Source organism: Chitinivorax sp. B (assembly GCF_005503445.1).
Lineage (GTDB): Bacteria > Pseudomonadota > Gammaproteobacteria > Burkholderiales > SCOH01 > Chitinivorax.
In genome coordinates, this window is the sequence record NZ_SCOH01000020.1 from 57,672 (window position 1) to 101,430 (window position 43,759).

General features: G+C 53.0%; 37 protein-coding genes (1 of these 37 running past the window's edge). 29 read left to right on the forward strand and 8 right to left on the reverse strand.

Annotation, left to right across the window (positions count from 1 at the left end; all coding sequences use genetic code 11):
• A protein-coding gene (locus tag FFS57_RS13495; protein WP_137938333.1) for a [protein-PII] uridylyltransferase crosses the window boundary here: on the reverse strand, positions 1-2,204 show its 5' portion. The gene continues 376 nt to the left of window position 1, outside the view; only the first 2,204 of its 2,580 coding nucleotides appear in the window; the start codon lies at positions 2,202-2,204; its stop codon lies beyond the left edge, outside the window.
• Positions 2,205-2,219: 15 nt separating this feature from the next.
• Positions 2,220-3,011: a type I methionyl aminopeptidase gene (map, locus tag FFS57_RS13500; protein WP_137938334.1), complete on the reverse strand. Its 792-nt coding sequence runs from the start codon at positions 3,009-3,011 to the stop codon at positions 2,220-2,222.
• Between the two features lie 253 nt (positions 3,012-3,264).
• Between map and rpsB the strand changes: the two genes are divergently transcribed.
• From rpsB to FFS57_RS13615, 23 genes are all read left to right on the forward strand, one after another.
• Positions 3,265-4,014, forward strand: coding sequence for a 30S ribosomal protein S2 (gene rpsB / locus FFS57_RS13505; protein WP_137938335.1), 750 nt, complete (start codon positions 3,265-3,267; stop codon positions 4,012-4,014).
• A 90-nt stretch (positions 4,015-4,104) separates the two neighbouring features.
• Positions 4,105-4,983 carry a translation elongation factor Ts gene (gene tsf, locus FFS57_RS13510; RefSeq protein WP_137938336.1) on the forward strand — a complete coding sequence of 293 codons (879 nt, stop codon included), beginning with the start codon at positions 4,105-4,107 and terminating at the stop codon, positions 4,981-4,983.
• 3 nt (positions 4,984-4,986) lie between these two features.
• The gene (gene pyrH / locus FFS57_RS13515) at positions 4,987-5,706 is read left to right on the forward strand and encodes a UMP kinase (RefSeq protein WP_137938337.1); all 720 of its coding nucleotides are present in this window, start codon (positions 4,987-4,989) and stop codon (positions 5,704-5,706) included.
• 34 nt (positions 5,707-5,740) lie between these two features.
• Positions 5,741-6,298 (forward strand): ribosome recycling factor, encoded by a 558-nt coding sequence (frr, locus tag FFS57_RS13520; RefSeq protein WP_137938338.1) that lies wholly within the window; start codon positions 5,741-5,743, stop codon positions 6,296-6,298.
• Positions 6,299-6,303: 5 nt separating this feature from the next.
• The gene (gene uppS, locus FFS57_RS13525) at positions 6,304-7,056 is read left to right on the forward strand and encodes an undecaprenyl pyrophosphate synthase (RefSeq protein WP_137938339.1); all 753 of its coding nucleotides are present in this window, start codon (positions 6,304-6,306) and stop codon (positions 7,054-7,056) included.
• Positions 7,049-7,861, forward strand: a complete 813-nt coding sequence (locus FFS57_RS13530) for a phosphatidate cytidylyltransferase (RefSeq protein WP_137938340.1) — start codon at positions 7,049-7,051, stop codon at positions 7,859-7,861. The genes uppS and FFS57_RS13530 overlap by 8 nt, the downstream gene beginning before the upstream one ends.
• A gap of 13 nt (positions 7,862-7,874) precedes the next feature.
• Entirely contained in the window at positions 7,875-9,062 is a 1,188-nt protein-coding gene (gene ispC, locus FFS57_RS13535; RefSeq protein ID WP_137938341.1) for a 1-deoxy-D-xylulose-5-phosphate reductoisomerase, read from the forward strand.
• Between the two features lie 65 nt (positions 9,063-9,127).
• Positions 9,128-10,486, forward strand: a complete 1,359-nt coding sequence (gene rseP, locus FFS57_RS13540) for an RIP metalloprotease RseP (RefSeq protein WP_137938342.1) — start codon at positions 9,128-9,130, stop codon at positions 10,484-10,486.
• A 5-nt stretch (positions 10,487-10,491) separates the two neighbouring features.
• Positions 10,492-12,798 (forward strand): outer membrane protein assembly factor BamA, encoded by a 2,307-nt coding sequence (bamA, locus tag FFS57_RS13545; protein ID WP_137938343.1) that lies wholly within the window; start codon positions 10,492-10,494, stop codon positions 12,796-12,798.
• Between the two features lie 20 nt (positions 12,799-12,818).
• The gene (locus tag FFS57_RS13550; protein WP_137938344.1) at positions 12,819-13,319 is read left to right on the forward strand and encodes an OmpH/Skp family outer membrane protein; all 501 of its coding nucleotides are present in this window, start codon (positions 12,819-12,821) and stop codon (positions 13,317-13,319) included.
• Between the two features lie 121 nt (positions 13,320-13,440).
• A complete protein-coding gene (gene lpxD, locus FFS57_RS13555; protein ID WP_137938345.1) occupies positions 13,441-14,475 on the forward strand; it encodes a UDP-3-O-(3-hydroxymyristoyl)glucosamine N-acyltransferase in 1,035 nt (344 codons plus the stop codon).
• Between the two features lie 14 nt (positions 14,476-14,489).
• Positions 14,490-14,927 carry a 3-hydroxyacyl-ACP dehydratase FabZ gene (gene fabZ, locus FFS57_RS13560; protein WP_137938367.1) on the forward strand — a complete coding sequence of 146 codons (438 nt, stop codon included), beginning with the start codon at positions 14,490-14,492 and terminating at the stop codon, positions 14,925-14,927.
• Positions 14,928-15,707: an acyl-ACP--UDP-N-acetylglucosamine O-acyltransferase gene (gene lpxA, locus FFS57_RS13565; RefSeq protein ID WP_137938346.1), complete on the forward strand. Its 780-nt coding sequence runs from the start codon at positions 14,928-14,930 to the stop codon at positions 15,705-15,707.
• Entirely contained in the window at positions 15,708-16,883 is a 1,176-nt protein-coding gene (gene lpxB, locus FFS57_RS13570) for a lipid-A-disaccharide synthase (RefSeq protein WP_137938347.1), read from the forward strand.
• A 10-nt stretch (positions 16,884-16,893) separates the two neighbouring features.
• The gene (gene rnhB / locus FFS57_RS13575; protein ID WP_137938348.1) at positions 16,894-17,481 is read left to right on the forward strand and encodes a ribonuclease HII; all 588 of its coding nucleotides are present in this window, start codon (positions 16,894-16,896) and stop codon (positions 17,479-17,481) included.
• Positions 17,482-17,772: 291 nt separating this feature from the next.
• Positions 17,773-18,633, forward strand: a complete 861-nt coding sequence (motA, locus tag FFS57_RS13580; protein WP_137938349.1) for a flagellar motor stator protein MotA — start codon at positions 17,773-17,775, stop codon at positions 18,631-18,633.
• A gap of 29 nt (positions 18,634-18,662) precedes the next feature.
• A complete protein-coding gene (motB, locus tag FFS57_RS13585; RefSeq protein ID WP_137938350.1) occupies positions 18,663-19,631 on the forward strand; it encodes a flagellar motor protein MotB in 969 nt (322 codons plus the stop codon).
• On the forward strand, positions 19,612-20,421 hold the full coding sequence (locus FFS57_RS13590) for a class I SAM-dependent methyltransferase (protein ID WP_137938351.1): 810 nt from the start codon (positions 19,612-19,614) through the stop codon (positions 20,419-20,421). Before motB ends, FFS57_RS13590 begins: the two co-directional genes overlap by 20 nt.
• A 3-nt stretch (positions 20,422-20,424) precedes the next feature.
• Positions 20,425-21,897, forward strand: coding sequence for an HDOD domain-containing protein (locus tag FFS57_RS13595; protein WP_137938352.1), 1,473 nt, complete (start codon positions 20,425-20,427; stop codon positions 21,895-21,897).
• 486 nt (positions 21,898-22,383) lie between these two features.
• Positions 22,384-24,087 (forward strand): CocE/NonD family hydrolase, encoded by a 1,704-nt coding sequence (locus FFS57_RS13600; RefSeq protein WP_137938353.1) that lies wholly within the window; start codon positions 22,384-22,386, stop codon positions 24,085-24,087.
• 130 nt (positions 24,088-24,217) lie between these two features.
• A complete protein-coding gene (locus tag FFS57_RS13605) occupies positions 24,218-24,991 on the forward strand; it encodes a TrmH family RNA methyltransferase (protein WP_137938354.1) in 774 nt (257 codons plus the stop codon).
• Between the two features lie 151 nt (positions 24,992-25,142).
• Positions 25,143-26,420 carry a cyclic di-GMP phosphodiesterase gene (locus tag FFS57_RS13610; protein ID WP_137938355.1) on the forward strand — a complete coding sequence of 426 codons (1,278 nt, stop codon included), beginning with the start codon at positions 25,143-25,145 and terminating at the stop codon, positions 26,418-26,420.
• On the forward strand, positions 26,417-28,837 hold the full coding sequence (locus tag FFS57_RS13615) for a sensor domain-containing protein (protein WP_137938356.1): 2,421 nt from the start codon (positions 26,417-26,419) through the stop codon (positions 28,835-28,837). Before FFS57_RS13610 ends, FFS57_RS13615 begins: the two co-directional genes overlap by 4 nt.
• Here FFS57_RS13615 and FFS57_RS13620 read toward each other — a convergent pair whose 3' ends face one another.
• Positions 28,838-30,415, reverse strand: a complete 1,578-nt coding sequence (locus tag FFS57_RS13620) for an alpha/beta hydrolase (RefSeq protein ID WP_171013928.1) — start codon at positions 30,413-30,415, stop codon at positions 28,838-28,840.
• Positions 30,416-30,932: 517 nt separating this feature from the next.
• Here FFS57_RS13620 and FFS57_RS13625 point away from each other — a divergent pair.
• Complete coding sequence (locus FFS57_RS13625) at positions 30,933-31,517, forward strand: hypothetical protein (protein WP_137938358.1); 585 nt, start codon at positions 30,933-30,935, stop codon at positions 31,515-31,517.
• Positions 31,518-31,790: 273 nt separating this feature from the next.
• Here the strand turns inward: FFS57_RS13625 and FFS57_RS13630 are convergent, their stop codons facing one another.
• Positions 31,791-32,138, reverse strand: a complete 348-nt coding sequence (locus tag FFS57_RS13630) for a hypothetical protein (RefSeq protein ID WP_137938359.1) — start codon at positions 32,136-32,138, stop codon at positions 31,791-31,793.
• Positions 32,139-32,375: 237 nt separating this feature from the next.
• A complete protein-coding gene (locus FFS57_RS13635) occupies positions 32,376-32,570 on the reverse strand; it encodes a hypothetical protein (RefSeq protein WP_137938360.1) in 195 nt (64 codons plus the stop codon).
• A 251-nt stretch (positions 32,571-32,821) separates the two neighbouring features.
• On the opposite strand from FFS57_RS13635, the gene FFS57_RS13640 reads away from it, so the two are divergent.
• Complete coding sequence (locus tag FFS57_RS13640; protein ID WP_249383991.1) at positions 32,822-33,889, forward strand: sigma-54 interaction domain-containing protein; 1,068 nt, start codon at positions 32,822-32,824, stop codon at positions 33,887-33,889.
• A gap of 181 nt (positions 33,890-34,070) precedes the next feature.
• Here the strand turns inward: FFS57_RS13640 and FFS57_RS13645 are convergent, their stop codons facing one another.
• From FFS57_RS13645 to creD, 3 genes are all read right to left on the reverse strand, one after another.
• Positions 34,071-34,691 carry a LysE family translocator gene (locus FFS57_RS13645; protein ID WP_137938361.1) on the reverse strand — a complete coding sequence of 207 codons (621 nt, stop codon included), beginning with the start codon at positions 34,689-34,691 and terminating at the stop codon, positions 34,071-34,073.
• Between the two features lie 168 nt (positions 34,692-34,859).
• A complete protein-coding gene (locus tag FFS57_RS13650; protein WP_137938362.1) occupies positions 34,860-35,384 on the reverse strand; it encodes a metal-dependent hydrolase in 525 nt (174 codons plus the stop codon).
• 89 nt (positions 35,385-35,473) lie between these two features.
• A complete protein-coding gene (gene creD / locus FFS57_RS13655) occupies positions 35,474-36,802 on the reverse strand; it encodes a cell envelope integrity protein CreD (RefSeq protein ID WP_137938363.1) in 1,329 nt (442 codons plus the stop codon).
• A gap of 196 nt (positions 36,803-36,998) precedes the next feature.
• Between creD and FFS57_RS13660 the strand changes: the two genes are divergently transcribed.
• The 4 genes from FFS57_RS13660 to FFS57_RS13675 all read left to right on the forward strand — a co-directional run bounded on the left by FFS57_RS13660 (position 36,999) and on the right by FFS57_RS13675 (position 43,500).
• Complete coding sequence (locus FFS57_RS13660; protein WP_137938364.1) at positions 36,999-37,460, forward strand: CesT family type III secretion system chaperone; 462 nt, start codon at positions 36,999-37,001, stop codon at positions 37,458-37,460.
• Positions 37,457-38,668, forward strand: coding sequence for a hypothetical protein (locus FFS57_RS13665; protein ID WP_137938365.1), 1,212 nt, complete (start codon positions 37,457-37,459; stop codon positions 38,666-38,668). Before FFS57_RS13660 ends, FFS57_RS13665 begins: the two co-directional genes overlap by 4 nt.
• A 192-nt stretch (positions 38,669-38,860) precedes the next feature.
• Positions 38,861-40,081, forward strand: a complete 1,221-nt coding sequence (gene sbcD / locus FFS57_RS13670; protein ID WP_137938369.1) for an exonuclease subunit SbcD — start codon at positions 38,861-38,863, stop codon at positions 40,079-40,081.
• Positions 40,078-43,500 (forward strand): SbcC/MukB-like Walker B domain-containing protein, encoded by a 3,423-nt coding sequence (locus tag FFS57_RS13675; protein ID WP_137938366.1) that lies wholly within the window; start codon positions 40,078-40,080, stop codon positions 43,498-43,500. The genes sbcD and FFS57_RS13675 overlap by 4 nt, the downstream gene beginning before the upstream one ends.
• The last annotated feature ends 259 nt before the right edge of the window (positions 43,501-43,759 follow it).

Here is a 43,759-nt window from a genome sequence, read left to right on the forward strand (position 1 = left end):
TCCGTACTGTTTTCAGGCATGAATACGTAAAAACTGTCCAGCGCATAGCCGTGACGGGTGGTGTAGATTTTCGCTTCGCCAATACTAAACCGTGCCCGCTCAAAATAATGGCAAAGGCGGGCGAACAACTGTGGTTGATCTGGCACATAGACCAGAATTTGCAGGCCATCTCCATCATCAGATAACTTGGCTTTGACGACGGGCTCAATGTCCTGTACACGCCAATAAAGTGCTCTGGTGTGCCAAGCAATTTCACGCGCATCGTGGCGCATGAAATAGACAGTGTCCAGCTCTTTCCATAAGGCCTTGTGGACGTCTGTGGTAAGACCATAGTATCGCAGCAAGGCTTGGGCTTCTGCTTGGCGCGCCTCGATATATGTTCCAAGATTAAAATTGCCAGTGGAAAGGTGACGTGATGTTGCGTGGAATAAATCTTCCAGTAATTTGGCTTTCCAGTTGTTCCAGACTTTGGGGCTGGTGCCGCGAATGTCCGCAACTGTCAGTAAATAGAGTGCTGTGAGCCGTCTTTGTGTGCCAACCTGATTTGCAAAGTGATCAATTACCTCTGGATCATATACATCTTGTTTTTGTGCGACAGAAGACATGTTGAGGTGCTGTCCAACCAGCCATGCAACCAAGTTACCATCGGCGTCGGAAAGACTATGCTGCAGGCAGAAATCCTTCGCATCCAGCATGCCAAGGCTCGAATGATCTCCACCGCGGCCTTTGGCAATGTCATGAAACAGTCCGGCCAGATAAAGGATCTCAGGTTTATCAAAATCGGCGATGAGTTTGGAGCACAGAGGGTATTCATGTGCGAAATCGGCAATGGCAAAGCGTCGCAGATTCCGCACTACCATCAAAATATGTTCGTCTACAGTGTATACGTGAAACAAGTCATGCTGCATCAAGCCGACTATTCTGCCAAATGCCGGAATGTAACGCCCCAGAATGCCATAGAGGTTCATTCTGCGTAGCACGCGGGTCTGCCCGCGAGGTGCACGCATGATCTCCATGAAGAGTTGCTGATTTCGAGGATTGGCGCGAAATTCCGCATTGATCTTGCCGCGCGCATTCCATAGGGCTCGCAGTGTTTTAGCGCCCAATCCACTAAGGGATGTGTGTTGCTGCATGAGCAGGAACGCTTCTAGAATCGCAGAGGGTTGCTTCTCAAACAGCTTCAGATCTCTGACCAGTAGTAAATTGTTGCGGGCGAAAAAACGTTCATTCAGTACTTCGACTGGGGCCAGTACCGAAACAATGCGGCCTTTCAAGTTCTGCACCAAGATATCATTCAGTTGCAAAACTGTTCGAGCTGCCCGGTAGTAGGTTTGCATCAATCGTTCACTGGCTCGCTGAGTGGTACTGTCAGTAAATCCCCCTGCTCTGGCGACTTGGTTTTGCAAATCGAACAATAGTCGATCTTCACGACGCTTGGCTAGGTAGTGCAATCCAACTCGAAGATTTTTCAATACCTTCTCTGCGCGGAGAATCTGCCGGGCTTCCGTGGCTGAGAGTACACCTTGTTGTACCAAGTCTGCCCAAGTTCGGCCGGTGTTGGCACCAGTTGCAATCCAGATGATGGTTTGAAGGTCGCGCAGGCCGCCAGGGCTTTCCTTGATATTGGGTTCAAGGTTGTAAGCAACGCCATGGAAACGCATGTGGCGTTGTTGTTGCTCCAGTAATTTCGCTTCATAAAAGCGCAGTGGGACAAGCTGTGCATGAAGTGCATCACGCAATTGCTTAAATCGTTCTTGTTTACAGACTAGCGGTCGGGCTTCCAGTAAGGTCGTTTGGATGGTTAGATCGTTGGCAGCTTCATTCACGCATTCGCTCAATGTTCGAACGCTGTGACCAATATCCAGACCAATATCCCAAAACAACCCAACTAAGTACTCAACTTTGCGCGTTAGTGGCTCATCGACTTGGTCGGGCAGTAAAATCAGGAGGTCGATATCAGAGAAGGGGTAAATCTCTTCACGGCCATAACCACCTACTGCAATCAGCCCAACATCGCCTGGAAAGTCTAGTGTGTGCCATACGTTGCACAGCAGCGCATCGATAGCCAGGCTGTGTGCTTTGAGCAGCCATTCCACATCGTGGTTATGCAGGTATTGATCACGTATGGATGCGCGTACTTGTTGCAGCTGCGAGCGCCAGCTGTTGATGTCAGTCAGATTATCAGTGGTAGGCTGATGGCCCATGTGCAGACCCCTGATTTAGAGTGGCTTCGGGGGGGAGCCGGCGGATAGTGTCAGCACTTCGTAACCAGTATCAGACACCAATATCGTATGTTCCCATTGTGCAGATAGACTGTGGTCCTTGGTTACGACCGTCCAGCCATCCCCCATCATTCGGATAGCGGCTTTACCTGCATTGATCATCGGTTCAATGGTGAAGATCATGCCTGGCTGAAGTTTTACGCCGGTATTAGGGCGGCCGTAATGAACAACTTGCGGATCTTCATGAAATTGCTTGCCAATGCCATGCCCGCAAAACTCACGGACAATGCTGTAACCTTGACCTTCGGCAAATTTCTGAATGGCATGGCCGATATCACCCAACGTTTTACCTGGCGCAACTTGTTCAATGCCCAGCCACATGGCTTCATAGGTCACTTTATTTAGCCGCTTGGCCTGGATTGAAACTTCACCCAGTTCAAACATCCGACTCGTGTCACCGTGATAACCATCCTTGATGACAGTGATATCCAGATTGACTACATCACCATTTTTCAATACACGATCACCTGGAATACCATGGCATACTTGGTGATTGATGGATGTACAGATCGATTTGGGATAGGGTGTGTGCCCTGGTGGTGTGTAATTGAGCGGGGCTGGAATTGTGCCTTGAACATTAACCATATAATCATGGCATAGGCGATCCAGCTCGCCCGTGGTGACCCCCACCTTGACGAATGGTGTGATGTAGTCGAGCACTTCGCTCGCCAGTCTGCCGGCAATTCGCATTTTTGCAATGTCGTCGGCGTTTTTGATAATGATGGACATAATGCTATTAAGGCCTTGAGTGTAATCTATAAGGATAAAAGATAAGGAGCGCCCAAGCAATCGAACTGACGGGCTTTCAGCAGGTATGCCCAATGCTGGGCTTGAGCGATATGTTATCGGGATGCTACAATCTTCAATTAGCTTTTTGCAGGATAGCTAAAATCACACATCTACCGAACTTAAGGGTGTGCGCCAATGGTTGGTGCAAGCTTCAAGGTAGGTGGCGGTCTAACCCTTAATATTGGAGTCATTCATGTCCGTTAGCATGCGTCAAATGCTGGAGGCCGGTGTTCACTTCGGCCACCAAACCCGTTACTGGAATCCGAAAATGGCGCCGTTCATTTTTGGTCATCGTAACAAGATTCACATTATCAACCTGGAAAAAACCCTGCCGATGTATGAGCAGGCAATGAGCTTCATCCGCAAGCTGACTGCCAATAAGGGTAATGTTCTGTTTGTTGGTACCAAGCGCCAGGCGCGTGAAATTGTAAAAGAAGAAGCGTCTCGTGCAAATGCGCCTTATGTTGACCAGCGTTGGCTGGGCGGCATGTTGACCAACTTCAAGACGGTTAAGCAATCGGTTAAGCGCCTGCACGAAATGCAGGCAATGTTGGCTGATCCTGCAACCAACGAAAAGTTTACCAAGAAAGAGTTGCTGGACATGCAGCGGGAAGCTGACAAGTTAGAGTGCAGCTTGGGCGGTATCAAGAACATGAACGGGCTGCCGGACGCACTGTTCGTGATTGATGTTGGATATCAGAAAGGTGCCATTACCGAGGCGAAGAAATTGGGTATCCCGGTAATTGCTGTGGTTGATACCAACAACAGCCCTGAAGGTGTTGATTATATTATTCCTGGTAACGATGACTCCAGCCGTGCGATTCGTCTGTATGCACGCGGTGTGGCTGATGCCATTCTGGAAGGCCGGAGCAATGTCGCCAAAGAAGTCGCGCCCAGCGATGAATTTGTAGAAGTGAAATCGGCCGAACAAGCTGCCGAATAAAAAAAGGGGCGGCAGCCCCTTTTTTATAGCATCCACTGGCCCGTTCCTGATTTTGCGAACGGGCGGTCAAAATCCTCAGGAGTGATCAAAATGGCTGAAATTACTGCAAAAATGGTAGCCGAATTGCGTGAGGCAACCGGCCTCGGCATGATGGAGTGCAAGAAGGCTCTGGTTGAAGCTGAAGGCGACATCAAGAAGGCAGAAGAAATCCTGCGCATCAAGAGTGGTGCCAAGGCTGGTAAGGTTGCGGGACGTACTGCTGCAGAAGGTGCAATTGCACAATGTGTTAGCGCCGATGGCAAGATCGGTGCATTGGTTGAAGTTAACTGTGAAACCGATTTTGTTGCGAAGGATGAAGGTTTCGTTGCTTTGACCAAAGCTGTTGCCCAGGCTATTGCAGCTAACGATATTGCCGATGTTGAGGCATTGGCAAGTGTGAAGTTGGCTTCGGGTGAAACCATCGAAGAAGCGCGTAAGGCGCTGATCTCGAAAATTGGTGAGAACATTACTGTACGTCGCTTTGTTCGTTTCCAGACTGCTGATTCGTTGGCGGTATACCTGCATGGTTCCAAAATTGGTGTCATGGTTGAGTTTGCTGGTGGCGACGAGCAACTGGGTAAAGATGTTGCTATGCATATCGCTGCTAGCAAGCCTGTCTGCGTATCGAAAGACGAGGTGCCGGCCGATTTGCTAGACAAAGAGCGTACTATCTACGCCGCACAAGCTGCTGAATCTGGCAAGCCCGCTGACATCATTGCAAAAATGGTAGAAGGCCGCATCACCAAATATTTGGCAGAAGTAACTTTGCTCGGTCAGCCGTTTGTTAAGAATCCCGATCAGACTGTTGAAAAACTGCTTGCAGAAAAGAAGGCTTCCGTCAAGCGCTTCCAAATGTTTGTCGTTGGCGAAGGCATTGAGAAGAAGGTAGTTGATTTCGCTGCTGAAGTTGCAGCTGCTGCTAAGGTATAAAACATGGAAAAAACCCCTGTCTTTAAACGCATCCTGTTGAAACTGTCCGGTGAAGCCCTGATGGGTGATGACAGCTACGGCATCAATCGAGCAACGATTGAGCGCATCGTCTCGGAGGTCAAGGAAGTTGTTGATCTTGGTGTTCAGGTGGCGGTTGTGATCGGCGGGGGTAATATATTCCGTGGTGTCGCGCCTGGTGCGGCCGGAATGGATCGCGCCACGGCCGATTACATGGGTATGCTGGCCACGGTTATGAATGCCCTGGCACTACAGGATGCATTTCGACATATTAATGTCGTCAGTCGTGTTCAGTCAGCACTGAATATTGAGCAAGTGGCCGAGCCCTATATTCGCGGCAAGGCAATGCGGTATTTGGAAGAGGGCAAGGTGGTCATATTTGCTGCCGGCACCGGGAACCCCTTCTTTACGACGGATACTGCCGCTGCATTGCGTGGTATGGAAATGAATGTAGATATCGTGTTGAAAGCCACTAAGGTCGATGGTGTCTATACCGATGATCCGAAAAAGAATCCCGATGCGGTTCGTTATCAGAAGATTACTTTTGATGAAGCGATTCACAAGAATTTGAAAGTCATGGATGCAACGGCACTTACACTGTGTCGTGACCAGAAGTTGTCGATTAACGTATTTAGCATCTTCAAGACTGGCGGTTTAAAGCGTGTTGTTCTTGGGGATGACGAAGGCACGTTGGTGCATTGTTGATTCGTTTCACGGTAATTAGAACAAGGAGATAGGCATGATTGCCGATATCAAAAAAAATGCCGAACAAAAGATGCAGAAATCGATTGAGGCGCTAAAGCACGATTTGGGTAAAGTCCGTACTGGTCGTGCTCATACAGGTCTGTTGGATCACATTACCATCGACTATTATGGCGCGCCAACACCGATCAACCAGCTTGCAAACATGTCATTGCTGGATGCGCGTACCATTGGGGTCACCCCATTTGAGAAGAAATTGGTGTCACAAATTGAAAAAGCGATTCGTGACTCTGACTTGGGTCTCAATCCTTCCTCTATGGGTGACGTTGTACGTGTGCCAATGCCAGCGCTGACAGAAGAACGCCGCAAAGATCTGATCAAAGTAGTTCGTGGTGAGGCGGAAGATGCTCGTGTGGCAGTGCGTAATGTTCGTCGTGATGCGAATGATCAGCTCAAGCGAGCGTTGAAAGACAAGGCAATTTCGGAAGATGATGAACGCCGTGCACAGGATGATGTACAAAAACTGACCGACAAGTATGTCGCGGAAGTCGACAAGCTGCTGGCGGCCAAAGAAGCTGACCTGATGGCGGTGTAAGTAACGTGTCAAGTTTTATCAGCTCAACATCGACCGTCCCTGAGATAGCCAAGGTACCCCGACACATCGCCATGATTATGGATGGCAATGGGCGTTGGGCTAAAAAGCGTTTTTTGCCACGCGTAGCTGGGCATCGAAAAGGTCTGGAGACTGTGCGTGAAATGGTTCGGGCCTGCATCGACCTGAAGGTTGATTACCTGACCTTGTTCGCGTTTTCCAGTGAAAACTGGCGCCGCCCAGCCGATGAGGTTTCATTTCTGATGCAGTTGTTCATTCGTGCCATGCAGCGTGAAGTGGCGCGGATGTCTGATAATAATATCCGCCTCAAGATAGTTGGTCGCCTTGATCGTTTTGAGCCGCAACTGGTCGAGCTGATTGAGGCCTCACAAAAGTATACGGAAAATAATACTGGCCTGACACTGACTATCGCAGCGGATTATGGTGGTCGTTGGGATATCTTGCAGGCAACCAATGAATTGATCAAATCACGAGGTGCAGACGTCGGAGTGGTGTCAGAGGAAGCATTGGCCCCCTTTTTGGCGATGGCCTATGCACCTGAACCGGATTTGTTTATTAGAACGGGCGGCGAGCAGCGAATCAGTAATTTCCTGCTTTGGCAGCTAGCCTATGCTGAATTGTATTTCACTGATGTTTTGTGGCCGGATTTCGATACTGTGGCCTTGAAGCAAGCCATTGCCTCCTACCAGTCCCGCGAGCGGCGTTTTGGCCGCACCAGCGAACAACTTGTCAATGCTTAAAACCCGAATTCTGACCGCACTGGTGCTGTTGCCCATTGTCCTGCTTGCGGTATTCAAGCTGCAGGGCTTGGCATGGGCTATTTTCGCGTTGCTTATCTGTGCGTTAGGCAGTTGGGAGTGGGCTAGGCTGTGTGGTTGGCAAAGTGGTCGCACTACGATTTTTGTCTGCCTGACAGCAGTATTAGGTGGATTGGGCTGTGTGGCCTTGCCGCAATTAGCTGTAATACAGCTTGCCATGATGATCCCAATATTGTTTTTTTGGTGCTTGATAGCGCCTGCTTGGTTACATTTCAAGTGGCCCTTGGCCAGGTTGAAATCAGCCGGCATTGTTGGTTGGCTAGTGTTGATGGGTAGCTGGTTGGCGATGGTGCGGTGGCACGAGCAAACGAATGGACACTGGTTGCTGTTGGCAGTATTGATGATCGCGTGGGTTGCGGATACCTCGGCTTATTTTGCGGGTAAAGCATTTGGCAAGCGAAAGTTAGCGCCTTCGATCAGTCCAGGTAAGAGCTGGGAGGGTGTAATGGGCGCTTATATAGGTGTTACGCTTTACGGCGTGATATTGGCTAATACCCCGATTGGTCCACAATTTGGCGGTTATGCCATGATTCCGGCTATTTGGTTGTTGACGGCGCTTTCGGTCGTGGGGGATTTGCTGGAGTCGCTGTTCAAGCGTCAGGCCGGCTTGAAAGATAGCAGCAATTTGTTACCTGGGCACGGTGGCATATTGGATCGTATTGATAGTCAGCTTGCGGTATTGCCAGTGAGTAGTGCTTTGCTGATACTGGTATCGATGTTGCAATAGGTCGGGGTAATTCATGTCTGTTATACAACGACTCACTGTGTTGGGTTCCACTGGAACGATTGGTGTCAATACACTGGATGTTGTCGCGCGGCATCCTGATCGGTTTGAAGTGACCGCGTTGACTGCCAATTCCAATGTGGATCGTATGGTTGATCAGTGTCTGGTCTTCAGACCTCGTTATGCAGCCATGCTGGATGAGTCCGCTGCCCTAGTATTGCGTGAGCGCTTGGCAGCATTGGACAGTTCAACGGAAGTACTGGCGGGTGCTGCGGCTCAGGAAACCTTGGCCTCGCTGCCGGAGGTCGATGTTGTAATGGCTGCAATTGTCGGCGCTGCGGGGCTTGGGCCAACAATGGCGGCTGCGCGTGCTGGCAAGCGGATTCTGTTGGCGAACAAAGAAACACTGGTCATGGCCGGCCGCTTGTTCATGGATGCAGTCAATGCACATCGGGCTACTTTGTTGCCAATTGATAGTGAGCACAATGCCATTTTTCAGGCTATGCCGTCAGGTTATAATGGCAACCTTGGTACAGCTGGTGTTGATCGAATCCTTCTCACGGCCTCTGGTGGTCCATTCCGATGTACACCAGCCAGTGAATTGGTGACCGTGACGCCAGAGCAGGCCTGTGCACATCCGAATTGGGTCATGGGGCGAAAGATATCGGTCGATTCTGCCACCATGATGAATAAGGGATTGGAAGTCATCGAAGCGCACTGGTTGTTTAATGCGCCGCCAGAGCGTATTGAGGTAGTGATTCATCCGCAGAGCGTGATTCATTCGCTTGTTTCATACGTGGATGGTTCAGTGTTGGCGCAATTGGGTAACCCTGATATGCGTACACCAATTGCCTATGCCTTGGCTTACCCGGAGCGAATTGGGGCTGGGGTTGCACCGCTTGATTTGGCAGCCATTGCAACCCTGCAATTCGAGCGTCCGGATCTTACTCGTTTTCCTTGCCTCAAACTGGCTTTTGATGCATTGCATCAAGGTGGGACTGCGGCAGCGATATTGAACGCTGCCAATGAAGTGGCGGTTGCTGCTTTTCTTGATCACGCCTTGCGGTTTGATTGCATTGCGCCAGTTGTCGAGCAGGTGATGCAACGAGTGGATTGCCCAGACGTATCATCCATTGACGATTTGTTACAAATTGATACAGTTGCGCGTACTTTGGCGAAAGAAACAGTGCGCCAGTTTGCTTGAGTAGCGAACCAAACTACCGTAATCTGACCCAATCACCTTTCAGTTGTTGAACAACGGGTCTCCACATGCAATTTCTTCAAACCTTGCTGGCGTTTATCGTCGTGCTGGGTATCCTGATTACTTTTCACGAATTTGGCCATTACTGGGTTGCGCGAAAGTGCGGCATCAAGGTACTGCGTTTTTGCATTGGTTTTGGCAAACCTATTTGGTCATTCCGTCGCGGTGAAGATCAGACGGAGTGGGCGATTGCTGCCATCCCGCTGGGAGGGTACGTCAAGATGCTGGATGAGCGGGAGGGGCCCGTTGCTGCATATGAGCTCGATCGCGCCTTTAATCGTCAGCCTGTATTGAAGCGGATTCTGGTTGTCGCGGCGGGACCTGTCGCCAATTTATTGCTTGCGGTGGTGCTGTTCTGGGGCCTGTTCATGGTGGGCGTGCCTGAGTTCAAGCCGGTCTTGGGTGATGTTCCATTGAATACGCCCGCAGCCAGCGCGGGATTCAAGATGGGTGAGGAGATTGTCACCATCAACGGCGAGTCAGTCGAGACGTGGCAGGATGTCCGATTGGCGGTTATGAATAAGGCCGTGGATCGTGCAGAAGTGACATTTGAGGTACGTACCGCTCAGCATGGTCGAGTGATGCGCGTGCTGGATTTTTCCAGTTTTGGTAAGACTGATCTCGACAAGGATGTCATGCAGTTGGTCGGGTTGTCTCTGGTGCGTCATACCACGGTCTTAGGTTTGATTGACCCAAAGGGTGAGGCTGCAAAAGCAGGGCTTAAAGTGGGTGATCGTATCGTGCAGATGGGTGATCAGCAGCTTAAATCTTGGGATCAATTAGTGATACGAGTTCGCCAAAGTCCTGCGGAACCGATCTTGGTTTCATTTGTCCGAAACGGCGAGGTGCGACAGACCACATTGGTTCCTGTCGCCACGCTTGAGAAAGGTGTGGTGGTTGGCAAGATTGGTGTTGCCCCGGAGCCTGACCGTCAAGCCATGAAGACACTGTTTGTCGAAGTCAGCTATGGCCCCGTCGAAGCATTCAGTCGTGCATTAAGTAAAACTGGCAATAATGTTGTCATGAGCTTGCGGATGTTCTGGAAGATGCTGACGGGCGAGCTATCTGTCAAGAATCTCAGTGGGCCTGTCACCATAGCGGATTATGCTGGTCAGGCTGCGCGTATGGGCTTGAATACCTTCATTGAATTTTTGGCTTGGGTGAGTATCAGCCTGGGTGTCTTGAATTTGCTTCCCATTCCCTTATTGGACGGCGGGCATTTGATGTATTATACCGCCGAGCTTATCAGGGGCCGCCCGGTCTCGGACAGCGTAGTCGAAACTGGCCAGCGGGTTGGCATGGCACTATTGCTCAGTATGATGCTCCTCGCTTTTTATAACGACATCAACCGCTTGTTCGCGGGCTAAATCTAATGAGAATAAAGACCCTTGCGCTGGCTGTTGCCGCGCTTTTTGCCGGCAGTGCCCACGCTATCGAGCCTTTTGTCATCAAAGAAATCCGTGTCGAAGGGGTACAGCGTACCGAGCCTGGTACGGTATTCAATTATCTGCCGGTCAAGGTGGGTGACAAATTGGATGATGAGAAGGCCGCTGCTTCGATCAAAGCCCTGTTTGCAACAGGTTTTTTTCAAGATGTCAGATTAGAGGCTGATAACGATATATTGATCGTCGACGTCGACGAGCGACCTACCATATTCCAGATCAATATTGAGGGCTCCAAGGATTTCGACAAAGACCAGCTCAAAAAGGCATTGAAGGACAATGGCTTGGCTGAGTCTCGGATTTTCGACCGTTCCTTACTGGATCAGGCTGTTCAGGAGCTGAAGCGCCAATACTTTGGCCGAGGCAAGTATTCGGTGGAAATCAAACCTACGGTCACGCCACTGGAGCGTAATCGGGTCGCCATTAATTTTGACATCTCGGAAGGGGTGGTGGCCACCATCAGCCAAATCAACGTTGTTGGCAACCAGACCTTCAAGGAAAGTGAGCTGCTGGATTTGTTCTCGCAATCCACAGGTGGTTGGCTGTCTTGGTTTACCAAAGATAATCAGTATTCCAAACAGAAATTGTCGGGGGATTTGGAGAATCTGCGCAGCTTCTATCTGAACCGCGGGTATCTTGAATTCAATGTGGATTCTACGGTGGTGTCGATCAGCCCAGACAAGAAGAAAATCTATATTACCGTGAATATTACGGAAGGTCGCAAATATACCGTCAGTGACATACGGGTAGGAGGCGACCTACTGGTGTCGGAGGAAGAGGTTCGCAAACTGATTCGGATCAAGCCAGGTGATGTGTTCTCGCGCGAGCAGGTCAACGAGAGCACGACAGCTATTAGCGAACGGCTCGGCAACGATGGTTACGCATTTGCCAATGTCAATGCGGTGCCGGAGTTGGATCGCGAAAAACAGACCGTCGCATTTACCTTCTTTTTGGATCCAGGACGTCGGGTCTATGTGCGGAATATCAACATTACGGGTAATACCAAGACACGAGATGAAGTGGTTCGCCGCGAGATGCGCCAGATTGAAGGTGCATGGTACAACGGTGCAAAAATCCGTCGTTCGAAGGAGCGCGTTGACCTGCTTGGCTATTTCGAAGACACCAACATCGAGACCCCGCAGGTGCCAGATAGCCCAGATCAGGTTGATGTCAACGTCACCGTCAAGGAGAAACCTACCGGTAACGTCATGGCGGGTGTGGGCTATGCGCGAGGCTCTGGCGTGACCTTCCAGGCATCGATCTCACAGTCGAACATATTTGGTAGCGGTAAATACTTGGCATTGGGTTTCAATACCAGCAAAGCCAGTAAATTGTATTCGCTGTCTTATGTTGATCCCTATTACACGCCTGATGGTGTGAGTCGTGGCTTTGATCTGTATTACCGCAAAACAGATCCTAATCAGTTGTCTTTGGGGCAGTACAATACGGCAGGTGCTGGCGGTAGTATGCGTTTCGGTTTGCCGTTGACTGAATACGATACCTTGAATTTCAGTGTTGGTATTGATCGCAGCGAACTGACCCTGCTGTCAGGCGCTTCTCAGCGATATGTGGATTTCGTCAATCAGTTTGGTTCACGCTATATTACATTGCCACTGACTGCCAGCTGGGTACGAGATGGACGTGACAGTGCGCTGTACCCGACGCGTGGGGCATTGCATCGGATTGAAGCTTTGTATGCCATGCCGGGTGGCGACCTGAAGTATTACACGCTCAGTGCTCAGAATCAGTGGTTCTATCCATTGAGCAAGACCTTCACTTTCATGCTGAATACCGAAGTGGGGTACGCTGACGGTTACGCCAATAAACCGTTGCCATTCTTCAAGAATTTGTATGCCGGCGGTATCGGTTCGGTCCGGGGTTATGCCAATGGTACATTGGGCCCCAAGCTTTGCCTGACCAATGAAACGAAGGAAACCGGTTGTACCGGGGATCCAGAAGGTGGTAACCGTAAGTTCCTGACCAATGCCGAGATTTTGTTCCCGATCCCGGGGATGAAAGGTGACAAGTCGGCGCGGTTGAGCGTGTTCGCTGATGCGGGCACAGTTTGGGCGGCTGGGCAGAAGTTCTCGTTTGGCGATATGCGTTATTCCGCAGGTATTGGCTTGGCGTGGGTTTCACCGGTCGGGCCGCTCAAGTTCAGTGTGGCGAAGCCCTTCAATCCCAAGGATAATGACAAGGTCGAGCGCTTCCAATTCCAGCTTGGTACACTATTCTGATCTATTGATTTGCAGGGAGAATGAAATTGAAGAAACGTGTTGTGTTGGCCGGTGCGGTGGCCTTGTTGCTGACGGGGTGGGTTGCAGCAGAGACCAAGATCGGATTTGTGAACACCGAGCGTATTTTCCGCGAAGCAGCGCCAGCCCAGCGAGCCCAGAAACAACTTGAAAAAGAGTTTGCACCGCGCGTTCAGGAACTACAGGACATGGCCAAAAAGGTTCGGGATATGCAATCGTCACTGGACAAGGATGGCCTGACCATGAAGGAATCAGATCGACGCAACAAGGAGCGTGATCTAGAGAATCTGAATCGTGATTTTCAGCGTAAACAGCGCGAGTTCCGCGAAGATCAGAATATGCGATCCAGTCAGGAGATGGCGGCTATTCAGGAGCGTGCCAATCGAGTGATCCAGCAGATTGCAGAAAATGAAAAGTATGACCTGATCCTGCAGGAAGCGGTGTATATGAGTCCGCGTATTGATATTACCGATAAGGTATTGAAAGCATTGGGCGACAAGTAAACGTCGTTTGCGTGATCGGGATAGTCATTGGCCAGCTTCGACTTGCCCTGTGATCCCCAGTCAATTGTGTCATTCAAAACGCCGGTTAAGCCGGCGTTTGATTTCTTACAAAGTCATCACCATGCATACCTCCACGTTTCGTCTCAGCGAGCTGGTTGCCCGATTTGGCGGCGAGCTGATCGGTGACGATATTGTCATTTCATATGTTGCGCCTTTGGATGGCGCAGGCGTTGGCGCCCTGTCTTTTTTAGCTAATCCCAAGTATCGGAATCAACTTGCAGACACACAAGCTGAAGCAGTCATTGTGCCTGCAGCGGCGAAAGATGCTACTGATCGACCACGTATCGTCGCAAAGGATCCCTATTTGTACTTTGCACAGGTATCGTCCTTACTCAATCCGCCGCAACGCTTGGCTGTTGGTGTACATCCATCGGCGATGGTAGCTGCGTCTGCACAACTCGGCGTCAATGTGGCGATTGCGGCAAATGCTGTAGTAGGTGAGGGTGTGGTGCTGGGTGATAACACCGAGATTTTCGCGGGTGCAGTGATTGGCGATGGGGTGATCATTGGTGCTGGTAGCCGTGTTTACGGCAACGTGACTATCTATCATGGATGTGTGCTTGGCAAGCGTTGTACCGTGCACAGTGGCGCGGTCATTGGCGCCGATGGCTTTGGTCTGGCTTGGACAGGTCAGGATTGGTTCAAGATTCCACAAATTGGTCGGGTGGTCATCGGCGACGATGTGGAAGTCGGGGCAAACACCACTATCGACCGTGGCGCCATGGCCGATACCATCATCGAGGATGGGGCCAAACTGGACAACCAGATTCAGATTGCACACAACTGTGTCATCGGTAAGCACACAGCCATTGCCGGATGTGTGGGTATTGCCGGATCCACCCGTATCGGTGCGTATTGTACCGTGGGTGGTGCTGCCATGTTTGTTGGGCATATCGAGATCTGTGACAAGGTCCACATCGCGGGCGGTACGCTGGTTAGCAAATCGATTACCAAACCGGGCGCCTATGCCGGTAACTATCCGATGGCACCGCGTGATGAATGGCTGAAGAACGCGGCCCATATTCGCCATCTGGACGCACTGGCAACGCGTGTCAAAGCGCTGGAACGCCAGTTATCCAATAAGAACGAGGAATGACATCAATGAGCAGCATGGACATCAATGAAATCATGAAGGCTTTGCCGCACCGCTACCCGTTTTTGTTAGTGGACCGTGTGCTGGAGTGTGAAGCTGGCAAGCGTGTGGTGGCGTTGAAAAACGTAACCATCAACGAACCTTTCTTTACCGGGCATTTCCCCGAGTTGCCCGTGATGCCCGGTGTACTGATCATTGAGGCATTGGCCCAGGCGGCTGGCCTACTGGCTTATCAAACAGTTGGGCAGGAAAAGCAGCGCAACACTATCTATTATTTCGCTGGTATCGACAACGCACGTTTCAAGGTGCCTGTATCGGCGGGAGATCAACTGATTCTTGAGGTTGACCTAGTCCGTCAGGCGCGTAATGTCTGGAAGTTTTCCGCTAAAGCCAAAGTGGGTGAGCAGCTTGCAGCTGAGGCGGATATCATGGTGGCAGGTAGGGAAGTCTGTTAAATGAGCATGTTGATCCATCCAACCGCGATTATCGAGCCAGGCGCCCAATTGGGAGCCGGAGTCAAGGTCGGTGCCTATAGCGTGATTGGTGCCAATGTATCGATTGGTGATGGGACTGAGATTGGTCCGCATGTGGTTATTGAAGGCCACACCAGCATTGGTCGTGACAATCATATTTTCCAGTTTGCTTCGTTGGGTGCGGCTCCGCAGGATAAGAAATATGCAGGCGAGCCCACACGCCTGGAAATCGGTGACCGAAATACCATTCGTGAATTCTGTACTTTCAATCTGGGTACGGTGCAGGATGCCGGAGCAACCCGCATCGGTTCTGACAACTGGATCATGGCCTACGTGCACATTGCCCATGACTGTCAGATCGGCGACAAAACCATTCTTGCCAACAACACGACCTTGGCGGGGCATGTGCATGTGGGTGACTGGGTATTTCTGGGCGGGTTTACCAGTGTGCACCAGTTCTGCAAGATTGGTGTGCATGCCATGACAGCCTTTACCTCGGCTGTGACTCAGGATGTGCCACCCTATGTGACGGCTGCAGGCAACCGTGCTGCACCACATGGCATCAATTCTGAAGGATTGAAGCGCCGGGGATTTTCGTCTGATGCCATCATGGCGATCAAACGTGCGTATAAGGTGTTGTACCGTCAGGGCTTGTCGCTTGACGAGGCAAAAGTGCAGTTGGCCACCATGGCACAAGCAGAGCCTGCCGTTCAATTGTTCCTTGATTTTATTGCCGGGTCTGATCGCGGCATCATCCGCTAAATGCCTGAAATACTTTTTTCTCCTTCGGCGCGAATCAAAATTGCCTTGGTGGCTGGTGAAGCTTCGGGCGATTTACTCGGTTCGCACTTGATCCGGGCCTTGAAGGCCCGCTTTCCACAAGCAGAGTTTGTCGGTATCGGTGGGCCCAAAATGCAGGGGGTTGGGCTTAAAAGCATGTTCTCGATGGAAACACTGGCTGTGAACGGCTATGTGGAAGTCCTGAAGAACCTGCGTGCCATTCTGCGCATTCGCCGAGACCTGACTGAGATGTTGCTCGCTGATCGGCCACACGCTTTCATAGGTATTGACGCACCAGACTTCAATCTGGGCCTGGAACGTAAGCTGAAAGCGGCGGGTGTGACGACCATTCACTATGTCAGCCCTTCAATCTGGGCATGGCGGGGCGAGCGCATCAAAAAGATCAAGCACTGCGTATCCCACATGTTGGCGTTGTTTCCGATGGAGCCACAGCTATACCAGCAGGAGGGGATTCCAGTCAGTTATGTTGGCCACCCGCTGGCGGATGAAATGCCGTTGGTGCCTGATCAGGTTGCCATGCGCGAACAGTTGGATATTCCGCTGGCCAGCAAGGTGGTCGCATTGCTACCTGGCAGTCGACAAAGTGAAGTGGCTGCGCTGGCTGCAACTTTCATTGAAACAGCCAAAGTATTGGCTGGGCAATTACCAGGCGTGCTGTTTCTGGTACCACTGGTCAGTCGAGAAACCCGTGCCCAGTTTGAGATGATGCTTTATCGTCTGCAAGCTCAGGAACTCCCGTTGCGTGTGATGTTCGGTCATGCCCACGATGCATTGATTGCCGCTGATGTGGTGTTGGTGGCGTCAGGTACTGCAACGTTGGAAACTGCTTTGTTGAAGCGGCCGATGGTTATCACCTACAAAGTGTCGTCATTGACTTACAAGTTGATGTGGAACCGTAAGTACCTGCCTTACATCGGCTTGCCGAACGTGCTGGCGGGTGATTTCATCGTGCCGGAAATTCTGCAGGATGATGCAACCCCCGCCAATCTGGCACAGGCATTATTGAACATGATCGATCACCAGCGAGTGACGGATCGATTACAGCAACGCTTTACTGACATTCACCTGCAATTGCGCCAAAACACCGCAGAACGGGCTGCGGAGGCGATTGCGCATTACCTGCCGCCTGCCGGCTAAGGAACAGTCCATGTTGATTTGTGGTGTTGACGAAGCGGGACGTGGCCCCTTGGCTGGGGCTGTGTATGCGGCGGCTGTGGTCTTGGGGCCTGATCATGGCATTTCGGGCCTGGCAGACTCCAAGAAACTGACCGAAGCCAAGCGCGACACACTGGCCGTGATCATCAAAGCCCAAGCTATGGCTTGGGCCATCGCCAAAGCCGAGGTGGCTGAGATCGATCAGTTGAACATTCTGCATGCCACCATGCTAGCCATGCAGCGGGCAGTGCAGGCACTATCGCTGAAATTGACCCCGGATGAAGTGCAGATTGACGGCAATCGCGTACCTAAACTGGCACTGCCAGCACGAGCCATCGTCAAGGGGGATGCCTTGGTCGCAGAGATTTCAGCTGCTTCCATTCTGGCCAAGACCGCCCGGGATGCAGAGTGTCTGGTGTTGCATCAGGCGTATCCGGAATATGGATTTGACCGCCACAAAGGGTACCCGACCCAGGAGCACATGACAGCATTGCAGGCCCATGGGGCCAGCCCGGTACATCGGCGTAGCTTTGCGCCCGTCAAGGCGGTACTGGGGCAGTCTCAAGGTTCGCTGTTTTAAGGTGCTGGAACATTGATCGTCGCCATCTCGCAATACACGCCGTTTCCGGGGCGGTGGCGAATGGCGTTCTTGGTATCAGCTTCATTCCTGTCTGATTGACCGGGTATGTGCATTTGCGCCTGCCATTACCCGGCCATCGATACAGCCGAGTAGTTTCGAGTCCCCGTAATTTGGCTCTGGATAACGATTTCCGGCTGGACAAGCGCCCTCCAATGGTTTAATCATAAAAACTGATGCGCCACGTTTGTAGCTGGCATCATGCCAGCTCGGATTCAGAAGGAAAGCACTGACATGTTTGTGATCATTGGTTATGTGGTGGCCTGCGCCATGATTTTTGGTGGTTATGCAGCTGCCGGCGGTCACCTTGTTGCGCTGTGGCAACCGCTGGAAGTCGTCATGATTTTCGGTGGGGCCTTTGGTGCGTTTATTGTGGCGTATGGTGGCAAGCCCCTGAAATTGACCCTCAAGGCCTTACCCAAGGTTTTCAAGGGCTCTCCATATAACAAGGCGTTCTATATGGATTTGTTCGCCTTGCATTTCGAGCTGTTGTCAAAGGTACGCAAGGAAGGCCTGATGTCGATCGAAGGGGATGTCGAAAACCCTGAGAGCAGCCCGATTTTTTCCAAATATGCTTCCATCGTGCATGACCATCATGTAGTCGAGTTCATAGCGGATTACCTGCGTTTGATGGTAGGTGGCAATCTGAACGCATTCGAGATTGAAAACCTGATGGATATCGAGATTGAAGGGCATCACCATGAAGAATTGGAGCCAGCCCATGCCGTGACAACGCTGGCCGATGGTTTACCTGCATTTGGTATCGTGGCGGCAGTGATGGGGGTGGTTCACACCATGGAAAACGTCGGCTTGCCACCGGCCGAGTTGGGTATTCTGATTGCCCATGCGCTGGTCGGGACCTTCCTCGGCATCTTGTTGGCATATGGCTTTGTAGGTCCCTTGGCTAAAGTACTGGAGATCAAGGCGAACGAATCGACCCGCGTTTACCAGACCATCAAGACCGTGTTGCTGGCCAGCCTTAATGGTTACGCACCACAGGTTGCAGTGGAGTTCGGCCGGAAAGCCATGGATGGCTCAGATCGGCCCAGCTTCAAAGAGCTGGAAGACCACGTCAAGAGTACCAAGGGCAAATAAGTTGCAATGAACCAAGATAGGATTGATTGATGAGCGATGATTCCCAACGGCCGATTATCGTCAAGAAAATCAAAAAAGGTGGCGGTGGCCACCATGGCGGTGCCTGGAAGATTGCCTATGCTGATTTTGTGACCGCCATGATGGCATTCTTCTTGTTGATGTGGCTGCTGGGCTCCACATCCAAAGGGGATTTGAAAGGCATTGCTGATTACTTCAAGAATCCGCTCAAGGTTGCCATGTCGGGCGGTTCCGGCTCTGGCGATGCAACCAGTCTGGTACCTGGGGGCGGGGAAGATTTAAGCCGGTCTGCGGGTCAAGTCAAACGAGGTGATTTGCCTCGCCATCGGGCGTTGAATGTCAATATCGACCGCGCCAAGCGTGAAGCACAAATGTTGCAAGACTTGAAGCAACGTGTCGAAAAAATGGTCGAGAAGAACGATTCACTCAAGCAATTCAAGAATCAGTTGCTGATTGACATGACGGCAGAAGGCTTGCGTATCCAGATCGTGGATGAGAAGAACCGGCCGATGTTCGATTCCGGTTCTGCGGAGATGAAGCCCTACGCACGGGCTATTTTGCGCGAAATTGCAAATTTATTGAATGAGGTACCCAATCGCATCAGCTTATCCGGCCATACCGATGCAACCCCGTTTTCTGGTGGTGAACGGGGTTACAGCAACTGGGAGTTATCGGCCGATCGAAGTAACGCCTCCCGCCGGGAATTGATTGCAGGGGGCATCAAGGATGACAAGATTATCCGTGTCGTTGGATTGGCTGCTGCCACGCCATTTGATACGGAAGACCTGTTCAACCCAATTAATCGTCGTATCAGCATCACCGTGCTGAATGCCGAAACCGAACAGAATATTATCCGTGAGAGTGGCAAAGCGATTGAAGCCAAGGATTTTGTCGAAGTCAACGAGCCAGACAGAGCCGGGGAACCTCCGGCCGCCAACGATTCCAAAGCACCTGCGGCCAGTGACAAGCCCAATCCCTAAGCCAATGTTGACCAGTCTGCAGCGTTTGGCTTGGTGGGGACGATGGCCCGTCAGTGTGCAAGCCGTGATGTTGCAATTGGCCGTGGCACCGATGACGTGGCTGATCGTATGGGTAATGGGCAGTATCGGTGTTCCATTATCCTGGTGGCAGGTGACCGTGTTACAAGGGGCAGGTGCTGCCTTGTTCAGCAGGCTCGTGGGGTTGCCAGTCTGGTGGTGGTGGATTCAGGCGGGGTTCTGGCCATTGCTGTTACTGGCGTTGCAGTGGCAATTGCCAGTGTGGGTGCCAGCATTGCTGTTTGCGCTGATATTGGCGATATACGGTGGCGGTATTGGTAGTAGGGTACCTTTGTTTTTGACCAGCCGTAAAACGTGCAGCCATTTGGCGACAGTGTTGCCTGCTGACGCTGAGCTGCGTTTTCTGGATGTGGGTGCCGGTTTGGGTGGGGTGCTCGGGTATGTACAAGCCCGACGACCTGGGTGGCACTGTGAAGGTATTGAACGGGCCTGGCTGCCATGGTTGATCGGTAAGTTGCGATTGTGGGTAGGGCGGTCTGCTGCAGTATGGCAGCACGGTGATTTCAACCGGTTGGACTGGTCGAATTACGACATTGTGTATGCCTATTTATCGCCAGCGCCAATGGCACAGATATGGCGCAAAGTGGAGGCAGAAATGCGCCCTGGCAGCATCTTCATCAGTAATAGTTTCGACATACCCGGTGTTACCCCTGATCAGGTGGTCGAGACGGGTGATTGGAATCATGCTCGCCTGCTGATCTGGTATCGCTGAATCATGGCAGGGACACTCAATGTCACAGGCTGGCTGACACGCTGGCATACCGTGGCAACTCCGGTGATGGCGGGGTCGATTGTTGCGATCGCAAAACTGCGTGAATCCCTGGATAGTGTCTCCCCCAATCAGCTGGCCAGGATTGCCGTACGTGATCCCCTGTTGGCTGCACATTTGCTGCGTGCGGTGAACAATCGGCGGCGCAATGGTGTGGCATCGGATGTGATCAGCCTTGAAGCTGCCGTGACTTTATTGGGTAGCCGTCGTTTTGTCGAACAAATGGGGCAACTACCCACGATTGAGCAACGGTATGGCCAACAACCTGCCGCGTTGGCCTTGGTCGTGCAGCAAATATTGCGTTGCAGGTTGGCAGCTGGCTTTGCGTTTGACTGGTCGGTAGCACGGCTGGATGTAAAGCCGGAAGAGGTTGAAGTGGCCGCGTTGTTGCACAACCTGTCTGGTTGCCTGATGCTGCATCATGAGATGGCCATCCATAAGGGTTGGGTTCCCTGGTTTGATTCCCCCTTGGATCAACCGCAGTTACAACAAGAGAAGCTGGGTTGTACGATGGAAGCGCTGAACCAGGCCTTGTTGGCGCGGTGGTCGATGCCTGCCTTGTTGATGGAGTTGAATGATACCTCTCATAGTGGCAACCCACGGGCCAGTCTGGTCAGATTGGCCGGCCAGCTGGCCCGTCGTATCGAATCTGGTTGGCATCACCCGCAATTACTCGATGATGTGGCAACAGTGGCGGGCATGTTGCGTATTGAGCCAGATCAAGCCTTACAACGAATCGAGCGTGTCGTCCTGACAATGGCGCGCGAATGGCCTTACGCAATGTGCCCGACACCAGCGGCCTGGTTACCCATGTTGCCCGGCGCGTGGCCTTCTGCTGTGAAGGTGGCTGCGCCACGTTCGGATGTATCACCAGCCTCATTGGCAGCGTCATCATTGAAACCATCCAAGGTCGTGTACGACGAAGTGGTCAGGCAGATCCGATCACATCTGGATTGTACCTTGACCTTTAATGAAATGATGGGGTTGGTGATTCGTGGCATGCATGATGGCATCGGTCTGACCCGCATCGTTTTTGCCTTGATGGTAGGAGGGCAGCAGCGCATCAAAGCCCGCTATGTCATTGGTGCCACCAACAGCGAGCCATTGGCTCGGTTTGCATTTGAGTTGGATCAACCACACTTGCTGACCAAGTTGATGCAAAAAACAGCCGGTGTCTGGATTTCGTCTGCCAATCAAGCACAGCTGGAATCAATGCTGCCATCCACCATGCGTGAATGTATTGGCATGGGGGACTTTTTTGCCATGTCCATCTTCGTGCACGATAAGCCTGTCGGATTGCTGTACGCGGATCGTCGTTCCACGACCAATACCCTTGATGAAGCCAGCTATCAGGCTTTCAAACAACTGGCCATGCTGGCTGGTGAAGGTTTGGGGCATCTCGCGGCCAAATCTGGCTGATCTTCCTGAAGACCGTTCTTGTTTTTGCTGGTCGCACCTGATCAGGCTACAGGCGCTGTCCGCTGTCCTCGCTTGCACAACGTCAATTCTTGTTTTTACACGATACACAATGCGGCTGAGTGCCATTCATCAAGCTCGGTGAAGCGGTTCTGGTTAGGCATGCCAATGAAGACCGTACTAAGGAGTGGCAGGTTTGGTTGTCGGCACTAAGCCCCTCTTCACAGAGATTATGAGCAGTTAGTTTGGTGATCTGCTTGATTCGCGTAAATTATTTGTCATGCAATTTTTGATGCGTGGCACGTATCAGCTGGTGATATTTCATGCAACATGCATCATCCATTTGACAGTGTTACCCAACCGCATTAAGGTGTAGTGTAATAACTCTATTTCTGTCAGTGCGGGCGTCAGACCTGCCGGCAGACTCAATGCTGTGTTTGTGCATTGATCTTTGGCACCGTGCCCCAATCAAAAACAGGAGGAGACATCATGCAATGGCGCACCGCCGTGGCGGGGCTTGGCCTCGCCTTATTTTTTGGTCAAGTTCAGGCTATGGTCAGCTGTCAGCCGGTCAAACCCGGCGAAGTCTTTGTCAGTCCGATCACCAACCCACGCAAAATTTCACCTGTTGATGGCACCTGCTGGGTGAATCAACTGTCATTGACCACTTATGATGGTGCAAAGCTCACGGCCAACGTGTTTCTGCCGCGTATCACGCATGCAGCCCAACGCTTTCCGGCGGTGGTCATGATCAACAGCTGGGCACTGGCTGATTTTGAGTACCTGGGTCAGGCTGCTCGTCTGGCGCGTGATGGCTATGTGGTGTATAGCTATTCCACGAGGGGTTTCTGGCAGTCGGAGGGCCAGGTGGAAGTGGCAGGCCCGCAGGATATCCGTGATGTATCGACCGCGCTGGATTGGCTGCAATCCAATGTACCGGTGGATATGAATAATGTTGGCATCAGTGGTATTTCGTACGGTTCCGGCATTTCATTGATTGCGTTGGCACAGGAGCCACGCCTGAAAACGGCTGCGGCCTTGTCTACTTGGGGGAATCTGGAAGACGAGTTGTATCCGGCTGAAACACCCAATCAGACCTGGGCCGATATTCTGGTGCATTCCGGCAAGCTGACTGGGCGTCTGAATCCCATTGTCCCGCAATATGCTGCAGCATTGCGTGACCCGGCTACTACCAAGTCAAAAATAGATGAAATCCGTATCTGGGCGCGTATCCGTTCACCTTTGCAATATGTGCCGATGCTGAACTCGCGCCAGGCGCCCGTATTCATCAGCAAGAATTTTCAAGACGACATGTTCACGCCCAACTCGTCACTGGAGATGTTTCGGCGGCTGACTGGGCCGAAGAAGTTACTGGTGAATCAGGGTGTTCACGCCATTCCGGAGGTACCAGGGGCGCTACTGGGTGTCGACAATTATATTTATAATCAAGCTCACCGCTGGTTCAACTATTGGCTGAAAGGCGAGCAGAATGGCGTTGTGGACGAACCCAAGGTGACGATGGAGGTCAAGTTCAGTCGGGTTCGCGAATCACTTGATACCTATCCCGCCAGCAATATGATTGATCGTAACTATTACCTGGCCCCTCGGGCTGGCGTACGTTGGGACTGGGGGTGCTGGTGCATGAAAGGGGGGGCTGGCGAATTGAATGATCAGCCCAATCAGGTGGTGGCAGATGACTGGATCGACAATAAATTTGACACCACCGCCACCAGTGGGCTGATTCCCGTGTTTTCCACCCTGGCCGAGTCAATCAATATTCCGGTCGTGACCTGGTTACCTTCAGTATTGCGAGGACAAGGCGTTCGATACGAAGGCCCGTGGCTGAATGAGGCATTGAAGTTGCGAGGCATCCCCAAACTCCATGTAAAGCTCAAACCATCTCAGCCACAAGCCCAGTTGGTGGCCTATTTGTATGATCTTGATGCACTGGGGTGGGGGACGTTGATCACTCACGGTGTCCGCACCATGCGGGATGCAGTGCCCGGGCAGGTCATGGATTTTCCGATTGAGTTCTCTGCTACTGCCTATGATGTACCGGCGGGTCACCGAGTCGCAGTGGTGGTGGATACGCGCGACAGTCTCTACACCCACCCTTCAAACGGCTACCTGGATATGCGGCTGATGTTTGGTGGCGGTGATCAATCCGTCCTGACGTTACCCAGCTTACGTTAGGTGTGGGCTTGCTTGCTGATTGACTGGGTAGGTCGGATGGGCCGGATGGTTGCCGGCCCATTTCTTTGATGCGGTTGATGCAATTGACCGGGCAGGGGACAATACGTACCCGCAAGTCTCTGCCGCCATCATGGAACTCATTTCTTCCCGCCAGAACAATCACGTCAAACATCTCGTCAAGCTACATGAATCCACCCGTGAACGGCGCAAAGCCAGGCAGACCTTGCTGGAAGGGATTCATCTGGTACAAAGCTGGTGTCAGGCAGGGGCAGCACTGCAGTGGCTGATCGCTGCTGAATCAGCGTTAAGCCATCCCGAAATTGCACCGTTGTGGCAGCAACGGGTCGACAGGCATCTGTTGCTGGCTGATGGATTGTTTGGACAGCTGTTCGATATACAGCCTGCTGTGGGGATTGTGGCGGTGATCGCTATCCCGCTACCTGCAATTCAACCTGCCCGCACGGTGTTGTTGCTGGATGATGTACAAGACCCGCTCAATGTGGGGGGTATTTTGCGCACCGCTGCGGCTGCAGGTGTTGAGCAGGTGTACTTGTCTAAGCATTGTGCAGATGCCTGGTCACCGCGTGTCCTGCGCGGTGCAATGGGAGGGCATCTGGTACTCACCATTCATGAGCAGGCTGACTTGATGCAGACGGCACGTCAATTCGATGGCCAGGTCGTGGCGACGTCATTGGAAGACAGTCAATCCCTTTATGAGACAGACCTGACTGGTTCGGTAGCGTGGATTCTGGGTAATGAAGGTGCCGGTATATCTGCGGATTTGCAAGCTACAGCAACCACCCGGATCCGGATTCCGATGCCCGGTGCAGTCGAGTCATTGAATGTTGCTGCTGCAGCGGCTGTGTGTCTGTTTGAGCAAGCACGTCAGCGATCTCTGGCGTAGTCTGTAAACACAAAGGTTGATACACCTTGTACCCTGCTTTACAAACGGATTGATTTAATTGTGATGTACTGCCAAGGACGCGGTTGAATGCGCCTTAGGTGTGAGATCAAGTGCTATAAACAGTACATATCAACCTAATTGATCTGCATGGATGAGTGACGCTCAAATCCAATTGATTGAGGTGTCGCGCTTGCGCGTTGGCCTGTATATCCATCTTGATCTGGGATGGATGGAGCACCCTTTTTCTTTGAATAGTTTCAAGATCCGCAATCAGGAACAGATCGATATTCTGCGTTCGCTTGGTGTGGCACGAGTCCGGTATTCGCCGGACAAGAGTGATTGCTTGCCAGCACCGGATGAGCTGGATATTGATGTGACCACGAAAGCGCCATCGTGGGAGGCGATTTCACCTGCCATGCAGGCCAAGCAGCGGCGGCGTGAATTACTTGCCAATCAGCGTGCAAGTCTGCAGCAATGTGAGCGACAGTTTGGAGAGGCCACCAAGGTCTTCAAACAGGTGCTGAAAACAGTACATGCTCAGCCCGCCAATGCAGCCAAACTGGCTGATGCCATGATGGATGGCTTCATTGGGGACATGCTGGGGGATCGTGAGGCCGCCATTCGGCTGCTATCGGAAAAGTCTGGGGAGGAAAGTTCCTTACACGCCATCAATGTGGTGGTCATTTCGTTATTGCTTGCCAAGGTAGTGGGCATGGTTGGTAATGAGCTGCGTGACCTCGGGTTGGGGGCCATGCTGCATGATGTCGGCAAGATCGAATTGCCCGACCGCTTGCGCTGGAAGGATGATCACTTCACCCCAGCCGAACGTCAGCTGTACCAGGCCCATGTCAATCACGGGGTGGAGCTGGCCCGCAAGATGGGATTATCAACGGGTGCGGTGTTGGTCATCGGCCAACATCATGAATGTGTGGATGGCAGTGGCTATCCACTGCATTTGCCGGGTACCAAACAGACGATGGCGTCACGTATTGTGGCGTTGGTCAATCAATATGACAATTTGTGCAACCCAGCCAATCCGGCCATGTCAATGACCCCGCATGAAGCGTTGTCTGTCATGTTTGCCCAGATGAAAGCACATTTCGATGTGACGTTGATGGCTGCCTTCATTCGCATGATGGGTGTCTATCCACCTGGGTCCGTCGTGCAGCTCAATGACGAACGTTTTGCTTTGGTGGTTTCCGTGAACTCTGCCCGACCATTGAAGCCACGTGTGATTATCCATGATAGTGAGGTACCGAAGGATGAAGCCATTGTCGTGGATTTGGAGCAGGAGCCCGATTTGGGCATTCAGCGCAGCCTGAAGCCGATGCAATTGCCGAAAGCGACTTACGATTACCTGTCACCACGTAAACGGATGTGCTACTTCTTCGAGCGGGCTCGCGAGGCCACGGGTGAGGGTGGGGAATGAGTCAAGCCAACTGGCAACCTTTGATTGAAGGCATGCTGGAGGCAGTCTGGTTGGTTGATCCGTTGGATTTCCGGATTGTGTGTGCCAATCGTGCTGCCGAGCGTTTGTTGGGGGCTCATGCCGGCGGCTTGCAAGGGCGACCGGTGGTGGAGTTGGCTTCTACCCCCGAGGATTTGTTTTTTTGGGAGGATGTGGCGGCAGGATTATCTGACCATATTTGCTCAGAAACATTGCTGAAACGTACCGATGGCTCAACCATTCAGGTCGAGCGGCGGGTAACACGCGTCAAATTGGGTGCAGAAGGGCCACTTTATGTGGTGTCGATCCGGGATTTTTCGGACCAGCGACGGGTGGAAAGTGAGCTGGAAAAGCTGCTGGCAGAACTGCGTGCCACACTTGAATCAACAGCTGATGGCATTTTGGTGGCGGACCTTGACGGAGCCATTCGTGGTTATAACCAGCGCTTTGCCGAACTGTGGACCTTGCCCGACGAATTGCTGACCAAGCGAGATGACGCATCTGTGTATGCTTGGATGGATCAGCTGGTCATGGATGATGAAGGTTATGCAGCACGATTGCGAGCCATTTCCAATTCGCCATTGCTGGAGGCCACCGATATGGTGGTGCTGCGCACCGGACGTGTACTGGAACGCGTGACCTTGCCTCAGTATGCACGTGGTCGGCCGATTGGCCGTGTGTATTCCTTTCGCGATATCTCAAAACGGTTGGCTGATCAGATGCGGCTGCAATTGGCTGCCAAGGTATTCGAGGCCAGCCTGGATGCCATTTTTGTCACCGATGCCAATTTCATGATCGTGGCAGCCAACCCAAGCTGTGAGCGTCTGACGGGATATACCCATGACGAGCTGATGGGGATGGTGCCATGTGCCATTGTGGCAGAGCAGGGTGACGTGATTCTACAGGCACAAAAGACGCACCTGGAGCGTGAAGGTTATTGGGAAGGGGAGGTCTGGAATCGCCGCAAGAGCGGTAGTTCCTATCCATGTCTGGTGTCGATGGTTCGGGTACTGGATGATCAGGATCAACCCATCAACTATGTTGGTTTCTTCAAGGATCTGACCGAATCGCTGGCTGCCAAGCGCAAGATTGAGGAGCTGGCATATACCGATGCACTGACTGGCTTACCTAACCGGTTGATGATGACTGAACGGGCTGAATATTCGATCAATCTGGCGCGACGGAACGGGAGTCAGCTGGCGGTGCTGTTCTTGGATCTCGATCGATTCAAGCACATCAACGATTCGCTCGGACACTTGTTTGGCGATCGGGTGTTGGTGGAAGTCGCCGAGCGCCTGAAGGCTTGTATCCGGCAGATTGATACGGCTGCCCGATTGGGCGGGGATGAGTTTGTCCTGTTGTTGAATCAGGTCGATGGCCGAACTGCAGAAATCACTGCCCGGCGGGTGCTGGAATCGCTGAATCGACCGATCACGCTGGATAGCATGAATTTTACCGTGACTTGCAGTATTGGTATTGCCATCTTTCCGGATGATGGCGATTCGCTCGACGATTTGATCAAAAACGCGGACAGTGCAATGTATCACGTCAAGGAGCGTGGCCGTGCTGATTTCCGTTTCTACCAGCGGCAAATGAATATTGGGCTGCTATCGCGCATGAAGCTGGATCACGCAATGCGGGTCGCCCTGGATGCCAATGCTTTCCATTTGTATTTTCAGCCCCAGCTTGATCTGGCCACCAATCAACTGATCGGTACGGAAGCGTTGATCCGCTGGACTGACGAGGAGCTCGGGGAGGTCGCACCGAGTCGTTTCATCCCCGTGGCGGAGGAAAGTGGACTGATCGTACAAATCGGTCACTGGGTCATGACACAGGCTGTAGAACAAGCAGCCCGCTGGTGGCGTAAGGGACTGAAGCTTCCGGTATCGGTCAATGTTTCGGCATTGCAGTTCCAGCAGTCGGATTTTGTGGATGATCTGGCGCGTGCCCTGGGTACGGCAGGTTTACCACCGGAATGGCTGGAGCTGGAGTTGACTGAATCCATCCTGATCCTGGATGTAGAGGATGCCATGCGTCGTTTGCAATGCCTGCACGAGCTTGGGGTTCGCCTGGCCATTGATGACTTTGGTACGGGGTACTCCAGCTTAGCTTATCTGAAAAGATTTCCCATCCATAAACTGAAAATCGATCGGTCTTTCATCAATGGTCTGCCAGAAGATGAAAGCGATGTGGCCATTGTGCGCGCTATCATCAATCTTTCCAAGGCGCTCAAGCTGAAAGTGATTGCTGAAGGGGTGGAAACTACAGTCCAACGTGATTTTCTGGCAAGAGAGGGGTGTGGGGAGTTCCAGGGTTTTCTTTGCTCGCCAGCCTTGCCTGCAGCCGATTTCGAACAGTTTCTATATCAAAGGCTGGCGTTGACCGTGGCAACTACATAGCTAGGGCCGGGTGGCTTCTACTGCCAAGGTATTGCGGGCAAGCATCGAGATATTCGGTTGTAGCACCCCAGCATCAACCAGAAAGTGTTCGACCTGTGGTAACCAAAGTGGAACATTGTGATCATGCACAAAAAATTGGTGTCCATCGGATGAACTGGGGGGCAGGGCCACAAATTGAGCGTTGCCACCTGCACGACGATATTGTTGGTACATGGATTGTGCAACATCAGGCGGGAAGAGTCGGTCGTTTTCCGAATAGAACCAAAGTGACGGCGTATGGGCCTCGTGACCAAACCGTGATATCGCGCTATACAGTGATTGGGGCCAGCAGGGCGCCAAGCCGCCATGCAGACGCAATCCGCCTGAAAAATTGATGACAGCCCGCACACCCGTGTATGCCTGCGAAGCATAGGCCAAAGAGGCCAAGCCACCGGCAGACTGCCCCATCAGCACCACCCGCTGGCGATCTACATAAGATTGTGACTGGAAATAGCTGACCACCTGATGGATATCACGGGCATCGATCAGGCTTGCTGTGTCAATATCGCAACTTGCCGGCGGTACCTTACCCCCGGATCTGCCAAAACCACGTCGCATGGGGACGGCCACAGCAAAACCACGTTCCACCAATGCCGTGATTTGTGCCATTGGGCGCCAACGCTTCTGTTCCCGCATCATGGTCTCGATATCAGCGGGTTTGCCATGGTTGAGGACGATCAGCGGGAAAGGGCCCAGCCCATCGGGACGGAAAACCGTTGTCTCAATGCTGGCGTGGTCTGGCCTGTGCTCTGCGGGGACCTGGACAACATGCTCGTTCATAACGCCGAATAGTGCTGGATCAGTACTGGTATCGTCGGTAGGCTTTCTGCCTTCCAGCCAGTTGACAATGGTCTCGGCAACATTGCGCTGTCGACCATTGAAAGCATGGAGCCCGTCATTTGCACACGCTTGATGACGGGAGGCCGGTTGACCGCCATTGATACGAGCCATGTCAAAGCGATAGGTGTTGGCTATCTGTACCGCCTCATAAAACGAGGCATAGTTGCAGGTATCGTCTTGATGATGGACCAGTAGAACGGGTGACGTGACATGCGAAAAATCAAAACTACGCAGATTGTCGAAATCACCACCCAAGAGCATGGCGCCATTGATCTCTTGCCTAAGATCGCGAGCAGCATGCATGACTGATACCGCCGCACTATCTGATCCTGCCAGCCAGATGGGGGTTGTTGCAAAGCGCCGGTGAAGATCTGCCAGCATGGCAGCCATATCCTGCCGATGTTCGAGGGATCGGCGGAAATCCACTGAGAGCGATGGTTGGTCGGCCGGCTTGTCGAGGACTGCAATCGCATAGCCATGACGCTTGAAGTAGTCGGCCTGGGTAACAAACAAAATGGCATTGGCCTCATGCACTACCTTGCCATTGACTCGCTGCAGGTTAATCGCGCCAGCGCCGCGCGGTATCACAGCGATCACACCTTTGATGGGTTGCCGTAATGGCCTATCCAGCAGATAGGCCAGTTCAATCGGTTGTTCTTGGAATAAGGAACGTGAGGTGACGTATTCAATCGACTGCATGGCTGCCGCCGGCGAAAGCATAAGGTGGAGACATATTGCCAGTATGGCCAGGAAGCGGGTGCGAAGGCGCCCCATACAACGTATCTCCTTTTTACACATCCTGCAGCTTGACCGTGGCATAAAAAATCACGTCATTTGCATGGCGTGACGGATAGGTACTTGTAGGGTGGGCTGCAACGCGTTAACAGACCGGCCCAATAACAAGATACAAGCGAATGCAAAATCAATTGTTTATCAATTTTTCAATATTAGCAATAACTAATTTATATGAAGTCAGTTTTGCTTATTGATGTCGGAGACGACAGCGTCCATTACAGCTGGAGTCAATGTAAAAATTGCAACCTGCTTGTAATTCTTACCATCGTTTGGTCAGTAGGTTCTTGTATAACTGTCTGATATTGCTTTGCTTGTTTGTCGGCATGGTTTCTGCTCGGTTTTTATCATGCAGCGGCTGCTGTTTGGCATGATCAGCGGTCGGCTATCCACTCATTGCTGTTTTACGAATGAAGGAGCAACCATGAAACTGAACCGCACCCGAATCGCAGCGGCCTTGGCTGCAACCCTCGGCTTTGTGATGAGCACACCGGCCATCTCGGAAGAAACCAATCGCTTGATGTTGAGTGACAGTACCTACAGTCAGGGAAACACCGCCACCATGTCGACTGATAATGCCGCAGCAAAGGCCAGGTGCGATGCCATGGAGGGCGCGAAACGCACCTCTTGTCTACGGCACTGGGAACGAGGCTGGAAACATCTGTCCGGCAATGTTGATCGGTATGCACAATCACCTGGTGAATACCATCCCAATGCTTCGTCTGGCTCTTCCGAAGAGATGTCAGATACCGATTCAAATACCAACCAAGCAAATCGCAGTTGGGACCCGCGAACAGGTCAATGGATTACACCGGATAACCAGGGTAACGTAAATCAGCCCAATGTACCTGCCGACATCAACCCAGGCAGCACATCCGGTAGCAGCGATCAAAATCGTCCGGAAGATAGCTTTGGTAACAGCGCATTACCTGGGCAGGATCAACCTGCCAATAACATCAATCAGCCTCCCTTGCCAGATCCGCATATGCAAAATCGACCGCCACAGTAATGGAGAAGGAAGTCGAACCAAAGGAACTTGATGCAAAGCGCTGAATGGATTGTCCCGCCATGGGAGTGTAACCGGTCATTAGGCGGTAAACCGCCAAATGACCGGTTTTTTGTGTGCTTGAATTCAAACGCAATGGCGGTAAAACGCTTGCTGAACCCAGTGAGAAATGATCACTTCAATATAGCAAGGTGGGGGCTTTACCAGGGTTTCCGTATTCTTTGCCAAGTAGATCGGCAATGATGGTCGATCCTGATGATGTCGTTTGCCAGATGCTCAAGGTCGGGAAGTGAGCTGATGATTTCTGAGTGCGTTGGATGATCTAGCTACCTTGTCATTCGCCGAACGAGTGGCCGTGACAGGTGCTTTGGGCGTATGCATTGCAATCAGGGACTGGATGATCACTTTGTCCGTCGTGATAACGCGATTTGCTTGAATTTCAAGTTCTCTGACGGCCAGCATCAGCTCGACGCGACTTTGTAACACATCGCCCGTTTCTCGCTGTTTCAGTGCTTGGACAACCAACATGCATTCATAAGGCGACCCGAAATTGACCTTGCGCAGGAGCGCAATGGCTTCGATTTCCGGTAAGTGGCTAACATCATGTATCTGCTTGCGATTCATGCCGTTCCTCACTTGTCTGTATAGAAATGCTGTTTCTGGGCATGCCAATTAAACGGGGTGGCAACGCAGGTGTTTCCTGGTCACACAGTCCATATCCCTGTTTGATCGAGCAGCTTGCCTTCTCTCCTCACACATTTCGGATCAACGAAACAGAGGGTACAGCTTTGTTGGGCCAGGATTTTCTCAAGAAATTCCATAAAAAATGACTAATGTTGGCGTAACACAGTGCAACAAAAGTCAGTGCGATGCATGGAACATCGCATTGGCACGCCATATGTAAATCCTGAAAACTGGTTTGATATCTTCGCGACCGTGATCGGGACGCAGGTGCTGTGCTTCACGCCGCTGGCGGTCGTTCATAACGGATCGTGATGTTGCGGCGTGCTTGGCAAGCATGGTGGCGTTGTTGCAGGTCTGGATAGCCTGCAGCATTTGCTGCCAATCTCCAGTATGGATTGTGAGTGAACGCACGCCAAGACAAACTTTGCCAGTGGTTTCCTACATGTCAGGTAAGCATATCCCACAGCAAAATAGGTCTTTGCTTGATTGCCGGCAAACGTGCTGAGACTAAGATATGCCACAGGGCTGGTATGGATCCGATCCTGTTTGAAAAAGCGACTGCTTCCCAGTCTCTGTTATTGAGAAGCAATGTATTTAAGGGGACTGCCGTGTTTGAATCAACCATGCATCAATCCGCTGATCCGGGGATGTCAATCTTTTTCACTTATACAAGAAGCCGCCCCGCGTCCCGTATTGCCAAACGTGCTCGTGCAACACAAGGTGATGTCAACCGGGAAGGCCGGTTTGGTTGTGTGTATGGCGACTCGCCTGCCATGGTGAAAGTATTCAGCATGATCGAGCGTGTCGCACCGAGCGACGCAACCGTCTTGATCGTGGGTGAAAGCGGCAGTGGCAAGGAGCTGGTTGCACAGACCATTCACGAACGAAGTAGCCGTTGTAATGGTCCTTACGTGGCTATCAACTGTGGCGCCTTGCCCGCTTCCTTGATCGAGGCTGAATTGTTTGGTTATGAGAAAGGGGCGTTTACCGGTGCAGTCAGTAGCCATCAGGGCTATTTTGAACGGGCGAGTGGCGGCACCCTGTTTCTGGACGAAATCACGGAAATGCCGATCGAAATGCAGGTACGCCTGCTTCGTGTGCTGGAAACCAACCGTTTCACTCGCGTAGGGGGCAGCCGGGAACAGGTATGCGATATTCGGGTGATTGCCGCGACCAATCGCGATCCGCAGCAAGCCGTGCAGAATGGTTTGTTACGGGAAGACATACTGTATCGCCTGGCGGTCTTCCCATTGGTGTTACCGCCACTTCGAGCGCGTGGTGAGGACATCATGCTGCTGGCAGCGCATTTTCTTGAAGAGCTGAATATCGCTCATGGCACCAACAAACACCTAGCAAGTGGCGTGGCGAAGAAACTGAATGGCTATCACTGGCCGGGAAATGTGCGCGAGCTGAAGAACTGTGTGCAACGCGCCTATATTCTGGCGGATACCGATGTGGATATCGATACCAAGATGCCATTTTGTATCGAACCGCGCATCAAGGAAAACGAAGTGCTGGAATTCAAAGTCGGCACCCCACTTACCGAGATTGAGCGGGCAACCATCTTTGCTACATTGGCGTGTTATCAAGGTAACAAGCGTCACGCCGCCAAGGCGCTCGGTGTGAGTCTTAAAACCTTGTATAACAAGCTCAATGAATATGCAGTGCTAAAGGCAATCGTAGCGAACTAATCCGTAATGAACGAATGCCGCAATCTGGATTTTCACCCGATCACCGATTCGCTTCCCCAGTCTTGAGTTAAGAGCCGCTAACAAAACCCTTCTGGTGTTGTTGTGCAAACTCGTCGTACGCTCGTACTGCCTTTGTTTGCACGCCTAACCAGAACCACTTCGCTGGGCTTTGTTGGCGGTTCTAAGCCACGGCCCGTTTCGTCGTCGCAAGCGCTGCGCCAAAGGCGACAAAGGTGGCGCCGGCTGCCTTGTTGACGATTCGACCACCTCGTTCGGATACCAGCCAGTTCTTTGCCCGCCTGGCGCAGGTGGCATAGGTGCAGTGAATGATGATGACCAAAGTGCTGTAGGTCAGAACCAGTGTGGCAAACTGGATCGGGTAGCTCCGGTTGTGATCAATGAACTGCGGGAAGACCGAAAGAAAGAAGAAGATCGCCTTGGGATTGGTGAGCTGCAGCGACAGCCCTTCAATGAAGCGGCGACCAAAGCTGGCGTGGTGGGCGGATTGTTCCGTAAACTGAAATGCCGGGGCTCGCCATAACCGAATGCCAAGGTAAATCAGATAGGCGGCACCGACGAATTTGAGCACGGTAAAGGCCAGTGCCGACGCAGCCAGCAGCACGCCGACACTGGTTGCGGAAATCGCGGCTACCACCAATGCCCCGCATGCAATACCGAGAATTCCACCCAATGTGCCTCGCATGCCATAACGCAATGCATTGGTCAGCGTCATCACCACGCCTGGGCCAGGGCTGAAGACCGTGGCCGTAGCCATGAGCAGGAAGAGACTGTAAAGCTTCATTGATGACTCCTTGGTATCGGGAAGGTATATCTTATCTGAACGCCTTGGGCTACACGTGATGTGGCAGGCCATGCTGATGGCGGCGTTGATTTTACATGACTGGGCTGCATGAATCTCGGGATGGGCGCGAAGCAAGGTCGGGGCGGCTGCGTTGGAGTGATCGTCACCTCAGTCAAGACTCGCTACGGCCTGCTGATGTCGTCGTGATGCCATGGGTTGGCGATACCATACCCACCCTGCCCACACGATCACTACGATTTCCAACGCAAAACTCCAATGCAGCACAAAACTCCAGATCCAGTTGGCGTGGGTGGCGGGTACGGTGAACAGCGCAAAAGGTTGATTGATCAACGGGTACAGCCACCAGATATCGCCAACGATGCTGTCCAGTAGCAGATGTAGCCAGATGTTGGCCAGTCCCAATACCAGCCAGTGGCGATAGGCACGCAGCGCAGCGTGACGGCCGATCAGCCAGGCGATGGCTGTGACCGCCAGCCAGAACACCGGGAGATGGGTCCAGTAAGTGTGATGATGGTGTTGGCGATGATCGATCAGGTGAAAATACAGCATGTCCAAATCCGGCAGGTTGGCGGTGAACAGGCCAAAGAAAATGGCAATATTGCGTGGAAGCTGGGCGCGCTGTTGTACCAGGTGGCCCAACAGGTAGCCGGCAGGGGTGTGTCCGATCAGCATGGTTGGCACCGTTAAAAAAGCCGCCTATATCAGGCGGCGGTTAAGGAGGCAAGACAAGGCTTGGATTGAGGTTGCTGCGGGGTGTTGGATCAGTTTTCGTTTGCCTGGCCCAATTGGTACCAGTCAACCTTGCGGGTCAGCACCATGGCGACAGCCAGCAACAGGAACAGCAGCAGGCTGCCCAGCAGCAAGGCGTAATCTTCCGATTGCAGCAACAGGTAAAGCAAACCGTACAGGGCGCCAAGCAAGCCCGCGAATCCCAGGCCACGCAAGCGGTGTTTCAGTGCATGGGCAACATAGAACCCGTTGAGGGTGACGCAGGCGATCGCGGCAGTGGCATAGGCCGCTGCGAACGGGATGTGTTCGGACAACGACACAACCAGCAGGAAGAACAGCGCCAGGGCGAGGCCAACCATGCCATATTGCACTGGGTGCACTGCCATCCGCTTCAGCGCTTCAAACAGGAAGAACGCGCCAAAGGTGAGGAAGACGAACAGGAAGCCGTATTTGACCGAGCGTCCGCTCATGACATAGCTATCGACTGGATCCATCAGCTTGACGCCCAGTTGCATGGTATTGAAGTTTTCGCAGTTGCCCCCCAGGCATTGCTGAAAGCGTTCATTGGCATTGGTGGCAAACCAGGAGGTCTTCCAGCTGGCCTGAAAGCCATTTTTGTCGATGGTACGGCTTTCCGGCAGGTACTGACCGAAAAAACTTGGATGACGCCAGCTGGAAGTCAGTGATACGTCGGTATCGCGCCCCAACGGCATGAAATTGAGGTTATCCATGCCCGACAATTTGAGCGACAACTGGAAGGGGACCGTGCCACCTGCTTCGGTCACGTCGGGTACACGTGCATGAATACCACTGCCGAGCTGCGGTAGTTGGGTACCGGGTTCAAAGGTGATGGCCTGGCTGTTCCAACGTGATTTGGGGCTTTGTTTGATGCCACGGATATCGGCAATACCGACTGCCAAGACCGGTTGCCCCATTTCAAAGCCTTCCACCTCTTTGGTATTGACGCCCAGCAGTGGTGGAATCTGGAAAGTCCCATCCAGTTGCAGATCGGTGCCATATACCGTGGCACGATAAATACCACGTTGACGCTGGTCGGTTTTAAGTTGGCCATTGATGCTGAGCTTCTGCGGCAGGATTTTCACGCTGTGCTCGGTCCAGACCAGTTCACGGGGGCGATTCGGTGTGTTGTCAATGCTCCAGCGGGCGGTACGGTACGGCACGATCAGCACCGGGCCGTTGATGGTCTGTGGGCCGCTATCGCTACGGGCAATTTCATCAATGACGGTTTGACGGTAATAGCTGCGCTCGGAAATGGTGCCGCTGATCATCATCAACGGTATGCAGAGCAACAGCCCAAGAAAGCCAATGGCAAACAGTTTAAGCAGGATTCGATTCTTCATGACAAGGCACCCGGTTGGTATGTGTTGCCATGATGCAAGTGCTGCGCGAAGACATGATGCGTCGAATGTGAAGCGAATGTGAAGTGATCATCGTGAACACTTTTACCGCAGCGATTTTTCATTTCAGCAATGGAACCGCGCCAGGATTGTTGTCACTCAACGACAGAGGGAACAGAAGGCAATTTAAGGGGCAACCATGAATTCAATGATGATGGTGATGAGGGATCTGGGGCATCGACTGGGGTTGGTGTTGGATCTGACACGCGGTGCGGTCGCGTTGACCGACGTTGATGGCCAGGTATGGCAGATAGAGCCGGATGAGGTCGGTGGCAATCTGCTGATTCATTGTCAGTTGGTACCCTGGCATGCTGGCCGTGGCGACGAACGACAACTGGCGCATTGGATGTCTGTCAACGCCGATGTGGCGCGGATGAAGGGGGCGTGGCTGGCACTTCAGCGCGATCAGGGCCGGATCGCCTTGTATATGTTGATACCTGCTGCATTGTTGACCGCAACCACGCTGGATCATGCCTTGGCGAATCTGGTGCTGTTGCGACGCGAGTTGGCGGCAACAGCAATGACCACGAATCAGCATGGCACTACAGACTGGGCTGCCATGACGGCTGGTAGGGGATATACGGGAGGACTATCCGCATGAAAGGTGTATCCAACCACACGCCGCTGCAAAACGTTCAACAAACTGCAACGGGTCAACCTACTGCGGCCGCACAAGCATCGTTTACTGCCGCAACCCCTGCGGTGCCATCACAACCCGCGGTGAATGGTACCCTGTTGGCTCCAGGTCAGCAGACGGTCGCGCAGCTGTTTGGCGCACCGGGATACTATGCTCAACATACTGACCCGACGTTGCAGCCGTTCTTGTCACAGGGGGAAACATTGATCGGCCAGCGGGCCCATACCAAGCAATTGAACGGGCAAACACCTGGTCCTGACGAAGTGCGTGTCCCGGCTAAAAATAGCGGACTTACCGTGGGTGGAGATGGCTTGCACGAGGTGTTGCCCACCAGTAATAGAGGTGACGTAGCAAAAGCTCCTCTGGGTGTTGTGCGCGATACGCTTGCAGATATTCAGTCGGGCATGCGAACGGCGCCGAGTAAGACGTTCTTTCGTCGTGACGACAATGGCGCACCAGAAGTTGGGGGGCATACCGGCGCGTTCCGGGGCAATCAGGGAACGACTGGGCAAGCCGCGGCACATAATCAACAACGTCATCAGCTATCGAACATACTTGTTCCATCAGCCGCGCCGCCCTCCGATGGGCAAATGGTTGCACAGATGATGTCAAGACATCTCAATGCTACCGCATCGGGGCCCGAAATCATGGCATCCCACTACTTTACGGGGATGAGCCCCAATATGATATTGAACAACCCGCATGGTGAGCGGCATGGCACACATGGGGCTGACGATTTTCGACGACCACTGGAATCCCCAGGTGCTGCCAATCCGTACAATCGCATTGAACTCGCCAGTTTGGTACATGCCGATCGCGAAGTGGCCAAGGAGCGTCTGGAGCAATATATCCAAACCATCCCCGTGCCGGACCGTGGTGAGATCGTACCGCCCAGCCCCAGACGAGCCACGCTGAACGCGGATGGCACCGGTGGGCAATTTGAAACGAATGCGGCATTGTGGGTGCAAGCACCGCCCACTTTCCCGCCCCAGCACGAGGCGGCCCATGAGTCGGCCTGGCTGACCCAGCCGTTGCGACATACACCCGTTGACGCATCACCAGCGCCGACCGCCACAGCTACCATCGCTTCGCAGAATCAACAGCACGATGACAGTTTGCCAAATAGCCCGATACACAAGAAGCCCAAGGTGGGTTCGTATGATGGCAGCTGACGTGCCTGTATCAAATTGATCGCCGGTGGGTGAAGGGGTAAACCGGCGAAGGCGTTTGTACGATACCGGATTCCGATACGAAATCAGGTCAAGGTGGGTTATCAAACTGGGTCAACAGCGCCTAGAATGCAGCCTTCTGCGGTGAGCTGTATGGGCGCCGCTGTTTTCCTGCGGACAACCCCAACTTTCACCATGCGCATCCTGCACACATCCGACTGGCACCTGGGCCAGTATTTCATGGGCAAGACCCGCCAAGCTGAGCATCAGGCCCTGATCACCTGGTTGGCAGAGCAGGTGGAAAAACATCAGATCGATGCGGTATTGCTGGCGGGGGACGTATTCGATTCCGGTACCCCACCCAGTTACGCGCGCAGCTTGTATTACGATTTGATCATGGCCATGAAGTCAGTGGGTACGACACTGGTGGTGCTGGGTGGAAATCATGATTCAGTCGCAACCCTGATGGAATCGAAGCGCCTGTTGCGTGCTTTTCATACCCATGTGATCCCTGGTGTGTTGGATGAACCGGCTGATCAGGTACTGGTGCTGTCAGATCGCCACGGACAACCCGGGGCCGTGCTGTGCGCCATCCCCTATATTCGCCCGCGTGATGTGCTGCAAAGCCAAGCTGGGCAAAGTGCCGAAGACAAACTGCGCTCGCTGCAGCAGGCGATTCAGCAGCATTACCAGCAATTGTTCCTGCAGGCCCAGCAGCGTTGCGATCAATTGGGTGGAGGCTTGCCGATCATTGCCACCGGGCATCTGACAACCGTGGGGGCCAGTGCCAGCGAATCAGTACGGGAAATCTATGTCGGTGCACTGGAGGCCTTTCCGACCCAGGCGTTCCCCGCGGCCGATTACATCGCACTGGGTCATATCCATCGGCCGCAATGGGTGGGCGGGCTGACTCATGTTCGCTATAGCGGCTCGCCCATTGCGCTGAGTTTTGACGAGGCCACACAGGATAAGTTGATGTGGCTGGTCGAGTTGGATTCGACAGGTTTGCAACAAGTCAGCCCCTTGGCGGTACCTTGCTTTCAACCTTTGATGTCGATAACTGGCAGCCTGGATACGTTGCCTGCTTTGTTGCAGTCCGCGGCATTGCAAGGCACGGCGGATCACCCGGTCTGGCTGGAGGTGGTGGTTCGTGTCGATGACTATTTGAGCGACCTGACCACTCGGGTGCAAGCAATGGCCGACGGGTTGGCAGTGGATATTTTGCGGGTACGACGCGAACGAGGACAAGCCAAATCGGTGTTGCTACCCAATGCATGTGAAATGCTGGACGAATTGACCCCGCTGGATGTGTTTGAACGCCGGCTGGCACAAGAAAGCCTGGATGATGCATTGCATGCGCAGCTGCGACTGCGATATCGGCAGGTGATCAGCCAACTGCAAGGGGCAGATGCATGAAAATCCTCTCCCTGCGTCTGAAAAACCTCAATTCGTTGAAGGGGGAATGCTTCATCGATTTCACCGCAGCGCCTTTTGCTGACAATAGTCTGTTTGCCATTACCGGACCTACTGGCGCGGGCAAAACCACTTTGCTGGATGCGATCTGCCTGGCGCTGTATCACCGTACCCCACGGATGAGTACGGTGTCGCAAAAGACCAATGAGCTGATGACCCGGCATACTGCTGATTGCATGGCGGAAGTGGCATTTGAAGTAAAGGGGGCGCGATATCGGGCTTTCTGGAGTCAGCGGCGCGCCCGAGATCGTGCTGACGGTGCGCTACAAGCGCCGATAGCAGAACTGGCGCAGGCAGATGGCACGATACTGGCCAGCAGTATCAACGAAAAGCTGCGGTTGGTGGAGCAACTGACCGGGCTGGATTTTGCCCGCTTCACCAAATCCATGCTGCTGGCCCAAGGTGGTTTTGCCGCATTTCTGGAAGCCAATGCCAACGAGCGGGCGGAATTGCTGGAAGAACTGACGGGTACCGACATCTATGGGGTGATTTCACAGCAGGTGTTCGAGCGTACCAAAGCCGCCCGAGTGGCGCTGGATCAGTTGCGGGCAAAAGCGGAAGGTGTTGCCATCCTGAGCGAACAGGATTTGCAGCAACGCGAGGTGACACTGGTGGCGTTGGCTCAGCAGCAGACTGAGTTCAAACATCGACAAATTGAACTGCAACGGCAACAGCAATGGCGGGCTGCGCTGGAAAGAGCCGAGCAGGAATTACAGCAAGCCCGCATCCGTCAGCAGCAGGCCGAGTCGGCGCAAGCAGATGCGGCCGAATCGTTACAGCGACTGGCCGACAGCATTCCTGCCACGCAGTTGCGCCCAGCGCTGCAGTCGTGGCAACAAGCACAGCAGGCATGGCAACAGACCCACGATGAGCAGCTTGCCGTGACGCAGCAGCATATGGCAGCACAACAGGCTGGCCACGCGTTATTGTGGCGTATTCATCAATTGGCTGGCCAGGCACAGTCGACCCTGCAACAAGCTCAAGCCCGTTTGTTGACAGAGCAGGCCACCTTACAGCAGCAACAAGCCAGCCGACCCGGTCATGCCCAGCTGGGCGAGCTGTTGCCCGTGTGGCGCAACCGCTTTGATGGCTTGCAACGTATTCAGGCTGACCTGGGGCGTGAACAGACACATCACAATCAGTTGGAACAGGATCAGCAACGGCAGCAGCAAGCGCTGGAAGAACTGTCTGCCAAGTTGACCGATGCGGCTGCAGTATTGGCCAAGGCAGAGGCAGAGGCTGCGCAAATCAACCAGCAACGGGTCATGTTGTTGGCTGGTAGCGATGAAGCGGGGTTGCGCCAGCAATGGCAGGCCGTGCAGGCGCAATTGAACGAGTTTCAGCAGCTGCAGCAAACTGCCGCAGTGCTGCGAGATCAAATCATCCGTCATGCTGACGCCCAGCAAACCTTGCAAGGGTTGGATATCGCCATGGCAGAACACACCGCCATGCGTGACACATTGCGGTTGACCTACAAAGACCTGCAACAACAGGTTGCTGACAAGGAAAAGCTGCTGGAACAGGAACAGCGTATCCAGAGCCTGGACACGTTACGTACCCAGTTGCAGCCAGGGGAGGCGTGCCCGCTGTGCGGCTCGCAGCAGCATCCGGCCATTGCCGACTATCAGGCAATCGATGTGTCGCTCACCCGGCAATTATTGGCAGAAAAACGTACCGCACGTGATCAGGTAGCGGAACAGGGCGCGGCATTGAACGCCACCTTGGCCAACCTGGCCCAACAGCGCGAGCAACGCCAACAGCAGTTGCAAACAAGCCTGAGCGAACATCAGACAGCGTTGACCGCATGGCAGCAAGCGGCGACCAGACTGGGGCTGGCTGTCGAGGCATGGCGAGATCCGGCAGCCATCATGGCCTTGTGTGAATTGCAGCAAACCACACTGAGTGCTGTCGAATCGACACTGGCGCAACTGGATGCTGCCAATCGTGATGCTCAGCAGGCACAGCTTCAATACCAGCAAGCCATGCAGCAACAACAGGCGCTGATGCAACAGCACGCCTTGCAGACGCAGGCCTTGACCAGTCTGATCGCGCAACTGTCCCAAACTGCCACCCGTATCGGCACCTTGCAGCAACAGTATCAGGATGACGGCGCGGCATTGCAGCACACCCTGGCTGAATTCGGGCATGAATTACCAGCACAGTCTGAGCAATGGCTGGTACAACGTTCGGCTGAATGGGCGATCTGGCAGCAGGCACAGCAGCGGCTGCAACAATTGCACGATGCAACTTTGCAGGTGTCACAGCAATTGGTCACTGCTAATCAGCAGCAACAATATTGGCAGTCCCGGTGGTTAGCTTGCGGTGAGGAGGCCATGGCAGCGTTGCCCATCGCTGACGATGCTGCTGCGCTATTGCCTGCCGCTATGACGGAATGGGAGACCCAGCAGGCTCACCATAGTCAGTTGGCAGGGCGCCTGACCCAATTGGTTGGTGACCTGCAGCAACGCCAGCATCAACTGGATCAGCAAACGCTCGCGTGGCAGGCAGCACTGCAAGCCAGCCCCTTCCCTGATCTGCCGGCCCTGCAGGCTGCCCTGCTGCCAGTGCATGAGCAAAACCGGTTGCAGGCGTTGAAGCAAGATCTGGATCAAGCCACATTGCAAGCACAAACCTTGCTCGTTGCGGCACAGCAGGCCTTGCAACAGCTGCAGGCCGATCCGCAAACTGATTCGGATATGGCCACGTTGGTCACACAAGCACAGGCCCTGCAAACAGAGCTGGAGCAATTGGCGGAACGACAGGGCGGTATCCGCGCCGAACTGGCGGCTGATGCCAATAGCCGAGAGGGGCTGAAACAGCTACTGAGCGAGATCGATCACCAGACTGTTGATTACGACTTATGGCAACGTTTGGATAGCCTGATCGGTTCGAAAGAAGGTGACAAATTCCGCCGTTTTGCCCAGGGGCTCACACTGGATCACCTGATCTACCTTGCCAATCAACGCTTGGTTCGCCTGCATGGCCGGTACCTGCTGATTCGCAAGACGGATAGCGAGCTGGGGCTGGGCATTGTCGATACCTGGCAAGGCGATGTCAGTCGTGACACGCGCACCTTATCCGGTGGTGAAAGCTTTCTGGTCAGCCTGGCGTTGGCATTGGCACTCTCCGATCTGGTCAGCCACAAAACCTCCATCGATTCCCTGTTTTTGGACGAAGGTTTCGGCACGCTGGATGGCGACACACTCGATATTGCGCTGGATGCGCTGGACAACCTGAATGCCAGCGGCAAAACCATTGGCGTTATCAGTCATGTCGTGGCCTTGCAGGAACGGATTCCGGTACAGATCCAAGTGCGGAAGGGGCAGGGTGTGGGGGTGTCAACGGTACAGGTGGTGGGGTAGGGGCCGGTATCGGCCTGCCTCGCAGGTTCAGGCCATGTCCCGCGGCCTGGACCGCGTATTGCCACTACGGCCCGGTGCAAGGCCAGTCACGGCTTTACGCAAGTTACCCATGCCAGGTTATTCATGGTCAACCGGTGCTGCCCAAGCGGCCGGATTTGTAAATATGCATCTATTCCAATAATCATATTGATTTGACAGGTTATTCAGCCATTCGCAACAATGCCGACCAGCGTCAGTCCTTTAATAAACAAGCTTGACT

What these genes read in the sequence shown, in the direction of transcription:
- map (WP_137938334.1), bottom strand. Translation starts at nt 3,011, where the DNA reads ATGTCCATCATTATCAAAAACGCCGACGACATTGCAAAAATGCGAATT.
- rpsB (WP_137938335.1), top strand. Translation starts at nt 3,265, where the DNA reads ATGTCCGTTAGCATGCGTCAAATGCTGGAGGCCGGTGTTCACTTCGGC.
- tsf (WP_137938336.1), top strand. Translation starts at nt 4,105, where the DNA reads ATGGCTGAAATTACTGCAAAAATGGTAGCCGAATTGCGTGAGGCAACC.
- pyrH (WP_137938337.1), top strand. Translation starts at nt 4,987, where the DNA reads ATGGAAAAAACCCCTGTCTTTAAACGCATCCTGTTGAAACTGTCCGGT.
- frr (WP_137938338.1), top strand. Translation starts at nt 5,741, where the DNA reads ATGATTGCCGATATCAAAAAAAATGCCGAACAAAAGATGCAGAAATCG.
- FFS57_RS13530 (WP_137938340.1), top strand. Translation starts at nt 7,049, where the DNA reads ATGCTTAAAACCCGAATTCTGACCGCACTGGTGCTGTTGCCCATTGTC.
- ispC (WP_137938341.1), top strand. Translation starts at nt 7,875, where the DNA reads ATGTCTGTTATACAACGACTCACTGTGTTGGGTTCCACTGGAACGATT.
- rseP (WP_137938342.1), top strand. Translation starts at nt 9,128, where the DNA reads ATGCAATTTCTTCAAACCTTGCTGGCGTTTATCGTCGTGCTGGGTATC.
- bamA (WP_137938343.1), top strand. Translation starts at nt 10,492, where the DNA reads ATGAGAATAAAGACCCTTGCGCTGGCTGTTGCCGCGCTTTTTGCCGGC.
- FFS57_RS13550 (WP_137938344.1), top strand. Translation starts at nt 12,819, where the DNA reads ATGAAATTGAAGAAACGTGTTGTGTTGGCCGGTGCGGTGGCCTTGTTG.
- lpxD (WP_137938345.1), top strand. Translation starts at nt 13,441, where the DNA reads ATGCATACCTCCACGTTTCGTCTCAGCGAGCTGGTTGCCCGATTTGGC.
- fabZ (WP_137938367.1), top strand. Translation starts at nt 14,490, where the DNA reads ATGGACATCAATGAAATCATGAAGGCTTTGCCGCACCGCTACCCGTTT.
- lpxA (WP_137938346.1), top strand. Translation starts at nt 14,928, where the DNA reads ATGAGCATGTTGATCCATCCAACCGCGATTATCGAGCCAGGCGCCCAA.
- lpxB (WP_137938347.1), top strand. Translation starts at nt 15,708, where the DNA reads ATGCCTGAAATACTTTTTTCTCCTTCGGCGCGAATCAAAATTGCCTTG.
- rnhB (WP_137938348.1), top strand. Translation starts at nt 16,894, where the DNA reads ATGTTGATTTGTGGTGTTGACGAAGCGGGACGTGGCCCCTTGGCTGGG.
- motA (WP_137938349.1), top strand. Translation starts at nt 17,773, where the DNA reads ATGTTTGTGATCATTGGTTATGTGGTGGCCTGCGCCATGATTTTTGGT.
- motB (WP_137938350.1), top strand. Translation starts at nt 18,663, where the DNA reads ATGAGCGATGATTCCCAACGGCCGATTATCGTCAAGAAAATCAAAAAA.
- FFS57_RS13595 (WP_137938352.1), top strand. Translation starts at nt 20,425, where the DNA reads ATGGCAGGGACACTCAATGTCACAGGCTGGCTGACACGCTGGCATACC.
- FFS57_RS13600 (WP_137938353.1), top strand. Translation starts at nt 22,384, where the DNA reads ATGCAATGGCGCACCGCCGTGGCGGGGCTTGGCCTCGCCTTATTTTTT.
- FFS57_RS13605 (WP_137938354.1), top strand. Translation starts at nt 24,218, where the DNA reads ATGGAACTCATTTCTTCCCGCCAGAACAATCACGTCAAACATCTCGTC.
- FFS57_RS13610 (WP_137938355.1), top strand. Translation starts at nt 25,143, where the DNA reads ATGAGTGACGCTCAAATCCAATTGATTGAGGTGTCGCGCTTGCGCGTT.
- FFS57_RS13615 (WP_137938356.1), top strand. Translation starts at nt 26,417, where the DNA reads ATGAGTCAAGCCAACTGGCAACCTTTGATTGAAGGCATGCTGGAGGCA.
- FFS57_RS13620 (WP_171013928.1), bottom strand. Translation starts at nt 30,415, where the DNA reads ATGCAGTCGATTGAATACGTCACCTCACGTTCCTTATTCCAAGAACAA.
- FFS57_RS13625 (WP_137938358.1), top strand. Translation starts at nt 30,933, where the DNA reads ATGAAACTGAACCGCACCCGAATCGCAGCGGCCTTGGCTGCAACCCTC.
- FFS57_RS13630 (WP_137938359.1), bottom strand. Translation starts at nt 32,138, where the DNA reads ATGAATCGCAAGCAGATACATGATGTTAGCCACTTACCGGAAATCGAA.
- FFS57_RS13635 (WP_137938360.1), bottom strand. Translation starts at nt 32,570, where the DNA reads ATGCTGCAGGCTATCCAGACCTGCAACAACGCCACCATGCTTGCCAAG.
- FFS57_RS13640 (WP_249383991.1), top strand. Translation starts at nt 32,822, where the DNA reads ATGCATCAATCCGCTGATCCGGGGATGTCAATCTTTTTCACTTATACA.
- FFS57_RS13645 (WP_137938361.1), bottom strand. Translation starts at nt 34,691, where the DNA reads ATGAAGCTTTACAGTCTCTTCCTGCTCATGGCTACGGCCACGGTCTTC.
- FFS57_RS13650 (WP_137938362.1), bottom strand. Translation starts at nt 35,384, where the DNA reads ATGCTGATCGGACACACCCCTGCCGGCTACCTGTTGGGCCACCTGGTA.
- creD (WP_137938363.1), bottom strand. Translation starts at nt 36,802, where the DNA reads ATGAAGAATCGAATCCTGCTTAAACTGTTTGCCATTGGCTTTCTTGGG.
- FFS57_RS13660 (WP_137938364.1), top strand. Translation starts at nt 36,999, where the DNA reads ATGAATTCAATGATGATGGTGATGAGGGATCTGGGGCATCGACTGGGG.
- FFS57_RS13665 (WP_137938365.1), top strand. Translation starts at nt 37,457, where the DNA reads ATGAAAGGTGTATCCAACCACACGCCGCTGCAAAACGTTCAACAAACT.
- sbcD (WP_137938369.1), top strand. Translation starts at nt 38,861, where the DNA reads ATGCGCATCCTGCACACATCCGACTGGCACCTGGGCCAGTATTTCATG.
- FFS57_RS13675 (WP_137938366.1), top strand. Translation starts at nt 40,078, where the DNA reads ATGAAAATCCTCTCCCTGCGTCTGAAAAACCTCAATTCGTTGAAGGGG.